Source organism: Mesorhizobium sp. CNPSo 4671, from assembly GCF_057784245.1.
Map to the genome: position 1 here is coordinate 338,902 of NZ_JBWLUW010000011.1, position 57,671 is coordinate 396,572.

Annotated in this window: 40 protein-coding genes and 1 pseudogene (2 of these 41 only partly in view); 20 read left to right on the top strand and 21 right to left on the bottom strand. The window is 62.3% G+C overall.

Features of this window, described 5'->3' with window-relative positions; genetic code table 11:
• Positions 1–982, top strand: partial view of a glutamine synthetase family protein gene (locus AC04SF_RS28160; RefSeq protein ID WP_488480423.1) — the 3' portion only. It extends 413 nt beyond the left edge of the window; 982 of the gene's 1,395 nt are visible here — the last part of the coding sequence; its start codon lies off the left edge, out of view; it ends in the stop codon at positions 980–982.
• A 13-nt stretch (positions 983–995) separates the two neighbouring features.
• On the opposite strand, the gene AC04SF_RS28165 is transcribed toward AC04SF_RS28160, so the two are convergent.
• From AC04SF_RS28165 to AC04SF_RS28215, 11 genes are all read right to left on the bottom strand, one after another.
• On the bottom strand, positions 996–3,872 hold the full coding sequence (locus AC04SF_RS28165) for a nitrate reductase (RefSeq protein WP_488480424.1): 2,877 nt from the start codon (positions 3,870–3,872) through the stop codon (positions 996–998).
• A 72-nt stretch (positions 3,873–3,944) separates the two neighbouring features.
• Positions 3,945–4,274, bottom strand: coding sequence for a nitrite reductase small subunit NirD (gene nirD / locus AC04SF_RS28170; protein ID WP_488480425.1), 330 nt, complete (start codon positions 4,272–4,274; stop codon positions 3,945–3,947).
• Between the two features lie 211 nt (positions 4,275–4,485).
• Entirely contained in the window at positions 4,486–6,936 is a 2,451-nt protein-coding gene (gene nirB / locus AC04SF_RS28175; RefSeq protein ID WP_488480426.1) for a nitrite reductase large subunit NirB, read from the bottom strand.
• A gap of 4 nt (positions 6,937–6,940) precedes the next feature.
• Positions 6,941–7,738 carry an ABC transporter ATP-binding protein gene (locus AC04SF_RS28180; RefSeq protein ID WP_488480427.1) on the bottom strand — a complete coding sequence of 266 codons (798 nt, stop codon included), beginning with the start codon at positions 7,736–7,738 and terminating at the stop codon, positions 6,941–6,943.
• A 10-nt stretch (positions 7,739–7,748) separates the two neighbouring features.
• On the bottom strand, positions 7,749–8,639 hold the full coding sequence (ntrB, locus tag AC04SF_RS28185) for a nitrate ABC transporter permease (RefSeq protein WP_488480428.1): 891 nt from the start codon (positions 8,637–8,639) through the stop codon (positions 7,749–7,751).
• A 31-nt stretch (positions 8,640–8,670) separates the two neighbouring features.
• Entirely contained in the window at positions 8,671–9,999 is a 1,329-nt protein-coding gene (locus AC04SF_RS28190; protein ID WP_488480429.1) for a CmpA/NrtA family ABC transporter substrate-binding protein, read from the bottom strand.
• Positions 10,000–10,326: 327 nt separating this feature from the next.
• Entirely contained in the window at positions 10,327–11,565 is a 1,239-nt protein-coding gene (locus AC04SF_RS28195; RefSeq protein WP_488480430.1) for a CmpA/NrtA family ABC transporter substrate-binding protein, read from the bottom strand.
• Positions 11,562–12,164: an ANTAR domain-containing response regulator gene (locus AC04SF_RS28200; protein WP_488480431.1), complete on the bottom strand. Its 603-nt coding sequence runs from the start codon at positions 12,162–12,164 to the stop codon at positions 11,562–11,564. The genes AC04SF_RS28195 and AC04SF_RS28200 overlap by 4 nt, the downstream gene beginning before the upstream one ends.
• 140 nt (positions 12,165–12,304) lie before the next feature.
• A complete protein-coding gene (locus AC04SF_RS28205; RefSeq protein ID WP_202352857.1) occupies positions 12,305–12,652 on the bottom strand; it encodes a hypothetical protein in 348 nt (115 codons plus the stop codon).
• A gap of 63 nt (positions 12,653–12,715) precedes the next feature.
• A complete protein-coding gene (locus AC04SF_RS28210; RefSeq protein WP_202352858.1) occupies positions 12,716–13,570 on the bottom strand; it encodes an endonuclease/exonuclease/phosphatase family protein in 855 nt (284 codons plus the stop codon).
• Between the two features lie 145 nt (positions 13,571–13,715).
• The gene (locus AC04SF_RS28215; RefSeq protein WP_488480432.1) at positions 13,716–15,179 is read right to left on the bottom strand and encodes a phospholipase D-like domain-containing protein; all 1,464 of its coding nucleotides are present in this window, start codon (positions 15,177–15,179) and stop codon (positions 13,716–13,718) included.
• Positions 15,180–15,497: 318 nt separating this feature from the next.
• On the opposite strand from AC04SF_RS28215, the gene AC04SF_RS28220 reads away from it, so the two are divergent.
• The 8 genes from AC04SF_RS28220 (at position 15,498) to AC04SF_RS28255 (ending at position 24,913) form a co-directional block, all read left to right on the top strand.
• Entirely contained in the window at positions 15,498–15,689 is a 192-nt protein-coding gene (locus AC04SF_RS28220) for a hypothetical protein (RefSeq protein WP_096449722.1), read from the top strand.
• Between the two features lie 481 nt (positions 15,690–16,170).
• The gene (locus tag AC04SF_RS28225) at positions 16,171–16,920 is read left to right on the top strand and encodes a helix-turn-helix domain-containing protein (protein ID WP_488480433.1); all 750 of its coding nucleotides are present in this window, start codon (positions 16,171–16,173) and stop codon (positions 16,918–16,920) included.
• 294 nt (positions 16,921–17,214) lie between these two features.
• Positions 17,215–17,634: an AraC family transcriptional regulator gene (locus tag AC04SF_RS28230; protein WP_488480434.1), complete on the top strand. Its 420-nt coding sequence runs from the start codon at positions 17,215–17,217 to the stop codon at positions 17,632–17,634.
• 551 nt (positions 17,635–18,185) lie between these two features.
• Complete coding sequence (locus AC04SF_RS28235) at positions 18,186–22,637, top strand: beta strand repeat-containing protein (RefSeq protein ID WP_488480471.1); 4,452 nt, start codon at positions 18,186–18,188, stop codon at positions 22,635–22,637.
• A gap of 7 nt (positions 22,638–22,644) precedes the next feature.
• Positions 22,645–23,205: an invasion associated locus B family protein gene (locus AC04SF_RS28240; RefSeq protein WP_488480435.1), complete on the top strand. Its 561-nt coding sequence runs from the start codon at positions 22,645–22,647 to the stop codon at positions 23,203–23,205.
• Between the two features lie 12 nt (positions 23,206–23,217).
• The gene (locus AC04SF_RS28245) at positions 23,218–23,886 is read left to right on the top strand and encodes a hypothetical protein (RefSeq protein WP_488480436.1); all 669 of its coding nucleotides are present in this window, start codon (positions 23,218–23,220) and stop codon (positions 23,884–23,886) included.
• A 35-nt stretch (positions 23,887–23,921) separates the two neighbouring features.
• Positions 23,922–24,380 carry a DUF4189 domain-containing protein gene (locus tag AC04SF_RS28250; protein WP_488480437.1) on the top strand — a complete coding sequence of 153 codons (459 nt, stop codon included), beginning with the start codon at positions 23,922–23,924 and terminating at the stop codon, positions 24,378–24,380.
• Positions 24,365–24,913, top strand: coding sequence for an invasion associated locus B family protein (locus AC04SF_RS28255; RefSeq protein WP_488480438.1), 549 nt, complete (start codon positions 24,365–24,367; stop codon positions 24,911–24,913). Before AC04SF_RS28250 ends, AC04SF_RS28255 begins: the two co-directional genes overlap by 16 nt.
• Before the next feature lie 222 nt (positions 24,914–25,135).
• Here AC04SF_RS28255 and AC04SF_RS28260 read toward each other — a convergent pair whose 3' ends face one another.
• The 7 genes from AC04SF_RS28260 to AC04SF_RS28290 form a co-directional block, all read right to left on the bottom strand.
• Positions 25,136–26,467 carry an HlyD family type I secretion periplasmic adaptor subunit gene (locus AC04SF_RS28260; RefSeq protein ID WP_488480439.1) on the bottom strand — a complete coding sequence of 444 codons (1,332 nt, stop codon included), beginning with the start codon at positions 26,465–26,467 and terminating at the stop codon, positions 25,136–25,138.
• A gap of 13 nt (positions 26,468–26,480) precedes the next feature.
• The gene (locus AC04SF_RS28265; protein WP_488480472.1) at positions 26,481–28,310 is read right to left on the bottom strand and encodes a type I secretion system permease/ATPase; all 1,830 of its coding nucleotides are present in this window, start codon (positions 28,308–28,310) and stop codon (positions 26,481–26,483) included.
• 73 nt (positions 28,311–28,383) lie between these two features.
• Positions 28,384–32,226, bottom strand: a complete 3,843-nt coding sequence (locus AC04SF_RS28270) for a DUF5801 repeats-in-toxin domain-containing protein (RefSeq protein WP_488480440.1) — start codon at positions 32,224–32,226, stop codon at positions 28,384–28,386.
• A gap of 321 nt (positions 32,227–32,547) precedes the next feature.
• Positions 32,548–33,195: a response regulator transcription factor gene (locus AC04SF_RS28275; protein ID WP_488480441.1), complete on the bottom strand. Its 648-nt coding sequence runs from the start codon at positions 33,193–33,195 to the stop codon at positions 32,548–32,550.
• Between the two features lie 465 nt (positions 33,196–33,660).
• Positions 33,661–33,873, bottom strand: a complete 213-nt coding sequence (locus tag AC04SF_RS28280; protein ID WP_488480442.1) for a DUF768 domain-containing protein — start codon at positions 33,871–33,873, stop codon at positions 33,661–33,663.
• A 94-nt stretch (positions 33,874–33,967) separates the two neighbouring features.
• Complete coding sequence (locus AC04SF_RS28285) at positions 33,968–35,464, bottom strand: calcium-binding protein (protein ID WP_488480443.1); 1,497 nt, start codon at positions 35,462–35,464, stop codon at positions 33,968–33,970.
• A gap of 418 nt (positions 35,465–35,882) precedes the next feature.
• A complete protein-coding gene (locus tag AC04SF_RS28290) occupies positions 35,883–38,651 on the bottom strand; it encodes an AMP-binding protein (protein ID WP_488480444.1) in 2,769 nt (922 codons plus the stop codon).
• Positions 38,652–38,944: 293 nt separating this feature from the next.
• Between AC04SF_RS28290 and AC04SF_RS28295 the strand changes: the two genes are divergently transcribed.
• From AC04SF_RS28295 to AC04SF_RS28320, 6 genes are all read left to right on the top strand, one after another.
• Positions 38,945–40,168 carry a glycosyltransferase gene (locus AC04SF_RS28295; protein ID WP_488480445.1) on the top strand — a complete coding sequence of 408 codons (1,224 nt, stop codon included), beginning with the start codon at positions 38,945–38,947 and terminating at the stop codon, positions 40,166–40,168.
• Positions 40,165–41,424: an O-antigen ligase family protein gene (locus AC04SF_RS28300; protein WP_488480446.1), complete on the top strand. Its 1,260-nt coding sequence runs from the start codon at positions 40,165–40,167 to the stop codon at positions 41,422–41,424. The genes AC04SF_RS28295 and AC04SF_RS28300 overlap by 4 nt, the downstream gene beginning before the upstream one ends.
• A gap of 1 nt (position 41,425) precedes the next feature.
• Positions 41,426–43,423, top strand: a complete 1,998-nt coding sequence (asnB, locus tag AC04SF_RS28305) for an asparagine synthase (glutamine-hydrolyzing) (RefSeq protein WP_488480447.1) — start codon at positions 41,426–41,428, stop codon at positions 43,421–43,423.
• A 49-nt stretch (positions 43,424–43,472) separates the two neighbouring features.
• Positions 43,473–45,626 (top strand): GumC family protein, encoded by a 2,154-nt coding sequence (locus tag AC04SF_RS28310; protein ID WP_488480448.1) that lies wholly within the window; start codon positions 43,473–43,475, stop codon positions 45,624–45,626.
• A gap of 76 nt (positions 45,627–45,702) precedes the next feature.
• Complete coding sequence (locus AC04SF_RS28315) at positions 45,703–47,871, top strand: oligosaccharide flippase family protein (protein WP_488480449.1); 2,169 nt, start codon at positions 45,703–45,705, stop codon at positions 47,869–47,871.
• Between the two features lie 262 nt (positions 47,872–48,133).
• Positions 48,134–49,336, top strand: a complete 1,203-nt coding sequence (locus tag AC04SF_RS28320; protein ID WP_488480450.1) for an acyltransferase family protein — start codon at positions 48,134–48,136, stop codon at positions 49,334–49,336.
• A 62-nt stretch (positions 49,337–49,398) separates the two neighbouring features.
• Here AC04SF_RS28320 and AC04SF_RS28325 read toward each other — a convergent pair.
• Positions 49,399–50,459, bottom strand: a pseudogene (locus AC04SF_RS28325) (NAD-dependent epimerase/dehydratase family protein).
• A gap of 253 nt (positions 50,460–50,712) precedes the next feature.
• Entirely contained in the window at positions 50,713–51,549 is an 837-nt protein-coding gene (locus AC04SF_RS28330) for a helix-turn-helix transcriptional regulator (RefSeq protein ID WP_488480451.1), read from the bottom strand.
• A 128-nt stretch (positions 51,550–51,677) separates the two neighbouring features.
• Between AC04SF_RS28330 and AC04SF_RS28335 the strand changes: the two genes are divergently transcribed.
• Positions 51,678–53,420, top strand: a complete 1,743-nt coding sequence (locus AC04SF_RS28335) for a sensor histidine kinase (RefSeq protein WP_488480452.1) — start codon at positions 51,678–51,680, stop codon at positions 53,418–53,420.
• 128 nt (positions 53,421–53,548) lie between these two features.
• Here the strand turns inward: AC04SF_RS28335 and AC04SF_RS28340 are convergent, their stop codons facing one another.
• Positions 53,549–54,226 (bottom strand): LuxR C-terminal-related transcriptional regulator, encoded by a 678-nt coding sequence (locus AC04SF_RS28340; RefSeq protein WP_488480453.1) that lies wholly within the window; start codon positions 54,224–54,226, stop codon positions 53,549–53,551.
• Between the two features lie 603 nt (positions 54,227–54,829).
• Between AC04SF_RS28340 and AC04SF_RS28345 the strand changes: the two genes are divergently transcribed.
• The 4 genes in view from AC04SF_RS28345 to AC04SF_RS28360 are tightly spaced (at most 51 nt apart) and all read left to right on the top strand, a layout consistent with a single transcriptional unit that may run on beyond the window.
• On the top strand, positions 54,830–55,552 hold the full coding sequence (locus AC04SF_RS28345; protein WP_096449679.1) for a nucleotidyltransferase family protein: 723 nt from the start codon (positions 54,830–54,832) through the stop codon (positions 55,550–55,552).
• Between the two features lie 51 nt (positions 55,553–55,603).
• On the top strand, positions 55,604–56,740 hold the full coding sequence (locus AC04SF_RS28350) for a DegT/DnrJ/EryC1/StrS family aminotransferase (RefSeq protein WP_488480454.1): 1,137 nt from the start codon (positions 55,604–55,606) through the stop codon (positions 56,738–56,740).
• Positions 56,737–57,411, top strand: a complete 675-nt coding sequence (locus AC04SF_RS28355) for a sugar transferase (RefSeq protein ID WP_488480455.1) — start codon at positions 56,737–56,739, stop codon at positions 57,409–57,411. Before AC04SF_RS28350 ends, AC04SF_RS28355 begins: the two co-directional genes overlap by 4 nt.
• Positions 57,412–57,456: 45 nt before the next feature.
• Positions 57,457–57,671 carry the beginning of an NAD-dependent epimerase/dehydratase family protein gene (locus AC04SF_RS28360; protein ID WP_488480456.1) on the top strand. It continues 790 nt past the right edge of the window, so 215 of the gene's 1,005 nt are visible here — the first part of the coding sequence; the start codon lies at positions 57,457–57,459; its stop codon lies beyond the right edge, outside the window.

The window sequence follows — 57,671 nt, forward strand, 5'->3', positions numbered from 1 at the left end:
TAGGGCGCTCGGCTACGAGCCGATGTTCGCGTTGGAATATGAATTCGGCATCTTCCATGCCGACCACGATCTGATGCGCGCCGGGCGCTACCGCGAGTTGAAACCCTGGGGCCATTCGCTGATCAACTATGATCTGGTGCGCAGCGGCGAATACCAGGATTTCGCCGCCGAATTCATCACCCGCATGAAGAGCATCGGTATTGGGGTGGCCTCACTGGTCACCGAATACGGTTTTGGCATGTACGAATACGCGCTGACGCCGAAGTCGGCGCTGCAGGCGGCCGATGACGCCATGCGCGCCAAGCTGCATTTGCGAGAGCTCTGCGCCGAGCGTGGCCTGGTCGCCACTTTCATGACGCGCTTCCAGCCGCCGGGCAAGGAAAGCGCCTGCGGCGCGCATCACCATGTCAGCCTGTGGCGCGACGGCAAGCCGGCCTTCGCCGCCGGACCGAACAGGCTGACGCCGGTCGCCGAAAAGTTCCTTGCCGGCGTGCTCAACCGCATGCAGGAAACGCATCTGCTGTTCCGGCCGACGGTCAATTCCTACCGCCGTTTCGACCGCGGCGCCTGGTCGCCGGAAGATGTCGCCTGGGGGTTCGAGAACCGCACCGCACCGATCCGTGTCATCACCACGCCCAATGACGGCGCCTGCCGGCTGGAGCATCGCGCGCCGGGCGCCGACATCAATCCCTATCTGTCGATCGCGGCGATCCTGGCGGCGGGTTGCGAAGGCATCGAAAAGGACCTGCAGCTGGAGGCGCCGGTGACATCGAACCTTGCCACTCTCGACAAGCCGAAACTGCCGCGTACGCTCAATGCCTCAATCGAGGCGTTCGCGGCGTCCGATTTCTGCGCCGAAGCCTTTGGCGAGGCTTTCCGCGACAATTACGCAGAGAGCCGGCGGGCCGAGCAGGCGGCGTTCGATGTCTGGCAGGCTTCGCACATCACCGACTTCGAATGGCAGCGCTATTTCGTCAACTGACGCGGAGCGCTGCTCATTCAGCCGCCTGAACGCGGTTCGCCTGGATGAGGGCGCGGATTTCGGACCGGCAGGAGCCGCAATTGGTGCCGGCCTTCAGGGCACTGCCGATGGCCTCGACGGTGGTGCAGCCGGCCGCCACCGCAGCGACGATCTGGTTGGCTCCGACGTTGAAACAGGAGCAGACGGTGGCGCCGGCATCAGGCCGATCGGCACCGGCGCGGCCGGCGACGATCCGAAAGCGTTCGCGCTGGCTGGCGTGGACTTCTTCAAGCTGTTCAGCCGCCCAGCCACGCGACACCGCGACCGGGCCGGGCGCGACGAACAGCGCGCCTGCGAGCTGGTCGCCATCGAAGGCGGCGATGCGGTGCTGGCCGGCGTCGTGGTCGTGATAGGCGAGCATTTCGGCCAAGGGCGCATCGAAGAGCGAGCCGGCGAACGCCGTCCAGTCGGCGTCGTCGGCAAAGGCAAGCTCGACCCGCCATCCGCCCCGGCATTTGGCAACCGCCCAGTACCTTGCGTCCACCCGCTCCGGCTTCCGGCGCATCACGGCGAAAGCAAAGGCCTTTGCGGCAAATTTCTCGATGCGGGCCGCGACATGTTTCAGCGCCGGCTGGCCTGAAACGGGGTCGACGAGCGGCGCGGTGAGCGCGTCGAGCCGGCCCTTTGCCGCGAACTGATCGGTCCAGTGCATCGGCGCGAAGACGCTGCCCTGGCGCTGGCGGGACGTGAGCAGGGCGCGGACCAGCAGGTCGCCGCGCGGGCTGGATATGCGCACGATGTCGGCGTCGCCGATGCCGTGATGCTGCGCGTCCACGGGGTGGATTTCGACGAAGGGTTCGGCGATGTGCTGGGACAGACGCGGGCTTTTGCCGGTGCGCGTCATGGTGTGCCAGTGGTCGCGGATCCGGCCGGTGTTGAGGATGAGCGGGAAATCAGGGGTGGTGCGGATTTCGGCGGTGGGACGGATGGCGATGAAGCGAGCTTTGCGGTCGAGCGTGTAGAAATTGCCGTTGGCGAAGAAGCGGGTGGGTTGGCGTTCGGTCGAGGCGACTGCCTCCGGTGGAGGCTCAGTTTGAACGACCCTCTCCAGTGGGCGTCGAGCTTGAGCGCCCCCCTCTGTCCTGCTCGCGCCGGCCCTTCGCTGTCGCTCCGGGCGTTCGTCGTTCGGAAAGCCAAGCAATTGGCTTTCCGTCCGCTGCGCGGACCACTCCTCACCCCCCTCAAGGGGGGAGATTGGCAGTTTCGAGCCCGCTGCCCCTTCTGCAACGTTGACGATTGGCGAAGGCAGCAATGAGGGCTGATCTCCCCCCTCGAGGGGGAGATGGCCGGCAGGCCAGAGGGGGGTGCCTCGGGCCGACGCTGGCCATTGGAACGGCGCTAACCGTTCGTAGTCCTCCGCATCGATCTCAGCATACGCCCCGATATCGAAATCTCGCACGCCATCATTCTCGAAACCGGACAGCGCGGCGTGCTCGCCAAAAATCTCCGCCGGCGTATCGTGCGCAAACTCCTCGCCAAACCCCATCCGCCGCGCCACTTCGGCGATGATCCACCAGTCGGGCCGCGCTTCGCCGGGCGCCGCCAAAAATGAGCGCTGGCGCGAGATACGGCGCTCAGAGTTGGTGACGGTGCCGTCCTTCTCGCCCCAGGCAGTGGCGGGCAGCCGGACATGGGCGTGACGCACGGTGTCTGTGCTGGCCAGAACGTCCGACACCACGACGAACGGGCAAGCCTTGATCGCCGCTTCGACGGCATCGGCGTCGGGCATCGAGTCGACCGGGTTGGTGGCCATGATCCACAGCGCCTTGATGCGCCCGTCGGCCACGCCCTGAAACATTTCGACGGCCTTCAGGCCGGGTTTCTGCGGCATATCAGGCGCGTTCCAGAAGCGCTGCACGCGGTCACGGTGCTCGGCGTTCTCGATCTCCATATGGGCGGCGAGCATGTTGGCCATGCCGCCGACCTCACGGCCACCCATGGCGTTGGGCTGGCCGGTCACCGAGAACGGGCCGGCTCCCGGTTTGCCGATCCGGCCGGTGGCGAGATGGCAGTTGATGATGGCGTTGACCTTGTCGGTGCCGGACGATGACTGATTTACGCCCTGGCTGTAGACGGTCACCGTCTTCGCGGTGGCGGCGAACAGGCTGTAGAAGCGGGTAAGTTCGTCTTCGCTGAGGCCGGTGGCAGCGGCAACACCGGCAGGATCAAGCGTGGAAGCGGCGAAAAGCGCTTGCCCGAAGCCGGTCGTGTGCGCCGTGATATAGGCGCGGTCGAGCGCGCTGTGCTGGCCGAGCCAGGCGAGCAGGCCGGTGAACAGAGCGACGTCGCCGTCCGGCGCGATCGCCAGATGCATGTCAGCGATGTCAGCGGTCATGGTGCGGCGCGGGTCGATCAGCACGATCTTCATCTCCGGCCGCTTTTCCCGGGCGGCGGCGATGCGCTGGTAGAGCACGGGATGGCACCAGGCGAGGTTGGTACCGACCAGCACGATGAGGTCGGCGCGTTCCAGATCCTCGTAGGTTCCCGGCACCGTGTCGGAGCCGAAGGCGCGGCGGTGGCCGGCGACGGACGAGGCCATGCACAGGCGCGAATTGGTGTCGATGTTAGCCGAGCCGACAAAACCCTTCATCAGCTTGTTGGCGAGGTAGTAATCCTCGGTCAGCAACTGGCCCGAGACATAGAAGGCGACCGCATCCGGCCCGTGCTCGGCGATGGTTTGCGAAAAGGTCGAGGCGACGTGGTCGAGCGCCTCGTTCCAGCCTGTCCGGCGGCCGTGGATCTCCGGATAAAGCAGCCTGTCGTCGAGATCGATGGTCTCGGCCAGTGCCGAGCCCTTGGAGCAGAGGCGGCCGAAATTCGCGGGATGATCAGGGTCGCCGCGGACGGACACCTGTCCGTCCACAGCCCACCCCGCAATAGGGGCAGGTGGTCCTCACCTCGCGTGCTGCATCGATCTCCATGTTCAGGCGGCGCGGCTGGCCAGCGCTTCGAGCGCCACGAACAGGCGCTCGCCCTCGACCTTGACCGGGATGGTACGCACCACGCCCTCGTCGGCGCCGAGCGCCTTGCCTGTCTCCAGCGAGATCACCCAATTGTGCAAGGGACAGGTCACCGCCGTGCCGTGGACGATGCCCTGGCTCAGTGGTCCACCCTTGTGCGGGCAATGGTCGTCGATGGCGTAGACCTGATCGTCCTGAGTGCGGAAGACGGCGATTTTTCCCTCGGGCGTGGCAACACAGCGCGCGCCACGGCGGGGGATGTCGGAGATGGTGCCGATGGCGATCCAGGTCATTGACGTGCCTTTGCTTGATAGGATTGCGCCAAGGCACCCCCCTCTGTCCTGCCGGACATCTCCCCCTCAAGGGGGGAGATTGGCAGCATCAATGACGGCGACCTTCCTGTGACGTTGGAGATTGGCGAAAGCCGAAACAACATCCGATCTCCCCCCTTGAGGGGGAGATGGCCGGCAGGCCAGAGGGGGGTGCCTCGCGCTGACCTCTCCATCACTCCGCCGCCTCGGCAAACCCGACCGAGGCCATCGGTCGGAATTCGTGCTTGTCCTTGCCGGAGACGCGCTCCGACCATGGGTCGACCTGGGCAAATTTCTGACTGAATACGAAGCGGTCGTAGTAGGCCTTGCGCTTCTCGCCATCATCCATGATCTGGCGCTTGATCTCGGCGATGCCGATGCGCTTGGCCCATTTGTAGATACGTTCGAGATAGCGACCCTGCTCGCGGTACATCTGCGTCAACGCCACGATATGTTCCAGCGCTTCGTCCTCGGTCTTCACAAGGCCGAGTACTTCGGTGCCCTTGATGTCGAGGCCGGCGGCGCCGGCGAAATGGATCTCGTAACCGCTGTCGACGCAGATGACGCCGACATCCTTGCAGGTCGCCTCGGCGCAGTTCCTCGGGCAGCCCGACACCGCCATCTTGACCTTGGCCGGCGTCCACGAACCCCACATGAATTTCTCGATGCGGATGCCGAGCCCCGTCGAATCCTGTGTGCCGAAGCGGCACCAGTCGGAGCCGACACAGGTCTTCACCGTGCGCAGGCCCTTGGCGTAGGCATGGCCGGAGACGAAGCCGGCCTGACCGAGATCGGCCCATACCGCCGGCAGGTCCTCCTTGCGGATGCCGAGCATATCGATGCGCTGGCCGCCGGTGACCTTGACCATCGGGATCTCGAACTTGTCGACGACGTCGGCGATGGCGCGCAGTTCGGCGGCATTGGTGACACCGCCCCACATGCGCGGCACCACCGAATAGGTGCCGTCCTTCTGGATATTGGCATGAACCCGCTCATTGATGAAGCGCGACTGGTAGTCGTCGGCGTAGTCGTTCGGCCAGTCGCAGACGAGGTAGTAGTTGAGCGCCGGTCGACATTTGGCGCAGCCGCAAGAGGTCTTCCATTCCAGTTCCTGCATGACGGCGGGGATGGTCTTCAGGTGCTTGGCCTTGATCAGCCGGCGCACCTCGTCATGGCCTAGCGTGGTGCAGGAGCACATGGGCTGCACGGCGGCCGGGTTGTAGGTGTCGCCGAGGGTCAGCACCATCAGCTTCTCGACCAGCCCGGTGCAGGAGCCGCAGGAGGCCGACGCCTTGGTGTGCGCCCTGACATCGTCGAGCGAAGTCAGGCCCTTGGCCGTGATCGCGCCGGTGATCTTTCCCTTGCAAACGCCGTTGCAGCCGCAGATTTCCGCATCATCCGGTAAGGCTGCAACGGCCGCCATAGGGTCCAGCGGGGCACCCCCCTGGTATGACTGGCCGAAGATGAGTGTGTCGCGCATCTCCGAAATATCGGTCTGCTTCTTCTTGAGGTCGTTGAACCAGGCGCCATCTGAAGTCTCGCCGTAGAGCACGGTGCCGATGATGCGGTCGTCCTTGAGCACCAGCCGCTTGTAGACACCGGCTGAAGCATCGCGCAGCACGATCTCCTGGCGGTCGTCGCCATCGGCGAAGTCGCCCAGCGAGAACAGTTCGATGCCGGTGACCTTGAGCTTGGTTGGCGTGTCCGAATGGACGAAGGCAGCCGCCTCGTCGCCGGCAAGCTGGCTGGCGGCCACGCGCGCCATCTCGTAGAGCGGCGCCACCAGACCGTAGACCATGCCGTTGACCTCGGCGCATTCGCCGAGCGCGTAGATGTCGGGGTCGTTGCTGCGCATGCCGGCATCGACGACGATGCCGCGATTGACAGCAATGCCGGCCTCCTTGGCGATTGCGGCGTTCGGACGGATGCCGACCGCCATCACCACCAGCGTCGCCGGGATGATGGTGCCATCGGCGAGCTCCACCTGCTCGACCTTGCCGTTGCCCGTGATCGCCTGCGTGTTGGCCTTGGTGATGACCTTGATGCCGCGTTGCTCGACCGCGCGCTGCAGGAGGTAGCCGGCGGCCGGATCGAGCTGCCGCTCCATCAGCGTCGGCATGACATGCAGCACGGTGACGTCCATGCCTTGCGCGTTGAGGCCGGCCGCGGCTTCCAAGCCGAGCAGGCCGCCGCCGATGACGACCGCCTTGGCCCTGGACTGAGCTGCCAACATCATCGCCTGCACGTCGTCCAGATCGCGATAGGTCAGCACGCCCGGCAGATTGTGGCCCGGCACCGGAATGATGAACGGCACCGAGCCGGTGGCGATGACCAGTCTGTCGTAGGGTTCGGTGACGCCGTGATCGGAGGTGACGGTCTTCGCCTGTCGGTCGATGGCAACGATCTTGTGGCCCTTGTAGAGGGTGATGTTGTTGGCGATGTACCAGCCGTCGCCATGGATGATGATTTCCTCATAGGCCTTTTCGCCCGACAGCACCGGCGACAGCATGATGCGGTCGTAATTGACCCGCGGCTCGGCGTTGAAGATGGTGACGCTGTAGCGGTCCGGCGCCTGCTCCAGCAGGTGCTCGAGCATGCGCCCGGGAGCCATGCCGTTGCCGATGATGACGAGTTTTTCGCTCATGATGCTACTCCGCGGCTTCGACGAGGCGGTGGCGTTCGTAGAGGAACTTCAGCACCGCCTCGCGGCAGCGTAGGAAGGTGCGGTCGGAGGCGAGTTCGATGCGCCGGCGCGGCCTTGCCAGCGGCACGGGCAGCACCTCGCCGATGGTCGCGGCCGGACCGTTGGTCATCATGACGATGCGGTCGGACAAGAGCACCGCCTCGTCGACATCATGGGTGATCATGATCGTCGTCGAGCCGAGCCTGGAATGGATGTCCATCACCGCATCCTGCAGATGCGCGCGCGTCAGCGCGTCGAGCGCGCCGAAAGGTTCGTCGAGCAGCAGGATCTTCGGCTCCATGGCCAGCGCCCGGGCAATGCCGACGCGCTGCTTCATGCCGCCCGAGATTTCGGCCGGCCGCTTGTCCCTGGCATGCGCCATCTGCACGAGGTCGAGATTGCGCATGATCCAGTCATGCCGCTCGGCCTTGCTCTTGGTGCGGCCGAACACTTTCGACACCGCCAGGTTGATGTTTTCGTAGACGGTCAGCCAGGGCAGCAGCGAGTGGTTCTGGAACACCACGGCACGTTCGGGTCCGGGGCTGTCGACTTCCTTGTTTTCGAGCAGCACGGCGCCGGCGGACACATTGGTCAGCCCGGCGATCAGGTTGAGCAAGGTCGACTTGCCGCAGCCGGAATGGCCGATGATCGAGACGAATTCGCCCTTGTCGATGGTCAGCCTGATATCCCTCAGCACTTCGCTGACCTGGCCGCCGCGAGCGAAGGATTTGTCGATATGGTCGAGTTTCAGATAGGCGGTCATGGCGCTTTCCTCACTTTGCCGTTGTGCCGCGGGTGACGAAGGCGCCGACGCCAGCGACCAGGCGGTCGAGGCAGAAGCCGGTGACGCCGATATAGGCGAGCGCGACGATGATGTCGGGCAGCCGCGACGAGTTCCACGCGTCCCAGATGAAGAAGCCGATGCCGACGCCGCCGGTCAGCATTTCGGCAGCAACGATGGCGAGCCAGGACAGGCCGATGCCGATGCGCAGACCGGTGAAGATGTAGGGGGCCGCGGCCGGCACCATGATCTTGACGAAGAACTCGAACGGGTTGAGCTGCAGGATGCGCGCGACGTTGCGGTAATCCTGCGGGATGTTGCGCACGCCGACGGCGGTGTTGATGATGATCGGCCAGATCGAGGTGATGAAGATGACGAACAGCGCCGACGGGCTGGAATCGCGGAACGCCGCCAGCGACAGCGGCAGCCAGGCCAGCGGCGGCACGGTGCGCAGGATCTGGAACACCGGATCGAGGCCGCGCATCGCCCAGATCGACTGGCCGACCAGCGCGCCGAGCGCGACGCCGACGATCGCCGCCAGGCCAAAGCCGATGGCGACGCGCTGCAGCGAGATCAGCACCCGCCAGGCCAGCCCGATATCCTGCGGGCCATAGTCGAAAAACGGGTGCGCAATGAGGTCGTAGGCCTCGTTCCACACCTGGCTGGGCGGCGGCAGGCTTGATGTGGGCGACGAGCAGGCGACCTGCCAGACGACGAGCATGAGGGCGATGACGATGACCGGCGGCACCAGCGCGCTCGCCAATTTGCCGGCGATCGCCATCGGCTCGAAGCGCCGCCGCGCCTTGGAGGTGAAGGCAATCACCTCGGCCGGTTTGGCGGGGAAAGCCTTCACCTTGGTATCCTCGATAGTCTGGATCGACATGTCTGGGAAAACTCCGTGGGGGCGCCGGCGATCAGGCGGATGCCTTGATCTTCAGGCTGTCGAGATAGGCGGACGGGTTGGCCGGATCGAAGACCTTGCCGTCGAAGAAGGTTTCCGTGCCACGCGAGGAAGAAGCGGGTATATCCGCTGCGGCCACGCCGAGATCCCTGGCCGCCTCGCGCCACAGATCCTCGCGGTTGACCTGATCGACCAGCGCCTTGATGTCGGTGGTCGGCGCGAACTTACCCCAGCGGATGTTCTCGGCGAGGAACCAGGAATCATGGCTCTTGAAGGGGTAGGAAACGCCGCCCTTCCAGAACTTCATGTAGAGATCGGTGCCGTTGGCGACGCGGCCATTGCCATAATTGATGTCGCCCTTGAGGCGGCCGATGATGTCGGCGACAGGCACGTTCATCCATTGCCGCTTGCCGATGATGGCGGCCATCTCGTCCTTGTTTTCCTTGGCCTCGCACCATTGCTGGGCTTCCATGACGGCCATCAGGATCGCCTTGGTGGCGTTCGGGTTCTTCTCGATGAATTCGGCGCGCAAGCCGAGCGCCTTTTCCGGATGACCCTTCCACAATTCGCCCGTGGTGGCGGCGGTGAAGCCGACGCCCTGGTGGACGAGCTGCTCGTTCCACGGCTCACCGACGCAGAACACGTCCATGTTGCCGACCTTCATATTGGCCACCATCTGCGGCGGCGGCACGACGATGGTCGAGACGTCCTTATCGGGATCGATGCCGCCCGCGGCCAGCCAGTAACGCAGCCACAGATCATGCGTGCCGCCCGGGAAGGTCATGGCGGCCTTGATGTCCTTGCCGGCCGCCTTCTTGGCGGCGAAGGCATCCTTCAGCTTGGACGCGTCGAGGCCGACACCGGTGGCGGCATATTCCTGGGCGACCGAAATGCCCTGGCAGTCGTAGTTGAGCCGCGCCACGATCGCCATCGGCATCGGCTGGTTGTTCTGCGTCACCTTGCCGGTGTGCATGAGGTAAGGCAGCGGCGTCAGTATGTGGGCGCCGTCGATGCCGTTGGCGGCACCGCCGAGCATCAGATTGTCGCGCGTCGCGCCCCAGGAAGCCTGCTTCAGCACCTCGACATCGGGCATGCCGAATTTGGCGAACAGGCCTTTCTCCTTGGCGATCATCAGGGGGGCGGCATCGGTCAGCGCGATGAAACCGAGCTTGGCGCCGGTGACTTCCGGCGCGGCGGTGGCGGCATAGGCGCCGGAGGGGAAAAGCTTGCGGGCCGCCATGAACAGGCCTGCCGTCATGGCGCTGCTGACCAGAAAATCGCGACGCGTCACATCCTTGGGCGATGTTCCCGTCCCGATCCAATTCTTCATCGTCTTCTTCATCGTCGTCTCCGGTTGAACGCGATTCCAAAACAAAAAAGCCGCCGGCCAGGTCTTCGCGCCCGAGAGACCGGGAGCGCATTTTGACCTGAGCGGCAGCTTTGCCTGTGGCGCCCGCCATTGGACGCCTGTTCCGTGGCCCATGAAGGGCCTGATTATTTCAAAGCAGGAACCATGCCAGTTTGCGGAGAAAGAAAAAACATCAATGAAATCAGCGATTCGCGCCCGTCGACGGCGTGCCGAGCACTATGGTGAGCAGGCCAAAGATTGTTCATTAGGGCCGCCGCACGCACAATTTTTGTGCAACGCACAAGAATGGCGCGGAAATGATCAGGCTTCCGCGCGGGCCGATCTCTGGCGCGCGATGTAGGCGTCGATCTCGTCGGGATCGAAGATCTGGCCGTCAAAGAAACCGTCGGGACCAAGCACCAGGCCCGCCCCGGTCGCGCCGACCGCGGTGGCGACCTTGAGCGCGCCTTCGACCTTCGCATTGGCGCCGGGAAGCGCGACGCCAAGCGGCTTCAGCGCCGCGCGGTAAAGGTCCGGCCGGTAGCAATCGCGGGCGATCGCAAGGTTTTCCGGCGTGTGCGCCACATGTCCCCAGCGCACCATCTGGGTGTAGAACCACAGCGCATGGCTCTTCCACGGAAAATTCGCCGCCTTGTCGAAGGGCAGGAAGAAGTCGTCGATATCTCGCTCTGCCCCGCCGCCCAATTGGAGATGGCCGGTCAGAATCGGCATCTGCACGGCCGGCGGCAGGCCGAGGAAGCCGGGCTGCGCCATCACAGCGGCCAATTCGGCATGGTTGACCGGATCCTGGCACCAGCGCGCCGAGTGATGCAGCGCACGCAGCAGTGCCGCCAGAGCCTCCGGGTTCTCGTCCGCCCAGGTCTTGCGCACGCCGATCACCTTCTCCGGGCTGTTCTTCCACAATAGTGCCTTGACGGTAACGATATGGCCGGTGCCGGCGGCGACTGCGGCGCTGTTCCAGGGCTCACCGACGCAATAGCCGTCGATGCGGCCTGCGGCCAGCGCGTCGGCCATGAAGGGTGGTGGCACGATGACGATCTCGATTGCACGGTCGGGATCGATGCCGCAGGCGGCAAGCCAGTAGCGCAGTTCGTAATTGTGCCCGGAATGCGGATGCACGACGGCAAAGCGCAGCGGCTCGCGGCCCGCCGTCGCCCGTTCACGGATGAAGGCGCCAAGGGCAACGCCTGCGCGCGCCGGATCGAGATCGGCTTCGGCGCCGTGCGCGGCCATGCCAGCCCAGACAGCATTTGAGATGGTGACGCAATTGCCGCCCAGCCCGAGCGAGAACGGCACGATGGTTTCGGAAGCGAGCGGTGTCAGCCCGAGATTGCAGGCGAGCGGCATGGGTCCCAGCATATGGGCGAGATCGAAGTGGCCGATGGCGATGCGGTCGCGGATGTTGGCCCAGGATGTCTCGCGGTGCAGCGTGAGATCGATGCCTTCGCGTGCGGCGAAGCCAAGCTCGCTTGCGGCGACCAGCACGGCGCTGTCGAAAAGCGGCATGAAGCCGGCGGTGATCTGGTGCCTCATGCTCATTCGTCCTCCGCCGGCCCCAGTAAACCGGCCGCGGTCACCAGGCTCCGGGCGATGTCGCTGATCTTACGGTTCTGGTTCATCGCCGTCTTGCGCAGCAGCGTATAGGCTGCCTCCTCGGAGAGGCCGCGCGACTTCATCAATATGCCCTTGGCGCGGTCGATCACCTTGCGGCTCTGGAGTTCGCTGCGTGCCTCTTCCAGTTCGCGCGCCATGCGTGAGAAGGCATTGAAGCGGCTCACCGCCATGTCGAGGATCGGCTTGACGCGCTCTTGCCGCAGCCCATCGACGACATAGGCCGAGACGCCGGCATCGACCGCCGCCTCGATCGAGGCCTGGTCCGAACGGTCGACGAACATGGCGATCGGGCGCTTCACCGCACGCGACAGCTGGAACATGTTTTCGAGCATGTCGCGGTTGGGATTTTCGAGGTCGATGACGATGACGTCCGGTTCGATCTCGGCGATCCGCCGGGCAATGCCGGTCACGTCATGGATGACGGTGACCCGCTGATGGCCGGCCTCGCGCAGGCCGGCCTCGATGATCGAGGCACGGATGCGATTTTCATCGATCACCAGGACGGCTAGGGAGGATCGAACCATGCCGGCATTGTGGGCAAGGCCGCGAGATTGTGCAATGCGGCATAGCTACGTCCGTGCAGGGAGCGCAGCTATGCCCGATCCTTGGCGGCGCTCTCTCGCGGCCAAGGATTATGTCTTGTCAAAGCGGAGCGAGGCGCGGGCTAGCCGCAGACGCGAACGTCTTCAACCACCCTGTGGTGGTGGCGCCAATGCACGACCGTTTCCAGGTGGCAGCGATGGTGCCGGTGGTGGCGCCGGTATTGGCCATAATTATCGTACTGAACGCTCTGGTCGTCACCATATTGGTTATCATCATATTGGTTATATTGGTTGTCATAGCGCCGGTCATGGTGCCGGCGAATAACAATTCCGCCATTGTCGGAATTGTCATCCGGTGAATATTGGTTGCCGTCGTCGGACTGGATAATCACGCTTGCAGCTTGCGTCGGCGCAATCACTGCCGCGGTAGCGGCCACTGCCAATAGGGATGCTAAAATCAACTTTTTCATTTTGTCCTCCTGCGCATTCAAGACATATAAACTCGCGGAACAACCGGGCGTTCCATTGTGAATCTACACGCTTTGCGACGCCGGGGATATCATGGCGTTATCGGCGGGAACCATACGATCCAGGCGGACAAACGCCGTGAGCGGCAGATGGTCGGAGGCGACGCGCGAAAGCGGCGTATCATGCGCTTCCACTGCTGCGATCATGCCGTGCCGATTGGTCATGATCCGGTCGAGCGCCAAAAGCGGCAGGTTCGAGGGGAAGGTGGGGACTGCCGGCGGCTGCGGCCCGAAAGTCGCATGCAACGTGTTGAGCGCCGAGCGGTTGCCGAGCCGCCATTCGTTAAGGTCGCCAAGCAGAAGCGTCGGCTTCTCGTCGGCGCTGCTCATGATGTCCAGCACGACGCGGGCCTGCTGCGAGCGTGAGTGGCGAAGCAGGCCAAGATGGGCGGCGATGATGCGCAAGGTCCGGTTTCCGTCGAGGTCGATCTCCGCCACCACCGCACCGCGCGGTTCCAGGCCCGGAAGCCTGATCTGATGCACGTCGCGGACGACACCTTTCTTGAACAGGAGGACATTGCCGTGCCAGCCATGGCCCTTGCCGGTGGCTGAAATCGGCACCGGCACCAGGCCGGTTTCCCGCTCGAGGCGGGGCAGGTCGAGGAGGCCATCACGGTCGCCGAAACGGTTATCCGCTTCCTGCAGGGCGATGACGTCGGGATCGATTTCGCGGATGACGCGGCTGGTGCGGTCGGGATCGAACTTGCGGTCGACGCCGATGCATTTGTGGACGTTGTAGGAAGCGACCAGCGTGCCTGTGGTGGCGGTCGCCTTGTGCGCAGCCGCGTTTGCCTTGCGCATCCGCCTGTCGCGGATGGACAAAAGCATGGTTGCCGGGAGGCTGCGTCCGTTCATCCGCACCGTGTGCCTGCCATGCGTGCTGCTTCCACCATGCACCTCAAATAGAGTCTCTGCGCTTATGTTCCATGGCCGATACCAAACTATCCGTCTAACACGTCGTTTTGTTAAAGATGGCACCTGTTCTAGAGATAGGGTGAGAACCCATCTAGAGATAGGGCGATCCCAGCCACAGGATACGGTCAAACAGCCGGATGATGAACGGCCGGGCTCGCAAGGAGTCCAGGGTGACAGGGATGGCCGTTTCGATCGCCGATCCAATCCGGGCTTCGATCTCGCGGGCAAAGCCTGCGTCGAGGACCTCCAGATCGATCTCGAAGTTGAGCCGCAGCGACCGGGCGTCGAGGTTGGACGAGCCGACATAGGCCCACACGCCGTCGATCGAAAGCAGCTTGGAATGGTCGAATGGGCCTTCCGTTCGCCAAATGCGGCAATAATTCTTCAGGATCTGGTCGAATTGCGCGGTCATGGCGCGGTCGACAAGGAAGAGATTGTTGACTGCGGGCACCACGACATCGATCTCGACGCCGCGTCGGGCAGCGGTGATCAAGGCGCTGATCAGTTCCCGATCCGGCAGGAAATAGGGTGACATCAGGCGGATCGACTTGCGCGCGACCGAGAAGGCGCCGATCAGCAGCTTGTGGTTGGTTTCGTTGCTGGCATCCGGCCCGGACGCGACCGCCCGCACCAGCATCGGCTGGTCGGGTGCCGGCGACAGCGGGGCAATACGCCAGGCATCGCCCTTCAGCGCTTCATTGGCGGCGAAACGCCAGTCTTCGGCGGCAACAGAGAACAGGTCGGCGACGATTGGTCCGGAGACCTTGAAATGCGTGTCCCTGGCGCTGCTGGAGCCTGCGAACTCGGCGGAAAACCCCTTGCGGATGTTCATGCCGCCGGTGAAGGCAACCGTGCCGTCGACCACAAGGATCTTCCGGTGGGTCCTGAGGTTGGCGTAGGGCAGGCGCAGGCCCATGACGATGTTGCCGTTGAAGACATCGGCGGGGATGTTGGCGCGGCGCAGATGGCCGAGGATGCTGGGAACGGAGTACCGGGCGCCGACGGCGTCGATCAGCACGCGAACGGTGACGCCGCGCTGGACGGCACCAGCCAACGCTTCGACGAAAAGCAGGCCGACGGCATCATTGTCGAAAATATAGGTCTCGAGCAGGACGCTGCGCTCGGCGCCGTCGATCGCCGCGCACATGGCGGCATAGGTCTCGTCGCCGGTCTCCAGCACGTCGATGGTATTGCCCGGATTGAGCGCGCGCCGTGCCACCCTGTCGCCTAGCGTGCGCAGGCCAGTAAAGCGCTGGCCGTAGCGCTCGACGATCAGCGCCTCCTCGGCGGCGATGTCACGCTCATCCTTGGCGGATACTGGGTCTCCGGCAAGCGGGCGCTGCGCGGTGATCGTGGCGCGACGGATGCGGTTGATGCCGGCCACGGCATAGATCAGCACGCCGAGGATCGGTGACAGCACCATCACGCCGACCCAGCCGGTGGCTGCCCGCACATCCTCCTTGGTCATGACGGCGTGGGCGATGCCGACGGTCGCCATCACCACCGAGATGATCGCCAGGATTTGGGTCCAGTGAGTCGCAATGGTCTCGAACATTGCCGGGACTATCGAGCGAGCGATTGCAGAAGGCAATGCAGCCAGTCAGGCTTCGCATTCGGCGGATGGCGGTCGCGACCTGGTCATTGAGAAAATCAATCCCCATGCAGGGCTTGGGTCGATCAAGTTCCCCCGGAAATCCCGCCTGGGAAAGCCAACTTGACCCGCGGGAAAGCATAGAGACGGCGTGGTCCGGCATCGTCCCGTGCTGCTTTGGTGATCCAAGGCGTCCTGTACTTTTGTACCACATCTATTGTATATCAGAGGGAACGAAATTAACACTATAACACTTTGATCAGAGGCGAGGGGGAGCGCCGAATGACAGGATTCAACTTCGAGGGACCTCCCGTGGGTGACGGCGACATGTCGGCCGCATGCCAGGGCCAATTGCTGCCTCTTGTCGATGAGATCGTCCAGGCGGCGGTAGCGGCCGGTTGGAATCAGGACGATGTCCTCCTGGCTTTTGTGGAACTCACCTGGGATCTGTACGAGAAACGTCGTGGTCTGTAGCAGCCGGCCGAAAGCTGTCGGCTCGGCGCCCCGTCTTGCCTGGCCATCGTTTTCGGGCCAAAGAACGCAGCAATGGATTCGAGAAAGCCGCGCCACGGCTGATGAGCGAAACTCAGGGGTGGCGAAGACCTGCCAACCCTATGAAATAGAATGCTCGCCAACTTCCTCGATCGGTCATTTTTTCTGTCTTTTCGCGAACAAAAATTTTTCTTTGCGCGGGGGAGTTCTTCCCTAGCCGAGGTGTGTGCGTTACGCTGTTTTCGGGCAAGGCAAAGGGGGATTCAAGCGGCTGCAAGACGGCTGAGGCGATGCAATGAAAAATGCGGACGAGGCTCGGGAGAGCGGCGTTTCCCGAGGCGTCGATCGGACAGCCCGATACGTCTTGGACATCATTCCGGAAAGTGCTGGTCCCAGAAGAGCCACCGCGCGCGGCAGCGTCATCCATTCCGTCCGAGGTCCCGGGTCGCAGACATTCCTGGCCATGGAACATTCCGCAGGCATTGTGCTGAGGCCGGGGCGCAAATTCAGAGCCTCGCTCGGCAGCGACAAAATCACGGAGTACGATGCGCCGGTCGGGTGCCTCATCATCAATCCCGCGGGGGTCGACAGCACCTTCGCCTGGTCGGAGACCAGGGAAAACGCCGTCGTCTCCATATCGCCGGAAGCGCTGTCGGAACTGGCGGCTCATGAGTCCGATGTCGCCAATACAGAGCTCGAGCCGCCTGCGTTCGGCACGGTCGACCTGAGGGCGCTCAACATAGCCCAGATGATCACCGCCGAGCTGACCGGGACGCTGCCACCGAACGAGCTCTATCTGGATTCGCTGCTCACGGTGTTCGGCGTGCATTTGCTGCGCACGTACACGAGCCGCGGCAGGCAGGCCGTGTCGCCCAAGGGCGGGCTCTCTGCCGTTGGCGCCCGACGCGTGCGCGAATATCTCGACGAGAACTTCGCGCGAAGAGTAATGGTCGCAGAGCTGGCTTCCGTCGCAGGGGTTTCACCCAATCATTTCATAGCAAGGTTCGCCAGGACGTTCGGCATGCCGCCCCATCGCTATTTGATCAATCTGCGCCTGGATCTGGCGGAGAAGCTGCTCGTCGGCGGCAAGTTCGCGATCGCGGAAGTCGCTTACCTCGCCGGCTTTTCAGATCAGAGCCATCTGGCCGCGACGATGAAGAAGTACAGGGGGAGAACGCCCACCAAGGCCGGAAATGCTTCGGTCAGGAATTGAGAGTTCAAGCATGGCAAAGAAACCACACCTGCTGACCGGCGAACAAAGACCGGAGTTTCCTACAAAGCTTCCGGAATTTTCCAAAATACGCCAGCCGCAACATGCCCCAAGGCTCCGTGTGAGTCATTCGGAATGCCATGCAGCCTCGACATTATTCGCCATCCGGCCGGGTCGATGAAATGAGCTGGGCTAGCGATGCGGACGCGGTTCGATCAATCACGAATTGTTTTTCGGGGGAACAGGGAGGGCGGCCTCGTGTTGAATTCCATCTGGGACATATCAGGAGGCCGGAGCATGCGGCGTGATGATGGTTCCTCGGGATCGGCTTCCGGAACCAATTCTGAACAACAGCCCGCGGTGCACCCGAAAGGCGGGCTTTCCGCGCGCGACGCGCGGCGCGTGCAGGAGTTCCTGAGCGAGAACTTCACGCGCAAGCTGGCGCTTGCCGAAATGGCCGCGGTTTGCGGGCTCTCGCCCTATCACTTCATGCGTGCCTTCTCCCGGACGTTCGGGATGCCGCCGCATCAATATGTTCTCGATCTGCGGCTGGACTTCGCCGAAAGCCTGCTTGCCGACAGCCGCATGACGATTGCCGATATCGCCCATCTGGCCGGATTTTCCAGCCAGAGCCATTTTACCACCGTTATGAAGAAATACCGTCAGGTGACGCCATTGCAGGCGCGGATAGCCAAGCTTAACTCGAATATTATATGAGAAGACGCTTGCGACACTGTATGATTACTTTGTATTAAAGCACTTGCTAAGGTAACGAGCCGTTAACCTCCGTCGAGTTGCTCCGGTTTTTTCTCACGACACAGCAATTTCGTGAAATACTGCGAGCAGGAATCATGTCTTTCTGCTGCTGACTGGAATTGTCTGACGATTCCATGCCGGCCAGCGGAGAGGGAACCATGACCGACAATCGCATTTCGAGCGGCCAGATTTCGAACGGTTCGTTTGTTCGGCGTCGCGCGGCGCATTTCGCCGGGCAGTGGATCGCGGGGGTCGATCAGGGCTCGCGCTCGGTTCGCCGCCGGCTGATGGCGGTGCTGAGGATGGCTCACCGTGTGCTTGGCATGCGCCGCAAGGGATCTGGGCTCGGCATGCTCGGCATCGGCAGGGTCCTAGCAGCGGCGGTTGGTGCGATCGTACTCGGAGGCACCGCCACGCCGGCGCTGGCACAATATGCCGCCGGTGGCGGATCCGCGACCGCTCCCGAGGCCGTAGCGATCGGAAACGGCTCGACCGCCAGCCTTAACTGGGCCGTGGCGCTCGGCTTCCAGGCCAATTCGGCGGCACAATACAGCGTGGCTATCGGTCGGACCGCATCGGCCACGGGGAGCGGCGGTGCGGTGGCGATCGGCTCCGCCACGATTTCGAACAACATCAATACAGTGGCGGTCGGCGTCAACGCCAATGCCACCGGCGCTGGCGCCAGCGCTTGGGGTACCTTCGCCGTTGCTTCGGGTGGCAATTCCACCGCCGTCGGTGTCAGCTCCCTGGCCAGCGGCAACACGTCGTTCGCCGGAGGCTGGGGGTCCCAAGCCACCGGGCTGCGCGCCATCGCGATCGGGAGCCAGGCAGTCTCGTCGGGACTGGACACCATTGCCCAAGGTACCAACACCGTTGCAAACAGCCAAAATGCCATTGCCGTCGGCTTCCAGTCGACCGCAACTGGGGTAAACGCCGTCTATCTCGGCTCGCGCACCGCCGCCGGAACGGGAGCGTTGGCCCAGAGTGCCATCGGCATCGGCACCGATGTGACGGCGTCCCAGGCCGACGCCTTGGCGATAGGGCGCGCAAGCAAAGCGACCGGCACCACCAGCATGGCGTTTGGTTTGCAGAGCCAGGCCACGGCGACCAATACCATCGCGATTGGTCCCCAGGCCAATGCAACGGCGATAAACTCGGCAGCGCTTGGCAACGTCGCTACCGCCTCGGGCCAATTCGCACTGGCGCTCGGCAATTCGGCCACGTCGAGTGGGGTAGGCTCGGTCGCGGCGGGCTCGGGAGCCCAGGCCACGGACGTGTCGACCACGGCGATCGGCAACAACGCCGCTGCGACCGCCGCAAACGCTAGTGCGCTGGGCCTGGGCGCCACTGCGAGCGGTGTAGACGGCACGGCGATCGGCAAGTCGGCCAATGCGAGCGCGCAAAGCGCCATCGCCATAGGCGATACCTCAATTGCGAGTGGCACCGCCAGCACAGCGGTTGGTAACGTCGCCGTCGCCAGCGGCGCAAACGCCTCCTCGTTCGGGTCCGGAGCGAACGCGACAGGAGACAATTCTCTCGCCGCCGGCGTCAGCGCCAACGCCGGCGGACTCGACAGCACCGCTCTCGGCATCGGCACCGTAGCCAGCGCCGACAATTCCACTGCCGTTGGACGTGAAGCCCGCGCCACCGGACTCAACAGTACCGCGCTCGGCCGCGGCGCCCAAAGCAGCGCCGTGAACTCCATCTCTCTCGGCGCTGGGACGAGGGCGACCGGGATAGGCGCCGTCTATGTCGGCTCAAGCACTTTTGCAACGAGCGCCAGTGGAGACAACGCCATCGGCATCGGCACGGACGTGACGGCATCTGCGGACGACGCCCTTGCGATGGGGCGCGACAGCCAGGCGACGGCAACCAACGCCATCGCGGTCGGTCTACAGTCCGCTGCGCTCTCCGCCGACTCCATCGCCATCGGCACGGGCGCGACCACCGATGGCGGCCAGGCCGTGGCCATCGGCGCCGGCAACACCGCCTATGGCGACGGCGCGGTCGCCATAGGCGACCCCAGCTATGCCAGCGGCACCGGCGCCTTCACCGGCGGCGCCAACAACATCGCCAACAGCGACGGCACGGCAACCGCCACCGCGGCCAATATGGCCAACGGCGCGGTCGCCATCGGCAACAACAACAAGGCGATCGGCCAGGGCTCTGTTGCCCTGGGCGACGGCTCCACGGCAGGTGCCGCTGGCCTTGCGGGCAATGTCGCGCTGGGCGATGGCGCGACGGCGGCCGCGAGCTCCGGCGACGTGGCGCTTGGTTCCGGCTCCGTGACCACGGCTGCGGTCGGCACGGCCAGCGCCGTGATCAACGGCACGACCTATGCCTTCCAGGGCACCAATCCGACCTCGACGGTCAGCATCGGCGCGCCCGGGGCCGAGCGCACGCTCACCAATCTGGCGGCGGGACGGATCAGCCTGACCTCCACCGATGCGGTCAATGGCTCGCAGCTCTTCGCCACCAACCAGGCGGTCGACGCCATCGGCACCACGCTCAACAACATCAATGTCGGCGGCGGCATCAAGTATTTCCACGCCAACTCGACCTTGCCGGATTCCCAAGCGCTTGGAACGAATTCCGTCGCGGTCGGACCCAACGCCGTGGCCAACAATGCCGGCGATGTGGCGATCGGCCTGAATTCCGCATCAGGGACCACCACGGCGGTGGGTGGCGCGACGATCGGCGGCGTGAACTACACCTTCGCCGGCACCACGCCGGCCGGCGCGTTCTCGGTCGGGTCGGCTGGTGCCGAGCGCCAGATCCAGAACGTCGCGGCCGGACAGTTGAATGGCGGCTCGACCGACGCGGTCAACGGCTCGCAGCTGTTCGCAACCAACCAGCAGGTGACGCAGAACACCACCGATATTGCCAACATCGGCAGTGGCGTCACCAATCTTGGCAACACGATCAGCAACATCGCCGGCGATACCTCGACCGCCTATACCGACGCCAATGGCGTGGGCATCCGCTACGCCCGCACCAACGAGACCGGATTGGCGCAAACCGATTCCTTCGCGCAAGGGGTCGGCTCCACCGCTGTCGGCTACCAGGCGACCGCGACCGGCGTCAGCGGGCTGGCGCTCGGCCGCGACAGCAATGTCAGCATCGACGGCGGCGTGGCGCTCGGTTCCGGCTCGGTGTCCGACCGCGCCCTGGCGCCGGCCACCGGGCAGATCGCCGCCGGTCCGTCCAACTTCATCCAGTACAACACCACCGACAAGACGCTGCTCGGCGCGGTTTCGGTGGGCACCGATACATCCTACCGCCAGATCACCAATGTCGCCGACGGCACGCAGTCGCAGGACGCGGTGACGGTCCGCCAGCTGCAGGGAGCGATCGCCTCCGTCTCGGTGACGTCGACCAAGTATTTCCATGCCAATTCGGCGGCGGGCGACTCGCTCGCGGTCGGTGCGGAATCGGTCGCGGTCGGCCCGACGACGGTCGTCAACGGCGACAATGGCGTGGGCATCGGCAATGGCGCCATTGTCGACCAGACAGCACCCGGCGGCACGGCCATCGGTCAGAACGCCCATGTCATGCTGGCCGACGGGCTGGCGCTCGGCACCAATTCGCTGGCGTCCGGCATCCAGTCGGTGGCGCTCGGCGCTGGCGCCCAAAGCACCTTCATCAACAGCGTCGCGCTGGGCGCGCAGTCCATCACCTCGGTCGGCGCTGAGACCGGCTACACGGCCTTTGGCCTGACCGCGCCGCAGACCTCGGTCGGCGAGGTGTCGATCGGCGGCGCCGGGGCTGAACGCAAGCTCACCAATGTCGCGGCGGGCTCGGCCGATACCGATGGCGTCAACGTCTCCCAGCTTAAGGGCGTGTCGCAAAACATCGCCAATTTGTTCGGCGGCGGCACCACGGTCAATCCCGACGGCTCGATCACCGGACCGACCTACACCGTCCAGGGCAACACCTACACAACCGTCTATGACGGGCTCACGGCGGTCGACAATGCGCTCACCAACATCACCAATGGCGGTGGCATCAAGTATTTCCACGCCAATTCGACGCTGGCCGACTCCACCGCCAGCGGCACCGACAGCGTCGCGATCGGACCGGCCAGCGTGGCCAGCGGCACCAACAGCCTCGCCGCCGGCAATGGCTCGACAGCCACGGGCCAGGGCGCGGTGGCACTCGGCCAGGGCGCCAAGGCCAACAATGCCAACGACGTGGCGCTCGGTTCCGGCGCGGTGACGCAGACCGCGGTCGGCACCTCCAGCACCGTCATCAACGGCAAGACCTACAGCTTTGCCGGGACCGCTCCGATCGGCACCGTCAGCGTCGGCAGTGCCGGCGCCGAGCGGACGATCACCAATGTCGCCGCCGGACAGATCAACGCCAACAGCACCGATGCGATCAACGGCTCGCAGCTCTATGCCACCAACACGGCTGTCGAGGATTTGAAATCAGGTCTCGGATCGCTCACACAGAATGCGGTGACGTATGACACCAATCCGGACGGCAGCAAGAAGAACAGCATCACGCTGCAGGGCGGCGATGTCAACGCGCCGGTCGTCATCTCCAATGTCGGTCCCGGCGTTGCCGGCACCGATGCGGTCAACGTCAACCAGCTGAACCAGGGGCTGGCCACGAGCATCAACACGTCCAACACCTATACCGACAAGGTGGCCGCCACGACGTTGCAGCAGGCCAACAACTATACCGACCAGAAGCTCAGCCAGCTCAATTCGGACATCGGCGGCATACGTGACGAAGCCCGCCAGGCGGCGGCGATCGGGCTTGCCGCGGCCTCGCTGCGCTATGACGACCGTCCCGGCAAGCTGAGCGTCGCGGCGGGCGGCGGCTTCTGGCGGGATTCGAGCGCCTTGGCCTTCGGCGCGGGCTACACGAGCGAGGACGGACGCATCCGCGGCAACGTGTCCGGCACGGCCGCCGGCGGTCATGTCGGCGTCGGCGCCGGCCTCAGCTTCACCTTGAACTGAGGCAGGAATGAAAGGACTTGCCGTACTGACTTGCCTGGCGCTCTGCGGCGGCCTCGCACCGGTGGCCGGGCAGGTGGCGTCGCCCTACAGGATCAAGCCTTCGGATGTGGTGCTGCCACCCGACGTGAAACTGGGAACCTATCAGCGCACCATCCGTCCCTTCGAAAATTGGACGCTGATCTGCGACGAGAACCTCAAGGCGCGCAAGAAGGTCTGCAATGTCTCGCAGGTGATCGAGGATTCCTCAGGCAAGATGGCCTTCAGCTGGTCGCTGGCCGCCACGCAGGACGGCAAGCCCTACATGATCGTTCGCACGGCGCCGAACGCCAGGAGCGACGGGCTGGTGTCGCTGAAGTTCGACGGGCGGGACCAGGCGATCGACGTCCACCTGAACGGCTGCAACGAGATGGTCTGTGTCGGCATGCTGCCGGTCGGGCCCGTCATGCGCCAGCAGATCTCCCAGAATGCGACGCCGGCGATTTCCTATCCGACCGTCGACGGCAAGACGATCACCGTGACCGCAGCAACACTCAAGGGGCTGACCGAGGCCCTTTCGCCACTCAAATAACGGGGCAGCATCATGAGCCAGCAGGACCAGTTCATGTCCGCAAAACGCAGCAGCCCGGCCGTCGAGGCGGATAGGCAGAGGCTGGTCGAACCCGCGCGGCGGCGATGGCCGCGCGTCGTCGGATTTTCATTGTTGGGGCTCGTGGTGGCGGGCCTTGGCTTCGCCGCCGGCAACTATGCCGCGATCGCCAATCTGGTCGGCAGCGCGACGGCCGCACAGCCTGAGGCAACCAACCCGGCGCTTCCGGACACGCCTTTCCTCGAGCACGTCAAGCAAGCCGGGGTGCAGGCCTGTTCGACCGTCTATCCGGTGCTCGGACAGATTTTGACGACCGGCACGAAATACAGCGTCAAATCCTTGTGGAACGACCAGGCCGCCGACAAGCATGCCGTCCAGGCCTTTGTCGGCATGGACTATGCGACGGAACGCTATAGCGGACCGGCCGCCGGCGTCGTCTTCGCATCGCCCACCGCTTCGGGTTGCGAAGGGGCCATGGTGCGGGTGGCGCCATTCGCCAGCCCGTGCGCCGACATCCCGGCCATCCTTCCGCAGGGCAGCAAGATCACCGACCATCTTGGGCAGGTCGAGGTGTACGAACTCGGCGGCAATGCCGGTGAAGCCCTTCTCCTGCCAACGGGCAAAAGCTGCGTGGTGATCTCCGTCGCTTCGGCGGCGAAGTAGGCGAGCAAGCGGGATCAAGGAAAGGGGTGCCGACCATGAGATTGCGGGCTTTGGCGGTTTTGGGCTTGACCTTGTGGAGCGGACAAGTCGTCTCGGCCGACCTGGTGGCTCCGTCGGAGCCGCAGCAGGAGGAAAAAGGCATCTGGGCGGCGATCGCCTATTCGCAGGCCGATAGCAAATACGGCTTCTTCTGGGGCGCCGACAAGCGCCAGGAGGCGAAAGACATAGCGCAGAAATACTGCGAGAACGCCGGTGGAAAAGCCTGCAACGTCGTCACCGTCTTCCGCAACCATCGCCATTGGAATGATGACGACCAGACCGGCTTTCCCTACAAGCACTGCGGTGCGCTCGCCGTGGCCGACAAGGTCGAGAACCGTTTCACGCCCTGGGGCGTGAACTCGGCCGAAACCCGCCGCGAAGCCGAAGACCTCGCTCTGAAGGCCTGCGAGGCGTCGGGTAGCAAATGCAAGGTCCGTGAATGGGTCTGCACATGAAGCGTGGCCTCAAGGCCGCCTGCGCATGCGGGGCAATCGTATTTTCTTCGATGTCGCCGGCATCGGCGCAGCAACAGGCGGCGGCTGTTCCAGATGGCCCGTCATCGCTGCGCGAAGTCTATCAGGACTGGAGCGTGGCCTGCTCTGTCCAGGAGAATGCGCGGGTCTGCTCGCTTTCGCAGGACCAGGTCCAGAAGAACGGCCAAAGGCTGCTTGCCGTGGAGATACAGAGGCGCGCGGACGGGTCGACCATGGCTACCCTGCTTCTGCCCTTCGGCATCTTGCTTGATTCCGGCGTGACGCTGCAGATCGACGATCAGCCGCCCTTGTCCCCGCAGCGCTTCAGGACCTGCCTGCCAACGGGTTGCCTCGCGGTGTTTGCCATTGACCGGTCGGTGCTTGGAAAGCTGAGGGGAGGCGAGGTGCTCAAGCTCAACGTCACCACCGACGCCGAGACCCCGCTGACATTCCCGGTGTCACTGCACGGCCTGACCGCGGCGCTCGACCGCATGGTGGCGTTGAGCGCACGGTGAAGGGAAGGGCGGCTGCCTTCGAAGCCAGCCGCCGCTGATCCCATGGAACGTTGGTGTGCCGAGGCCGTTTAGTCCGGTGCCATTGCCAGCGGATCGTGATGATGAAGAAGACCTACGTCAAACCCACGCTTGTGAAACGCGGAAAACTGACAGAGCGCACGGCACAGATCGTGGCTTCCGGGGTCATATTGGGCGAGTAGTCGTATCTCCTGGCGCCTCCGGCTATTTTTCCCGCATCGCCCGGCGGAAATTCTGCGTGATCGGCTCGGCGAGGTAGGAAAGCACGGTGCGGGCACCCGTCCGGATCATCGCCTCGCTCGACATGCCGGGCAGGAGCTTGCGGCCCTCCAGCTTGGCGAGTTCGTTTCTGTCGATCAACACGGTCGCGGCGAAATAGGGCGCGCCGCTGCGCTCGTCCACCATGCGGTCAGCCGACACGATCTCCACGACGCCGTCGAGTGGCGGCAGGTTGTAGCGGGCGAAGGCCGGAAAACTGACGTGCGCGGGCTGGCCCGGGGCGATGGTCTCGACGTCCTCCGGTTTGACCATGGCCTCGACCACGAGTTGTTGTCCGAGGGGTACGATCGTCATCAACGTCTCACCGGGTTTCACGACGCCGCCAGCCGTGTGGACCTTCAGATCCATGACGATCCCGTCCACCGGGGCGACGACATCGGTACGGGTAAGCACGTCCCTGGCGGAACGCTCCTCCTGTCTCAGGTCGAATAATTCCGCCTCGACCTTGCTCAACTCGTCCACGGCCTCGTTCAGTCGCACCGTGCCGAGGTTCAAGATCTGCATGTCGATTTCGGCCATGGCGCTTCTGGCGCGCGCAATTGCCGCGATGTTGGTAGCGCGATCCCCCTCGATCTCCTGCTGTTGCCGCCTGAGCAACAGATTGCGTTCGCGAGTGGTCAGTCCCTTCGCCAGCAGGGCCTCGAGATCCTTGGTTTCACCCTCGATCGCGTCGATCTGCTTGTCCTTGGTGGCGATAAGCTTTTCAAGTCCCGTTATCTCTTCCTCGGTCTGGTGACGGCGCTGGCTGAGAATTTCCTGCTCGTCCGTCCAGTTGTGATGTTTTGCCGCGAACACGTCACGCTGGGCGGCCACCGCGTCCCTTGCGGCGGTGGCGGGGTTTGCGAGCAATGCCGGATCGAACGCGATCTCGGCCTTGCCGTCACGCTCGGCCCTCAGGCGCGCGGCCAGTGCTTCACGCGTGGCTATCCGGTTCTGGATCAGGTCGAGCTGCGTCTTTGCCTGGGTGTCGTCGAGCCGGATGAGGACCTTGCCCGCTTTGACGATATCACCGTTGGCGGCGTTCAGCTCCGCGATGATGCCGCCCTCGAGGTGCTGGATGAGCTTTCGGTCGCCGGCGACCTTGACGACGCCCGGCGCAACCGCGGCGCTGTCCAAGGGCGCCAGCGCCGCCCAGCCCCCGGCCGCGCCGAAGAACAGGAACATGATCGCGAATCCGGTACTCGTCACGGCTGTGAGACGCAGGGGTACCGGTTCCAGCAAGGAGGTCGGCGGGACGGGTAACGGCACGATGTTCATATCTGTCCTCATTTCATGCCTGGTTCGCCACGGCAGCCGTGCTCAATGCGGCCTGACGCGACGTGCGCTTTGAAGAGGGACGCGGCTCGTTGCCGGTGCCGACGACGGTGGCGGAGATTTCCGGCATCGGACTCGCCGGCACCTGAGTTACTTGGCGGATGCGCGCGGCGAGTTCGTTGAAGACATGGTCACGTGAACCGAAGAGGTCTTGTTGGCCCCGGTTGAGGACCAATATCTTGTCGACCTTCTCCATCATGTTGGCTCGGTGCGCGATCAGGATAACGGTCGCGCCCGCCGCCTTGGCCGCGCCGAGGGCCGCGATCAGTGCATCCTCCCCCTCGCGGTCGAGGTTGGAGTTGGGCTCGTCCAGGATGATAAGTGCCGGGTCGCCATAGAGTGCCCGCGCCAGACCGATGCGTTGGCGCTGGCCACCCGACAGCACCGCGCCAGATTCGCCGATCTCGGTGGCGTAACCCTTCGGCAGTCCCTTGATCAGTTCGTGAACTCCCGCCAGCTGCGCGGCCTTGACCACGTTGTTGAAGACCGCCGGGTTGATATTCGCGAAGCGGCAGATGTTTTCGGAGACGGTGCCGGCGAAGAGCTCGATGTCCTGCGGCAAGTAACCGACATAGTGACCACGGTCCTCCGCCGCCCATTGGGCAACGTCCATCCCGTCCAGCAACGCACGCCCTCCGGATGGGCGCCAGGCGCCGGCCAGTATGCGCGCCAGGCTCGTCTTGCCGGCCCCGCTCGGGCCGATCAACGCCATTGCTTCACCCTGATTGAGCCGGAAGCTGATCCCTTTCAGGATAGGCTCGCCACCCTGTCGGGCCAGCACAAGGTTGTCGGCCTCGAACCTGCCTTTCGGTCGAGGCAGCGGCATAACCGGCGTGGCCTCCCGGTGTTGTCCGGCGACCGCGGTCAGGCGCTTGTAGGCGGCGCGCGCTCCGACAGTCGCCTTCCATGTGCCGATCGCTTGCTCGACTGGCGACAATGCGCGCCCCATCAGGATCGAGGCGGAGATCATGATGCCGGGTGAGGCCTCGTTGCGAAGCACCAGATAGGCACCAAGGCCCAGAATGGCCATTTGCAGGGCCAGCCGGTGGCAGCGCGCGATGGCCGCGATGACGCCGCCACGGTTGGCGGCAAGAATCTGTCCCTTGTTTGCCTCGTCCTGCTGCGCCTTCCAGCCCTCCAGCAATGGCTTCAACATGCCCATCGCCTGCACGACCTCAGCGTTGCGGATCGCCGCCTCGGCCTGCACATAGGCCCGCGACTGTGCGCTTGCGGCCTCGGTCAACGGTTTGCGTGTGATGTATTCGTTGAGCAACGCCAACGCAAACAGCACGATCCCGCCGCACAGCGCCAGCCAGCCCAGCCATGGGTGCATGAAGAATATGGCGGCGAAGAACAGCGGCGCCCAAGGCGCGTCAAGGATCGGGAAGATGCTGGGGCTGGTGAAGAAATTGCGGACTTGATCCAGGTCGCGCAGAGGACGGGCATTGGCGTGACCGGGCGCCGAGGCGGCATATTCCACCGATGCGGTCAGCAGAACCGGTCCCAACCGCGCGTTCATCCACGACCCGACTTTAGACAGAAGACGCCCGCGCACGATCTCCAGCCCCGCCATTGTCGCGAGTGCTCCTGCCGCCATCAGCGACAGCATCACCAACGTCTCGAGGCTGTGGCTGGACAACACGCGGTGGTAGACCTGGAGCATATAAAGCGCCCCGGTCAGCATCAGCACGTTGATGCCGCCGCTGAACCAGATAAGCGGCCGGAGGGCGCGCCTGGCCTCTTTCATCACCACCTGCAGGGCAGGGGGCTGTTGGTTGGTTTTCATCATCTGGATGACATCTCCGGGCGACAGATCGCGGATACGGGGGCAGCAGTGGCTGCCCCCCGGTGGTCGAGCGTCAGGCAACGTCGACAAGTATGTGCTGCATCGCTGTCTGGTCCGCGTCCGCGTCCGCCACCTGGAAGGCGAAGTTGAGGTGGGCATCCGGAGTCTGGGTCGTGGTCGAGGTGAAGCCGATGTCGGTGATCTTCAGCACGTCGTTATCGGTGGGGTCGAAGTTCACCAGACCACCGGTCGCATTGCTGCCGCCGGTGGCAGTGCCGGTCAATCCGTTCAGGTTGATCGCGGTGTTGTTGCCGGAGATTCCGTTGCCCGACTGCATGATCTGGACACCCTGCAACACGTAGTGTTCGCCGGTTGCGTTGTAGTCGTTCTGCTCGATGATCACGAGGCCGTCATTGTTGTCGAGCGTGAACTCGCTGTTGTACGGGGCCGGGACATGACCCGTCTTGAAGATGTCGGTGTTATCCACGTACATGGCCCGTGTGATCGACGGGCCGTCGTCCGCGGTGCCGGCGATGTTGTCTGCGCCCTTGTCGAGCAGATTGAGGATCAGCATCAAGTCCTCGCTGGTGCCGATGCCGTCGAACTTGATGGCCATGGCGCTGGCGGTCGCCGTCGGGGTGGTGGCCTCGTTCACGATACCGACGTCGCTGTTGAAGAACCGCAACGTGAGCAGTTCGCCTTTCTGGATCGTGTCGCCGGCGACACCGTTGGTGCTTTGCGTCGCGGACACCCACGTCTCATTGGCATTACTCACCATCTCGTGACCACCGACGGTGAACGTGGAGTCAGCGGATGACCCTTCGCCATTGTTCGTCAAGCTGAACGGGTTGGCATTGTTGATCATGTTGCCCGTGAACTGCACGTAGAAGTTTTCGTTAGCCGGCGTGGCCGGGTCATCCGCCTGCAATTTTTCCAACACGATCGGCGGGTGGCCGGTATTGCCCGTGGGTACCTTGGACAAGAACTGACTTGTGTGGATAACGTCGAAGCTGAAGCCTTCGAGCGGGTCGGTCAGGTTGATGGTGTAAGTGTCATGGACCTTGTCGAAAATGAGGGTGCCGCCCGCTGTGGCCGTCTGGTTGCCGGCGGTGTTCGGGTCGCTGTCGTACGAGATTTGCCAGTTGAACGTCGCCGAGGTGGCGCTTTCCGACTGGAGCGTCGCGAACGAGCTGATGAACGGGGTCGTGTCTGGTGCCGGCACAAGGCCGGTGAGATTACCGGTGAGCCCGATCTGGATGCCGGCAAGGACACCGTCGGCATCGACGAAGTCAGAGTGCGTGGCGTCGTAGAACGAAGCCGGGCGGCTGTCCGCGCCGATGTCGTACCCGAAGGCACCGGTGGCCGACGCGTTGAGCGTGTTGGCCAGAGTCTCGTGGGTCCCCGTACCGTTGCCGGCGTTCTGGTCACCGTCGAACGGTACCGTGATCGTCGGTCCATCGTCCCTAATCTGCACCTTGTCGCCGATGGCGATGTTGGTGCTGCTGGTATCGCCGTCGCCGTCCGTGGCAGTGATGGTCGCCAGCAAGGCGCTGTCGAGCATCGTCTTCACATCGTCGGGGTTGCCGGTATCGGGATGGGCGATGGCAATGTATTGCGCAATGCTGAGGATGCCGCCCTGGCTGATCGAGATGGCGATGGCGACAGGGTCGCCGGTGGTGTTGCCGTCGTTGCCGACGTCAACCCGGCCAACGATGAGGCCGCCCTCGACATTGAGCAGGATGTTGTGTCCGTCGAGCGAATCGAAGCCGGAGTCGGCATTCGCGCCGCTGACGCCGAGCGAAAGCGTTTGGGTGCCACCGTCGGTGCCGAAGCTCGAATTGGGGGTGACCACCGCTGCGGCGCTGGCCGCCCAGCCGATGGCCGTGCCAAGTGCCGCGAAGGCAGCGGGCAAGGAGATGAGCGTCTGGTCGTTCGAACTGGCATCGACGCCGGAAGTCTCGTCATGCAGCACCTTGGCCGTGTTCTCCGTCAGGCCGGCCGTGGGGCCATCGTCCCTGATCTGCACCTTGTCGCCAATCGCGATGCTGGTGCTGTTGCTGTCGCCGTCGCCGTCGGTCACGGTGACCTTCGCCAGCAAGGCGCCGTCGAGCATCGTGTTCACATCGTCGGGGTTGCCGGTATCGGGATGGGCGATGGCAATGTATTGCGCAATGCTGAGGATGCCGCCCTGGCTGATCGAGATGGCGATGGCGATGGGGTCGCCCGTCGTGTTGCCGTCGTTGCCGACGTCAACCCGGCCGACGACGAGGCCGCCCTCGACATTGAGCAGGATGTTGTGGTGGTCGAGTGAATCGAAACCGGAATCGGCATTGGCGCCGCTGACGCCAAGCGACAGCGTCTGGGTGCCCGGTCCGTCGGTGCCGAAGCTGGAGTTCGGCGTGACCACGGCGGAAGCGCTGGCCGCCCAGCCGATGGCCGTGCCAAGTGCCGCGAAGGCAGCGGGCAAGGAGATGAGCGTCTGGTCGTTCGAACTGGCATCGACGCCGGAAGTCTCGTCATGCAGCACCTTGGCCGTGTTCTCCGTCAGGCCGGCCGTCGGGCCGTCGTCGTCGGTGAACAGCTTGTCGCCGACCGATTGGGTCACCGTCACGCCTTGTGACAGGTCGACACGGCCGACGTCGAATTTGCCGACCACCGCGGTTGCCTGGAAGCGGTTGAAGGTCTCCACCGCCTGTGTGCCGCTGTTGTCGGTGAACCACTGTACCGTATAGGCGTCGTTGAGATGCTGGGCGGTTATGGTTCCGTCCCCGTTGAAGGTGACGAAACTGTCGCTACCCTGGATGATGGTCCTATCGTCAACCACCTGTCCGTTGCCGTCCTTGATGATGACGCGAACGATGGCGACCGACGCATCGTCGGTAAGGGCGCTTTGGTTGGCATCATTGCCAAGGTTGGCGCCGCTGCCGAGATTGTTGTCGATGTAGCTGCGGCCGGCCTCGGGATCAGTCGAAGCGCCGCCGGCGCTGAACGCGCCGATTTTCACGGTGAAGTTGGTGCCGGGACTCCCTTCCGTCTGGGAGATGAACAGCTTGGCATCGGTGACATCGATGAAGTCGGTATAGCTCATGTTGTCGATGTCGCCGTATGTGCCCGGTGTCTGGCCCTTGACGAAGCTGAACACGGCCGTCTCACCCGGGTCGAACATCTGGTTGTTTACGCCGATGGTGGCGCCGGTGCCGCCCTGGCTGGTCTTGATGGTGTCGCCTGAGTTATCGAGCGTTCCGTCTGCCTGGATGACCGGATGTATGCCGCTCACCACCAGACCCGCGCCGGATGTGCCTACGGCCACGAATAGATTGTTGCCCGAGGCGAGATTGTCGAAATTGAAGGATGTGGAGCCCGTTGCCGAGACGTTGAGAAGGTTGGTCCAGTCGATCGTGTCGTCAGGATTCGCGGTGTTGGGATGAGCAATGGCCTCGAAGGTCACCATCTCGATGCTGGCGCTGAGATTGTCGCCGGCCGCGTTCAGGTAGAAAGCAGCGACGACGTCACCGGCGTCCGCCAATGGGCTGGTTGTGGCGAGCACGATCGTGCCGTTCGCATAGGAATGCAGATAGATGGCGTCGCCATCGACCGTTTGCAGTGGGCTGCCATTGAAGATGACCTGGTCGCCGTCGAGCGGCGCGCCGCTGCCATCGGAGAAGAACAGCTTGCTGATCGTCGCCCCGTCCGGGTTGACAGTGACAAGGCCGGCGGCGCTGACCGCGGCCTCGACGTCGTCAGCATAGGAAAGCTGGCCCGCAGACAGTTGCAGGTCACCGGTAAGGCCGTTCAGGAAAGTCTGGAAAGCAGAGGAAAGCCCGCTGAGATCGCTGCCGATCGCGGTGTCGTCGTCCTGGAGTCCGGAAGTCTGATCAAGGATCAATGTGTCGTTGACGGTGATTGTGGTTGCCATGGAGATTCTCCCCTTTTTTCGAACGCATCAAGAAAAGGGGTTCACACCCCCTAGATGCCGGACGCCCCTACCCGAGTGCATCCGCTGGCGCACAGAATTGCGGCCTTTAATCCCTTAATGTGCCGCCGACGCAGAGGGCGCGTCCATTCCCGGTTGGATAGTGTTATGGTGAATGGCCGTACCTGATCGAACGATATATATCCTTCGATAGATCATGCTGCGCGGGCGTCGGCGCTGGCCTCGCGGCCGATGCCTTCGGGCGGCTTTCCGGCCCGTTCCGGCACCATCTCGATGCAAGGTGATAGCGATGGTCAGATGAGATCAGATCAGGTCGGTGCGGCGCGGTCCCGGATGGTCGGCGCCCTTGCCATGCGCTACCCAGGCCAATTCCGCGCGGCCGCCGAGGTGCAGCTTCTCGTAGACGTGATGCAGGTGCATTTTCACCGTGCCTTCGGATACATGCAGCCGCTGCGCGATGGTCTTGTTGCGCAAGCCGCGCGAGACGAGGTCGGCGATCTCGGTCTCACGCCCCGTAAGCCTGGACACCGGCTGAGGCTGTGATCGGGGCATCAGCAGTTGCTGGACGATCTTGTTGTCGATCCACTTCTTGCCTGCCGCAACCGCATTCACGCATTCGATGAGATAGCGGTGACTGATGCCGTCGAGCAGCAGACCGTCACCGTCGAGCGCCTGTATTTCCTTTATGTCGAGCCTGCCGTTTGGCTGCACGATGAAGATGACGCCGGGAGCGCTGTTGCAGGCCTTCAGCCGAGAGGAGAGACCGGCCGTCCGCGGATCCGCTATGTCGAGGCCAACGATGACAATATCGGGCCGATGGCGCTCGACATGGGGGAGAACGTCGACAGGACGGCGGCACTGGGCGACAACATCGTGTCCAGCCTTATGCAGAACCGATTCCAGACCAGCGAGATACACCCCCCGCGGGTCCGCCACAACCAGAGTCGACATGCGAACACCGTCCGTAAAAAACGCAACGAACTTGGTAAAATATCTATGAAGTTAGGAAACCAGAACTTAGGCAGTTTGTCAAGGAGTGGCTAATATTCATTTGGCTATGATAACAAGCCGATGCTGTCGAGCCGGTCGGCGCCGATGCTGCCCGGCAGCAGGTTCGTCCGACGCCAATGGCCGTAGCAGCGCCCAATTGGCCGCGAAAGCAATCCACGAGTTACAACCGGTCGGCGGGGCTACGACTTTGGTGCAGGGCAACCATGGCTTCTAACCGTCACCGCAGGTTCACCTGCCCCTGCCGCTACTGGTGTCGGCGACCTGGGTCAGCCCATCGCGTAGGATGGATGCCTGAAGCATCCAGGAGGGCTTGGTGACCTCCCATCAGCCGAGGGCCGCAACAGGTAGAAAATACATCCGGGCAGACTTCAGGCTCTCGCGTTGGCGACGCGGCCGGATGCGCAATCATTCAGTGTCGCGATGATCGAGCAATTCAAGCATGGTGGTCAGCATGCTTCCAACTTCTTCCGAGATTTCCTCGGGGCGAATTCCCGCCCTGATGGCGTCCGCCGTCACCCGGTCGGCGAGTTTCGCTGCAAGGAACGGATCGGACTTCGAAATGGGTGGAACATTATCCTCCACCCATCTCTGCAGGAATTCGATGCCCCGAGCGCTCATGACGGACTAATGCGCGCTGGAGCGATTTCGTTCCCCCGAGTATGTTCAAGAAAGCGTCAGACCCTTGTGATCGGGGCCTGACGTTCCCCAAGGCTCACATTACGAGGAACGAAGACGCCGTCAACGACAGATGCGGGGCAAGGGTGGCAAACTGGATCTGATGCGCGCCGCCCGAGCCATCGGCGTCGAAAGAGAGGGCGCCGGTCGAACTGTTGTAGATAATGTGGTCGCTGCTGTCATGCGCACCCCTGCCGACGTGGAATGCCGAGGTGGAAAGGGGGGTGCCTTGAAGGGTGCCGCCTTGAAGGCCGGTAAACACAGTGTGGTCGAGCAGGATCTTGTCCTGGGCCACATTGAAGTCGGTGATCTTGTCGATATTGCTGGTGTTGAGAGCGGATTTGAAGACAAAGACATCCGCGCCCCCATTTCCCGTGAGAACGTCTTTCCCGCCACCGCCGTTGATGTAGTTGTTGCCGGCATTGCCATCCACGGTTTGGGAGAACTCGTTTCCTTTGAGATTGATGGGGGAGGTGCCGGACTTGTTCGTGGTGGCGAGATGTTCGATCTCCGAGCCGGCCGACAATACGTAACTCACCGATGCCAGCACGGTATCGTTGCCGCCGCCCTTCAGTTCCACCACCTTGTCGCCGGCGTTGTCGACATAATAGGTATCGTTGTAACCGCCACCGATCATGGTGTCGACGCCGGTGGTGCCGTGAAGCACATCCGCGCCGCCCGTGCCGTAGAAGGTGTGATCGGTGGTCGGAGGCACAGTGCTGGGAGGGGGCACGGTGCTGGTGGGGGGCGTGGTGGTGCCAGTCGTATCGCCGGTCGAAGGCGTGCTTGTGGTGCTCTGGTTGTGCTGAAGGAAGAGGGCCTGCAGTGCTGACGAGCTGCCAAGCGCCGTATCGCCCTGTTGAGAACCCCACGCATAGGCATAGTCGAAAGCGGGCGACGGAACCAGCTTGGCCCAGTGATCCAGCATGGTCTGTTCCTGGGTAACGGTGGGAAGGACATATTGGCCGCCCGTATCGGTGGTGAAACTGCCGCCCCCGAACGTCTGGTAGACCGGGACGATCTGGTTGACCGGGATGCCCGAGGCGACAGCCGCGGCCACGGTCCTGTCGATCATGTTGTAGTCGACCGTGCTTATTCCGGTGCGCACCGGATAGGGATCCAGGCCGTAATAGTCGATATGCGTGTTGGCGGGATTGTAGGTGTTTGAAAAATCGGGATTTGCGGAGGACCCCATGTTCATCATGGTGATGAAGGTCTTGGCGCCGGGCAGGTTGGTGTGGATCCAGTCGGATTCCGCCCTCAGATTCGCGGCGGTGGCGTAGGTTCCCCATTTGCCGGTGGGGTCCGGTTCATCGACGAGGAAAAAGCCAAACAGGTTCGGATTGCCGATGAAAGGCGTGACCTTCTGGATGAATGACGAGGTTGCGCCATTGGCTTCATTGAGCCAGACCAGACCTTTCGTGCCGGCAGGCAGGGCGTTGAGTTGGTCCACGGATGAAACGTCGACAAGATTGAATCCGGCGGTTGTGACCTCGGAGGCCGACCCACCCGAGGCGTAGTGGAGGGTTGTCATGCAAATATCCTTCGTCCGATTCGGTAGGCACCCCATGCCTGCCTATTGGAAAGGATATATTAGAGCCAAATCAAATACCGGCGCCCATTGATAGAATCGTTGATCATGGCCAGGAGAGCCTACGCGATTGGAAGGCTGTCTTGGTCCCGGGACTTGTCGACTGTCTAGATCAGGATGACGTTTGGTTGGATCTTCATCCTGATCTATCTAACTCTTTGTCGAAGCATGATCTTTCCGAAAGCCGGTTCCCAGTTTTCGGGATCATGTTCCAAGATATTTTCAGCGCGGCAACGCAGGACCAGACTGTCCCCGCCACGGCGGCAGCGCCACCGGATTTTGTTGTGGATCTATCAGGAAGGTGCACCAGCATCCTGTCTGATTTCAGCCTCGGAGAGTGCGCATAGCGGTCGTCCATCCACTATGCGCCGCTCACCAGAAAGGCTCTTTCTATCAGCGGCCGGTTGTGGCTGAGGTAGGGTTCAACCAGCATATCGAGATGCCCGCCGACGATCGGGACTATGCTCAGACCGGCCAGGGAAGCACTCCAGCCAAGATCTGTCGGAACGCCTTTACGCCTGCATCGAAACAGGGTGGCTGTAATCGGCAGCACCGTCCTTGGTTGCGCGAGCCACTGGGCAAATGCGCGCATCCGCAGGATTTCCTCGAGCTCGAGGCGCAAAATGAATCGCGTTCTGGCGAAGGTCTTCCATTTCAGCCAGTCGATGCCTCTCGCGAGCAACGCCTCGGCACCAAATCTGGCAAATATCTTGGCGATAGCCCGCAAAAGCATGCGATCCACCGTCACTCTGTGGGTGTGGATGCGCTGAGCGGTGCGTGCGAGAGTTTCACGGTAATTGTGCTGCCCAGGGCCGATATTGGTGTCGAGTATTCCCAGGAACGTGATCGATCGACCGGCGGCAACGAGTTTAGCGGCAACCTCGAACGCGACGCCGCCGCCAAGCGAATAACCGATCAGATTCACATTGCCGTCCGGTTTGGCCTGGTTGATCTGGTCGACGACCGCATCCACCATCCGCGGTATGGTGCCATGTCCCTTCAGCAGATCGTTCAAATCCCCGTAGCGCACGGCAACCACCCTGGCGACATTGCTCATCTCGGCACCGAAGGCCGCCAGGCTTGGACCATAGCCGATCGATCCCGGCACAATGAACAAAATGGGCCTGGGGTCGGAGGCCTCGACAAGCGCGCCTTTTGTGTCTTGCCCTGGAGACGCTGCCCTGACGACATCGGCAAAGCTCATCCCGACCGTGAACGCGTCCAGGTTGAGTTCCCGCCCCAGAGCCGTCTCAAGTTCCATGACGAATTGTAGCAGCTTCAATGAATCGCCACCGGCATCGTCCCAGCGACTGCCAGCTGCCCTTTTGCCCGGAAGAATCCTCTCCCATACGGCCGCCGCGGTGCCTTCGATATCAAGCGGGTTCGCTGCCTGCCCGGCGATGGGCATGTCATGGGCGTCTTGCGCCTTCAGTGCGCGGTCCAGTTCCCGCAACTTGACGCCGTCGACCTTGCCGCCCTTGAGCTGCGGGATCTCGGCAATGCTGTGCAGTCGCGTTGGATGAACCGCCAGCGGCAGAGCCGCCCTGATCATCTCGCGCAATTCAGCAATGAGCTCGCCTCCGCCAGGTCTCGCGGGGACGACAAAAGCCACCAGTTCGTTCGCGTCCGTCACCACCGCAACGGCATCATTCACCTGAGGCGCTCGGCGCAAGACGAGCTCCAGTTCGGCCGGTTCGACCCGTCGCCCGTTTATTTTGATCTGGCGTCCCTTTCGCCCGACGATCCACATCATTCCGGTATCGTCGACCTTGACCAGATCGCCCGTTGCAAAGGTTCGAAGCCGGGGATTGCCGGAGTTCGCCTGAAGAGGGACGTTTTCCCCATCTGTCCAATAGCCGAGCGTGGTGTAGTTGCCTCTGATCAGCAACTCTCCGTCATTGCCCGGGGCGACTTCGCATGCGTTCTCATCCACGACTGTGTATTCGATGCCGGGCAGGACGAAGCCAACCGGGACCGTTGCGCCTCGTTCCGGGTAATCCCTCGGCAGGAACCATTGCGTGCCCGTCGTTTCCGTGGACGAATAGCTGATCTGGACTAGGCAGGACTGGGGAACGCTGTCGCGGAGCCGATCGATGTCGGACCACAGGATCTTTTCCCCGCCGACCCGCACGATCCGCAAGGAAGAGAATGCATTGGGCGCAGCACCATTCATCAACACACGCAGCAGCGCCGGCACGAGATAGACGCCCGTTACCCGCCATTTCTCGAAATTTTCGCGGACGGCGCGAATGCCGGCGCTTTCGATGTCGGAGAGGTACAGTGTGGCGCCGCACAGCATCGGGGTCATCATCTCGCGGCATCCCGCGATCGTCGCCGGCCCGGTCAGCGGCATGAACACGTCGTCGGGACCGAAGTGACAGGCATCCACATATTGCTGAACGCGTTGGAGGATCGCCCGCTGGCTGTTCACGACGCCCTTCGGCGCCCCGGTGCTGCCTGACGTGTAGAGAACGATTGCCGGGGCATCGATCGACACTTCGGACGGCAACCCCGGCAAGCTGCCGTCCGGCGTCGCGGCCATGCAACTCGCCGCATCGATCCATTCGAGTGAGGAGGCATCGGGCCAGCCTGGCGGCTTGCCCGGCCCTGGCTTGACGATCGCGGCCAGCCGTGCGCTGGTGGCAATTGCAGCGAGGCGCTGAAACGGATCCCGGGGGTTCAACGGCACGACGGGCCTGCCAGCCCGCATGGCGGCCAGCATGGCCACCGGATACCAGAGGGTATTTCCGACAAGAAGCCCGACCGCCTTGCCCGGTGGGGCCGAACCAGCAATCGCACCCGCCAGGGTTTGGACTGCGTTCAGCAGTTCCGAAAAGCTGAGGGATTTGGAGCCGTCGCTGATCGCGATCTTGTCCGGGTATTTTTCGACAATCCGCTCCAGGTGAAAGAACGCCGATTTTTCGGAGAAGTCGTCGCCCATCCGTGGGAAGAGGCGGCTGGTTGGTCCGTCGATGTCAAGAGGGCGGGAGGAGGCCTGTTTCCATGTGAAGCCATCTGGAGGGCTGGTGTTGCGATTTGCCACAACATCTTGATCCGTCAGTCCGCCAACCAACGGCAAGGTGCGTGCAAAATAGCTTTCTAAACGCGGGCGCCCCGACGTTTCCAACACAGCCCCCTTGCTTTGCTGACTGGCTTCGCAGTGTCGTACGCGACCATGTTGGCCCTCGCATCGTCAGAACGAATGAGTTCCGGGTCAACTCATAGATCCGATGGCAGTCGTCGTTGCATCGCCGCATCGTCCAAGCCCTTGCTTCATTCAAACAGACGAGGACAGCGCGAAGGCCTGCTCCTAGCGTGGACTTGGGTGTTGTGTGTGCAGGGGCGATGAAACCGGGCCATGGAAACAGATAGGGCCAGCGGTTTTGCGCGATTGGGATACTGCCGGCATCCAGGAGGGACGGGATGAGTCCGCATCTGGTTTGCGTTGGAGGCGAGGATCACCGGCTTAGAATCCCGTTCCTTCTGGCGCTGCGTGAAAGGGGCTTTCGGGTCACTGCCGTCTCGAGCGATGCCGGAGGCGCCTTTTCACCCCATGGCATTGCGCATCGCCGGCTTGCTTTCGACCGCTTTGCCAGTGGCGGTGGAGAATGGGGTGCAGTCAACGCTGTCCGCAAATTGATGTCCGAACTGCGTCCCGACATCGTTCAAAGTTTCGACACCAAGCCCAACCTCCTGACCCCTTTGGCCGTGCGCGGGCAGGTTCCGGTCATTCGCACCATCAATGGGCTTGGCTGGACATTCTCGTCACGGGAACCGCGGGCACTGGCCCTGCGCCCGGTCTTTTGCGGCCTTCAGTGGCTGGCGTCACTTTGGACAGCCACGACCGTGTTCCAAAATCACGACGATCAGGCCTTCTTCGAGCGCTATCGGCTGGTGGGCCACGGCAAGGGGCGGCTGATCCGGAGCTCCGGAATCGACCCGAATGCATTCTCGACCGCAAGGTATCGTGGCCCTTCGGCCACCACGATGCGCGAGGACCTTGGGCTGCAGTCTGCCGAGGTCATAATCTTTGTCGGTCGGCTGACTCGCCAGAAGGGGATCCCGACCCTCATCAAGGCGGTTCCCCGCGTCCTCTCCAAGAGGCCCAACGCGCGTTTCGTGCTTGTCGGTCCGCAAGACTCCGAAGGTCCGTTTGCGGTCAGCAGGTCCGATATCGAGCAATATGCTCCTCATGTCATAGCCCTGGGGCCAAGGCGGGACGTTCCTGCCCTGCTTGGCATGGCGGATCTGTTCGCGTTTCCAACGCAGTATCGCGAAGGTATTCCGCGCGTCCTGCTGGAAGCAGGATTGTCCGGATTGCCAATCGTCGCTTCGAGAATGCCCGGCTGCAATGACGTGGTTGAAGATGGCTGGAATGGCTACCTCGTCGCGCCGCGCGATGCGGATGGCCTGGCATCCAGAATAGTCGATGTTCTGTCCGATCGCGCCCGTGGCAAGATCATGGGCAGCCGTTCCGTCGGCCTGGTGCGGGAGCGCTTTTCGCTGTCGTGGGTCGTCGACCAGTATTGCGACCTATACAAGACCGTGCTCGACGGCAAACACTGCGGCAGCCTTGCTCGATCAGCGCCCGCGATCTTGAGGGAAGAGGGTGCGCGGAACCCCCGGCTGGGTGAGGCGCGGCAATGATCCGTGATGCGCTCCTGGCCTTCGGTGTCGCGATGTCCTACGCGGTGCAACTCAGCATCCCGGGGCTGCCGTTCGGCTATAGCGAACTGTTCCTCTCGCTCTGGATATTGCTGTCGATCACGCGGATCCTTGCAGGCGGCCGGCTTGAGGCTACGCCGGCCCTGGCCAAGCTTGCACGTTTCTGGCTGATCCTGACGCTTACCCTGGGCGTGGGGTTTATCATCGGATTTCTCACGACCACACTGTTCCTCGATCCGTTGTTGCATGACACGATGGCGTACGTGCTGTTGGCCTGCGTTACCTGTCTGGCTGCAGCGGAGCCCAACGCGGCCCTCCGTTTACGCCGTATCGCCTGGTGGATGATCGCTGTCGCGAGTGCAGGCTTTGTCGTTCAGCTAGGGCTTGGTTTCGGCTGGATCCATCAGTCTGGCGTCGATCCCTGGTACTGGGACCGTTTCTGCGGTTGGTCCGACAATCCGAACCAGCTTGCGCTCTACTGCGCGCTGCTTGGTCCCTTGGCCCTGCATCTTGCCGCGACCACCAGCAATCCTTGGGGAAGATGTCTCGGGTTGTGCAGCCTGATCCTCACCTTCTATGTCGGAAGGCTGACAAAGAGCGATACCTATCTCTATACGACTGTCCTGGCTTGCCTGATCCTTCTCGGACTGCGGGTCCGGGCCTGGCTGACAAGCGACGGCGGCAAGGTCAGCCTTCCACGGCAACTTGCCCTGCTGTTGGCCGTTGGATTCCTTCCGTTGGCCATATCAATGGCGCCTTACGCTCTCAGCGAGGCCGCCAGCGCCGAAGACTTCGCCAAGAGCCTCACCAAGGACAAGGGCGGGGAAGCGACCGCGGAAACCGCGGCACTTCGCCTCTACCTCTGGGAGGAGGCATTGAACAAGGGAGCAGGATCCGGATCTCTGGGTCTCGGTCCAGGCCCGCACCTTGATACTCCGCCCGTCGTCAATCAGCAATTTCTGCCGCGGCCTTTCGAAGCCCATAGTACAATCCTCGATCTCTACACTCAGGGCGGCCTGATTTCAGTCCTGGCCCTGCTGTGGATCCTTGGCTCGGCCGCCTTGTCAGCGTGGCGTGCGAGACTGGACGTCCTCGTGGCGCTCGTAGCCTCGATCGCTGTCTTCAGTGCTCCGCACCTGATCATCCGCCATCCGATCGTGTGGTTCTGTCTGACCCTGTGCCTCGTCGCTGGAACGCCGCAGGCGATCCCCGCGACCGTTCGCCAGAGGAGATATTAGAATGTGCGGGATCGCCGGAATTCTCTTGGCGCCCGATGCGGCCGATACGAACGCGCTCAGGGCGATCAGGCCGATGGCGATGGCCCTTCGTCATCGCGGGCCTGATGGCGAGGCGTTCTGGATGAACCGGGAAGCCGGGATCGCCTTCGGCCACCGGCGTCTGGCCATCGTCGACCTGTCGGAGGCAGGTCGCCAGCCTATGCACTCCGCAAGCGGCCGGTATGTGATCACCTTCAATGGCGAGATATACAATTTTCGCGATCTGCGTCGCGAACTCGAAGGAGCGGGCCACCATTTCCGCGGCACCAGCGACACGGAAGTCATGCTGTGCGCGATCGAGAGCTGGGGCCTCGACGCGGCACTCCAGCGCTTCGCCGGCATGTTCGCTTTCGGCCTGTGGGATCTGAAGAGCCGGATCCTCCATCTCGCCCGCGACCGAATGGGCAAGAAGCCGCTCTATGTCGCCTCGACACGTGAAGCGCTCGTCTTCGCCTCGGAGTTGAAGGCGATCACGTGCTTCCCGGGCTTCAACCCGGAACTGGACGGCGATGCGGCGGCAACGATGCTTTCGAAAGGATGGGTGCCGGATGACCTTTGCATCTGGCAGGGCGTGTTCAAGCTGCCGCCCGGTTCAGTCCTGTCGGTGACAGCGGCGGATTTCGCCAGTGCCCGCAGTGCAGGCTCGCTTGCGCATCGCATTCGCCGCTGGTGGTCGCTGGCCGATGTCGCCAGCAAGGCGCAGCGAGATCCGATTGCCGGCAGCGACGAGGACCTCACGACCGAGCTCGACAGCCTGCTTCGCCTTGCCGTCAACGAACGCATGATCGCCGATGTCCCGCTTGGCGCCTTTCTGTCGGGTGGGATCGATAGCTCGACGGTCGTCGCCCTGATGCAGGCACAGTCCCAAAAGCCCGTTCGCACCTTCACCATAGCGTTCGGTGAGAGCGGGTTCGATGAGGCTCCTCATGCGGCCGCGGTTGCGCGGCATCTGGGCACCGATCACACCGAACTTCACCTTTCACCGACCGCGGCGCTAGAAGTCATTCCGGAACTACCGGGGATCTGGGACGAGCCGTTCGCCGATGAGTCGCAGATACCGACGCTGCTTGTGTCGCGCCTCGCCCGGCAACACGTAACGGTGGCTCTATCGGGTGATGGCGGCGACGAGTGCTTCGCCGGCTATTCTCGGCACTTCCTGGCAACCCGCCTCAGAAGGCAGCATGAGTTGCCATCGTCATTTCGTCGGATGTTGGCGGCGGGGGCTGGATTGCTGGCTCAGGCCTCCCAGAAAGACATCTTCGGCAGCCTGCCGCTTTCGGCGAATATGCGGCACGGTTTGCGCGGTGACCGGTTGAACCGGCTCGCCCGCCTGTTCGCGGCGGCAAATGAGGACCAACTGCTTCAGCGGCTGACGGAATCTTCGACCAACAACCTTCTTCATCACAAGCCACCGGCATCGAATGCCTGCGCGGCAGAACTCGACGACTTGCTATCGCGTCTCCTGTTTGACGACATGACCGGCTATCTCCCCGGCGACATCTTGGTGAAGCTCGATCGCGCCACCATGGCCAACAGCCTCGAGGGACGATGCCCGATCCTGGACCATCGCGTCGTCGAATTCGCCTGGCGCCTGCCGAGCAGTGCCAAGGTCCGAAATGGCAAGGGCAAATGGATACTTCGCCAGCTCCTTGATCGTTATGTACCGCGCTCACTGGTTGATCGGCCCAAGCAAGGTTTCGACGTTCCGGTCGGGGCCTGGCTGAAGGGACCCCTGCGCGACTGGGCGACGGATATCATCGCCACGATACACCTGTCCGGAGACGGGGTCATCGACTGTGCGAGGGTCGACGCATGCTGGCGCGATCATCTGCGTGGAAACCAGGATCATTTCCGTGACCTGTGGCCGCTGCTGATGTTCCAGGCGTGGCGCAACGAAGCCATGCGGCCATCAGCGCCGGCAACGCGCCCTACTTACGATATCGAACTCACAGGGGATTGAGATGGAAGGTTCCATAGCCAGCCGAGCCAGGCTCCCGCGCGCTAAGCAGATGACTGTCGCAACGCTCGACACCAATCCGCGTATGAGCCGGCCGTCACGCGAGCCCGTGCAGTCGCCGTCTCCCCTCCATCAACTCGTCGTCACCTTGGCAACGAGAAAATGGCTCTTGCTTGCCGTCGCTCTTCTGGGCGGCATTCTGGCCGGCCTCGCGGGCTTTACTCGCCCGGTGCTGTTCGAGGCGACGACGCAGGTCATCATCGACGCCCCGAGCGGCGGTACTTCGGGCGCCACGGCATCCGCCCAAGACTCGCTGGAGTCGAGCATCGATGACCATCTGACGATGCTCTCGTCGCAAGGCCACCTGCGTCGGGTTCTGGCGGCTCTTCGCCAACCGCGGGCGGCCGACCTTGCCGCAAAAAGCGGCATCAGTGCCGTCCCGCCCGCCGCAGGCTCGTTCTTGAGCGATCTGCTGAGCCGGGTCTGGACGCAGGGCAAGCCGGCGGCAGGAAGTCCGGAAGCGGACGCGGCCGCGCTGAAGACCCTGCGGAACGGAATGAGGGTCGGACAAGAGCTGCGCTCGCGCGTCATCACCATCGGCTTTACCGATGCCAGTCCGGCGCGTGCCGCGCTTGTCGCGAACACATTCGCTCAAGTCTATATCGAAGATCTCGTAGAGAAACGCCGTGCGTCGGATCAGTTCGAGCTGGAATCGCTGGTCGCCAGCCTGCCGCAGGTGCAAAAGGATCTGGTCGAAGCGACCGATCGGCTGGAGACATACCGGCTGACACATGGTGCCGTTGATCAAAGCGCGGCCAACAACGCAGCCGGTGAGACAGCGGAGCTCGGCCGACAGATTTTCTTGTCGAAAGCCAATCTTTCCGCCTCGGAAGCACGCCTTCACCATATTGAGGACCTGCGAAAGGCGGGCGCCCCTGTGTCGGCCATCGCCGAAGCGATCGGATCGCCTGTGTTGACGGACCTGGTGGCACGCCAGCAGGGCGCCGCTGCGGACGGCGATCTGGGCAACGCGATCACCCGTGAAATGGAACAGGGCATCGCGCGCATTGCGGCCGAGGCAAACGTCTACCGCGCCCAGGTGGCGGCTCTCGAGGAGCGCAAGGGGATGCTCGACGCGGCCGTGGCCGACACGGCGAGCCAGCTTTCCGGGTTGCGGGCCCTTGAGCCGCAGGTGGCCATCGTGACGCAACACTACAACGAGCTCCTTGGCCGGCAGCAGGACTTGATACGGCGCATCGCCGCTCCCTCGCCAGGTGTAGCGATCCTGTCGACGGCATGGCCGCCGTCAAATTCCAAGACCCTGTCACCGTTTTTCCTGATTCCACCCGGCATGATGGTGTTTGGTCTGATGGGGGCGGTCTTGGTTCTGGTCCGCAACATGTTCAATCAAACCTTGCGCAGCGAGGCTGAAGCCGAAGCCGAGCTTGGGATCCCGTGCATCGGACTGCTTCCCAAGGTTCCGGGACTGCATGCCAGACAGCTGCGGCATCTGGTTCTGGGCCAGCAGAACTCGCCGTTCAGTCGCGCCGCGACATCCCTTCTCGTCACTGCGGCCCCAACTCAAGGCAGGGGGCAGCCGCCGCATATCATCCTCGTAACGTCCAGCATCCAGGACGATGGCAAGACGGAGTTGGCATGGAGCCTGGCGCTGGCGGCAACACGACTGGGAGGAAGGGTGCTTTTCCTCGACCTCGACCGCAAGGACGCACGGCTCACGAACGAGTTTCGTGGCGAATTCGGCACCATCAAGGCTCACAATTCCTTTGGAGACTATGTAAGTGAACGCTGCACTCTGAAGGACGCAATCACGAGAATGCCGGAAATCGGCATCGATCTGATGGCCGCTCCAGCACCTTCGGATGATCTGCTGACGCTTTTGTCCACTGTCGACAAATCGCAGTTTACTGATGAACTGCTCTCGGTCTACGACGTCGTCATCATGAACGGGCCGCTGGGACTTGGAGGCCCCGAAACCAGACTTCTAAAGCGCTGGGCCGATGCGGTGCTTTTTGCCGTTCGCTGGTCCAGGACGCGGCGCAGCATTGCCCGTGGTGTTCTGGAGTCGCTGCGGGCCGGCGGACCCGTCACCGCTCCTGTAGGGAGTGTGCTCACCCAGGTGAATCTCAAGAGGCATGCCGGCTATCAGCTCGGGGATAGCGCCGATCTCCTGCTGGCGAGGGTTTGATGAGGACCGTCATCACCGCTCTCCAAGCAATGCCGCAAGGGACCAGGTGCGTTCCCGCAATCGGGCTTGACCCATAATGATCATTGAATTTTTCGGACCGCCTGGATCGGGCAAAACAACGTTTGCGCATGCACTCGCCAAGCAGTTGCGCGGGAAAGGCTATAACGCCAGGGTCGCTCTCAGCTATAGACCCAGCACCAGGGCCGGGAGCTTCGATCTTGGAATCCTGCTGTTCGTCTCAAGAATCGTGTCGGCAATATTTTCGACCGCAAGAATATTGCTTTCCTCGACAGGCCGACTGGACGAAATTTCCAATTCGTTCTCGTTGGTGAGGTTGATGCCACCAAAGAAACGAATCTGGCGTGCGCGTATCTGGCGATATATCTTGCACCTTTCGCGTTGCTGGAATGCCGCGGAGCAATCGCCGGAAATTGTCATATTCGATCAAGGGTACGTTCAAGCGATTGGATCGCTGGCGATGTTCAATGGGGGCACCGAACTCGGAGCGCTCGAAAAGGCGCTCAGCCTCGCGCCGCCGGCCGATCTCATCGTCAGGCTGGTGGTGCCAGCCGCGATTGTGGAGACTCGGCTCCGACAGCGTATGGAGCGCGAGCCGCCGGCAGAACGAATTTTCGAGGCCGACTTGAGCGTGAATATGCGCTCTATTGGTGTTTTTGAATCGATAAATGATCTCCTGACGACTTCGGGTCGGGAAATCATTTCCGTCGACAACGTTGACCGTCAATCGACCTTCAAAAGTATTTGTTATGTCGAGAAGCAAATAATTTCCGCATTGTTACGCACAGATAGGCCGGCCGCCGAAAAACAAAGGGAGTTCCCGAATCTTCCCATCGGCGTTCCTGCTTCGGCAACGGCGCCACCGCGGAACAAGGACATGGGTTCGCGACTCGCCTGGGCGAGCATCTTCGCTCTGTTGATCTATATTGGAGGCGCTGGGCTGACCAGTCTTGCGCAGTTGGCAATTGCACGCCTCATCGGGCCACGCAACTACGGCATCTATTCCTACGTTCTGGCATGGACCTCCGTGCTCGCCTATCTGGCAACGCTTGGCTTCAACGTATCATTGTTGCGTTTTGTCCCTGCCTACAGAGCCAACGGCAGGCTTGATCTGGCGCGGGGGGTGATAAGATTTGCCCTGCAAAGATCGCTGATTGCGGCGACGTTGTTCGGAATGATCGGCGCTGCCTCCGTGCTGCTTTTTTCAGACCACAAGCAAAGTGGGCTTGAGACAAGCATTATGCTCGGTATGGTGGCCGTGCCCTTGATTACCGCTTATGCTCTCGGAGCCACGCTGGTGCGTGCGTTCGGTGGCGTTGTCTCTGCGCTGTTGCCGGAGCGCATCGTACGAGACGGGCTCCTGCTCGTGCTGGTGGCACTGCTGGCCACGTCCGGATTGCGAACGGTGGACGCGCCATCCGTGACCCTCGCCGTGGTGGTAAGTTCCGCCTTCACGGTTGGGCTGGTGTTCATCACCGCCAGGAAGTTTGAACCACCCGGCCTGCGGCAAGCTAAGCCCACTTATGCATCGAGAGAGTGGTGGTTTGCAGTCCCCCCACTCATGCTCATCACCGGGCTCGATGTTTTCGTCAGCCGAGCAGGCGTGCTGGTTTTGGGCTGGACAGACCATATCCGTGAAGCTGGTATTTTCGCCTTGGCGTTGAATATCGCAATGCTCGTGGGGCTCTCCCGCATCGCCGTTGCTACTATGTTTTCGCCAACGGCTGCCGATTTGTATGCCAGAGGCGATCGCAACGGACTTCAGCAGCTGTTCGCGCGGGCTACCTTGCTTTCTGCTGGCGGCGCCGTCGTTGTCGCCATCCCAATGATGGTGATCGCCGAGCCGTTCTTGAGGTTCTTCGGTGAGGGTTACGCCGCGGGCGCGCCGATCGCGCGGGTTCTCATCTTGGGATACGTGTTTGTCGCGCTGTGTGGGCCTCAGCAGAATCTCCTGACCATGACTGGAAACGAATGGGCCGCCGCAACGACCATGATTGCCGGTGCTGTGGCCAATATCATAGCCTGTGCAGCGGGCGTCGCGATTTACGGCCCGATTGGCGCTGCCGTAGGTGTCGCGCTAGCCCTGAGCATCTGGAGCGTTGCCATGGCTGTCTATATCGGCAAGCGCCTGAAAATCATGCCAGGCTTGGTTTTTGCTCTGCTATCGATCAGGCCGAGCGCGATCGATGCCCATCAATGGAATTGGTTCTTGAGGGCGAGCAAATGACGGTACTCCATGCGTCGGTGCCGGTGCTCATGATGGCCCCGCACTTGAACGAGCGCCGGATGCATTCTTGATAGGCATTGCGGCAAGTAGGCCCAGGCATCGCCGAGATGAAGGCGTGCGTCGGAAGCGTCGACGTTCACCCGCCTCCTACTCCTGCGCTCCGCCGGCAGGGCCTCCATATATTGAGGGCTGTGTCCGTCATTTGAAGGATGCATGAGCTTCGGACGTGCCTCACGGTGTTGTGGCAAGCTGCGGAGCATCCATGGAACAAGTACCATTGGCGACGGCCCCGACGCCTTCGATGCGCCAGCGGTCCGAAAGGTCGACGCCTGTCGAGCCCGGCCAACGCGAAACCCTCACACAGGTCCAGGTTCTGCGTGCCCTCGCGGCCACCTCGGTCGCGTTGCGCCACGCCCAGCACGATGCGGCGAGCTTGGAACTAGAAGCCGGCCGCACCTTCCAGGCGTGGAATCCGATACCCTGGAGCGCTGGAGTCGATATCTTCTTCGTGATTTCCGGCCTGATCATGGTGCACACGTCGCGACAGCTGTTCGCCAAGACGGGTGGGGCGCGTCTCTTCCTTTCCCGCCGGCTCGCCCGGATTGTCCCGCTTTATTGGGCGGTCACCACGCTCTACCTTGCCGTGGCGTTGCTCGCTCCCTCATTTCTCAACCAGGACTACATCAATTTCCGGTTTGTCATCGAATCCTACTTCTTCATTCCGGCCGCTCGCCCCGACGGAGTCGTTCAGCCTGTCTACGAGCTGGGTTGGACGCTCAACTATGAGATGCTTTTCTACGTGTTGTTTACGGCGGCGATCTTGCTGCCCATGCGTTGGGCCGTCACCGTCCTGCTCACGGCCCTGGTGGGGATGGTGCTCGCAGGCCGTCTCGCGGCGCCTTTGCGAGAGCCATTCGCGTTCTGGACCAATCCGATCATCCTTGAGTTCGCTTTCGGCGTGACAATCGGGATCATGTGCGCCTCGGGTCTGCGGCCCTCCGGTTTCATAAGGGCCTGCGTCGCTGCAACCGGACTGGCCGCCCTGATGCTGGCGACGGCCTTTCCCGATATCTCGATCGGCCTTTCCCGCCCCGTGGTTTACGGCATCCCGGCATCTCTCATCGTCTGGAGTGCTGCCTTGGCGCCAGCCGAGCTGAGGCATGAAAGCCTGGCCGCGCGATGGGGCGCTGGCGTCGGCGACGCCTCCTATGCTCTCTACCTGCTGCATCCATTCGTGATCCGCGCCACGCGCATCTTCTTCTGGCGAACAGGCTTGATTTTGGTACTCGGCCCGTGGGCCTTTATCGCGTCGGCGCTGGTGATCACCTTTGGTGTGGCACTCATCACCTATCGCCTGTTCGAGAAGCCTCTAACTCGCCGTGCCCGACGGCTTCTGGGAGCCGGGTCCAGCACTCGACAGCAGCTTCACCCATTTCCGGTGCCGGCGTATCCCAAGACAGACTGATCGGGGGTTGGGTATGAGCCGGCGTTGTGCTTGCCGCCCGGCCCCCACCCGCTGTTTCCGCCCTATGCCTGAACGAACGCTTGTCGTTCTCGGCCGACGGGCCTTGCATGGAAATCCCGGTACCGTTCCACAAAACGTTGCACGCCGCCCTCGAGTGCTGTCGCCGGTGCGAAGCCGACAGCGCGGCGGAGGTCGCTGACGTCGGCGCGGGTCTCCAGGACATCGCCTGGGGGCAAGGGCACGTTGACACGTAGGGCGCGGCGGCCAAGGGCCGTTTCGATGTCGCGATCAGACGGTTGATCTCTTCGGGCCGGTCGTTGCCGATATTGTAGATCCGATATGGCGCCGAACTGGTGGCGGGATCGGCCGCGCGGCTGTCCCAGTCCGGATTCGGCCGCGGCGGCACGGCCAGCACGCGAACCAGCCCTTCCACGATGTCGTCGATATAGGTGAAATCTCGCCATACGCGGCCGGCATTGGCGATTTTGATCGTCCGTCCCTCGGCGATGGCATGGGTGAACGTATAGACCGCCATGTCGGGCCTGCCCCAAGGCCCATAGACAGTGAAGAAACGCAATCCGGTCACAGGCAAGCCGTACAGGTGGCTGTACGAATGCGCCATGCATTCGTTTGCGCTTTTGGTCGCGGCATAGAAGCTGACCGGATGACTGGCGCCATGGTGCTCGGAGAACGGGATGCTTCGATTGGCGCCGTAAACGGAACTCGACGAGGCATAGACGAGATGGCTGACGCCGGCGTGCCGGCAGCCCTCCAGGATATTGAGAAACGCGACAATGTTCGACTGCACATAGGCATGCGGGTCGACGAGCGAATAACGCACGCCGGCCTGAGCGGCGAGGTGCACGAAGTGCGATGGCTGGAAGTCCGAAAAGAGGGCTTTTACCAGCGCCTGGTCCGCCAGGTCCATCCGCATGGGCGTGAATCTCGGTTCGGCGCAGAGCTGTGCAAATCGCGCCTCCTTCAGCCTCAGGTCGTAGTAGGGCGTGAAATTGTCGACACCGATAACGTCGGCGCCGTGTCGCAAGAGCCGCAACGCAACATGAAATCCGATGAACCCGGCGGCGCCGGTGACGACGACCGGGCCCGCGCGTGCAAGTTTCAATACAGCCCCATCCGACCACGCTCGGGCGGTATCCACCAGCTTGTGGACCGTCGAATTCGCTTCGACCATGGCAAGTCACCCCCGCAGCGAGATCCCGCGCTGACCGCGTTCGATAACGCGTCGAAAGCGTGGAGATGGCGCCGCCAATTTTACGATCTGCGCAAACGCGGCCGCGCAGAATGCCGCCGCGTTGCATTGGCCCGATCTCGATCGCCTGAGTCCGGGCGGCTGCCGACGCCCGGCGGTTGCTATTTTATGGCAGGACCGAAATGCGCCCCAGAAGAGCCACCAACTCCGCCTGACGCCTTGTCTCGGTCTTGGCGAACAGCGAGGCAAGCTGGGAACGGATTGTCGTGCGGCTGAGATGCCAACTGCGAGCGATCTCCAGGGGCGCATCGCCATGCGCCAGGCGCAACGCCAGCTGCGTTTCCGCACTGGTCAAACCGAACATCCTTTGCAAGGTCTGAGGGTTTGCCGACGATGTGTTCTCCCGGTCCAGCAATGCGACGATGCTGGTGCCGTCAGGTGTGACGACGCCCGTCTCATTCAGGACCACCGGCCTGTCGCCCCTGCTGCGGATCACCACCCATGAGAGTGAGCCCGGCTGGAAGTGGACCGGAACATTCGCAACCAGCCGCCTTAGCCCGGCGGAAAGCTCGATGGCTGTGTCGGCCGCTTCGCCCTGCCGCTCAAGCGTCTCTTGAGCGGCAGCGTTCCATTCGATCACTTTCCTGTCGCGGTCCAGCACAAGATAGCCGCAGCCGATGCGGTCAAGCATGCCGGTTATGGATTCCAAACTGCGTCGCTGCGGTCCGCCAATTCTGGCGTCCGGCCGATCCGGCAGATGTATCGGACGTGCGTGACGAGTATCTTTCAGAGCAATATATTGGCTGATCGCAACCGCCTCGTTGCGCCTCTCAATTAGTGTCATCGCTTCTACCCCAACCCTAGTTGCTACTGACCCAAGTAAATTTTCACGATTTACTTGCTTTGAATTCCGCCAACCGACGGGAATGCACTCCTTTGGCTTGAATTTCGACACGTCTGAAGACATCCGCGGGAAGTCTGTTCCGCAGCGTTCGTTGAACATGCCTTTTGATGAGCCCAACCGAGCCTGATTCTATTCGCCGGCAAAGCCATAGCAATCCGGCAGTGGTACTAGGCTGCCCTGTCGCGGCCTAGTCTCGACGAACTAGATAGAAGGTTGTAGTCTGGCGCATGGCTTCGTATCTGCGCTGGCTCAAATCGAACGTGTCAAACACGCCGTTGGCTCATGTAGCTTCGCTATTGGTCCTTGCAGCAGCGATAGTACTCGAAGCGATAAATACGATATATCTCGGCGAGGGGGTGACGTTTATTGCGTTTATCCCCATAATTATTGTTATCGTTTATCTCGAAGGGCGTCTGGTTGCCATCGCCGCGACGTTTCTCATGGCGGCCGCCGGCTTGTGGATGCGACGCGTTCTGAACGCCCATCTCTCTGCTGAAGATTGGACGAGCGCCATCTTCCTTCTGGTCTCCGGTGGCCTGATCGCATTTGTGTTCCACCGCCTGCGACAGGATCTGCGCGGGGCGCTTGAGGTCGCAGAATCGAGGCTTGCTGCCATCGATGCCGCCGAGAGTCGTTACCGTTGGGCGTTCGAGCGCGCCGCCCTGGGTTTTGCAAATGCCAATCGACGTGGCGAACTGCTGCAATCGAACAGACGCTTTTGTGAGATGACCGGCTACGGAGGAGAGGAACTTGCCCAGCTCAAGCTGGAAGGGCTCGTTCTTGGCGACGATCGAGATGCCGTGCGGGGGGTGTTGAAGGATTTGGATAACGGCGCCTCGTCGTCCGCTGCGGATATTCGCCTGCTGCGGAAGGACGGCAAGGCATTCTGGGCTCGTCTGTCCCTGTCGTCATCGCGGCCTGACGAGGCATCGACCGAGAGCGTGTTCGTGGTGATCGACGATATTTCCGAGCGACGCGCCGCACGCGAGGCCCTCCGTGCTCAGAAGGAATGGCTTGATCTCGCTCTGTCTGCCGGACGCCTGGGTACGTGGCGAATAGATCTCAAGGAGGGGACGGTCGAGGGCTCCGGCAAGTTCTGGGACATTCTCGGCCTGCCGCCGATGCCCGTCCGCCGCTTGGAAGAACTCTCGGCCGTCATCCATCCAGCCGACTGGCCGAAATTGGCTGCCTCGGCAAAACCCTCGTCGGCGGTGAACTACGACATCGAGATTCGTGTCAGGCGGATGGATGGGCACGTACGCTGGGTTGCTCTGCGCGGACGGCAGGAAGAACGCGGCGACCGCGCAATCCGCATCGGGATCGCTGCCGATCTGACCGAGCGTCGACAAACCACGCTTCTTCGCGCTGCCGTAAAGAAGCGCGAGCGCATCATGCTCGAAGACCGCCATCGGTTCAGCAATTTGTTCCCGGTGATCACGGCCCTGGTAAAGATGATCAATGTTCCCGAGAACGACGTTGCCAAATACAAGGAGATGCTGGTCGACCGGATCAGAACGCTGGAAGCGACGCATCTGCTCCTGTCTCGTCATACCAGCCTGTCGGGGATGCTCCACGATCTCGTGGCCCAGGAGTTGCAACCCTTCAAGGAGACGCGGGACATAACGATCGACGGCCCCTCCCTCACAGTGCCAGCTGGCGCCGCCGAGAGCTTTGCGATGATCCTTCACGAGCTGACGACAAACTCCGTGAAACACGGTGCACTGGGTGACTCACAAGGCAAGGTCGAAGTTAAGTGGCAATTCGCATCCGACGGCGCAGGAGGCGATCTCGTGTTCGATTGGGTGGAATCGGGACGGCGGAAGAATTCAAAGGTCGTGCGCCACGGTTTCGGATCCATGATAATCGGCGTGGATGGTACACCGCTTGTCGGTCATTCCCCGAAACTGGAAATATCGGAGCACGGACTGCGATACTCGTTGCGGTTATCGCGGAAGGAAATTGAACTATAGCGCATGTCGCCGCAATGCGATCTGGGATTGGGAAACCAGCATCCATAGCAGGATCCAAAACGCGCCGGTCTCGCAGGTCTACCCTCAGCATGCCGGTCCAAACCGCTACCCGCTTCGGGTGGCATAAATCAGCTCACATTTCTCGACTGCCAGGTTTGCAGCAAAACGGCTGCTTCAGTCCGGTTTCGTACCCCGAGCTCGCGCAGAATGGCAGCGGCATGGATTTTGGTTGTCGCTTCGGCAATATCCAGATTGCGGGCGATCTCCTTGTTCGAATACCCTTCCGCCATCAGCTTGAGGACGTCCTTCTGCCTCGATGTCAGCCTGCCGAGATCGCTTGAGCCCACGCGTCGACGGATTGGATTTTTCGCCGAGGGCAGGGCGGCATACGATCTCTGGTCCCCAGACGTTCGAGACAAGAGAGCCGGTACGTAGATCCGACCCGAGAGGATCTCATTTACCGCCAGCACGACTTCTTCGTCTTTCTGCGATTTGACGATGTAACCATGGAGCCCGATCGAAAGAGCGGTCAGGATCTCCGAGCGGGAATCGTCCCCGGAAACGATGGCAAAGCGTGTGTCAGGATAGGCGGAGAGAACCTCGCTGAGCACTTGCTGATCAAACAGCCCAGGCATGTTCAGGTCTAGGATCGCAAGATCGATGGATGCCTGCTCCTCCAGAAGATTGACCACAGCATCGAAACACGCGGCCTCGAATATTTCGGCGCCTGGAATTCCAGCCGTAAGTGCCAGCCGGAGGCCGCGGCGATACAAGCCGTGATCGTCGGCGATGACGATCCGATACATTGAACTACCCCAACGCGTTACCCGGTTCCCCACGAGAAAACCCGCTGGAACCTCCCATTCCTCTGTGATGGTCGTGGTGATCCCTGAAGTCGTGGCCAACCACTGGTCATTCCATCATCGTGATGTCCGCAGCATCCCCATTCGCGCACATCACGTATGGCTAATATAATACTAATTTGCGAGAAGCTGTCGTTATTTTTTTTTACGCTGGCTTTTCGTGCCTGCCTGCCGAGCGATGTCGAGTGCCGATTTCCAATGTCCGGAACCAGTTTGCGGCACAGCGTTTTGATGCCGCACCAGCCTTCACTGGACGCGCGCGGGTCGGTCCCGGCACTTGGCGGATCACTGCTTTTTTGATCGCAAGACTCAGTCGGCTTCTTCATTGGTCTCATGGTCAGGTCCAAAGCGCTTGGGTCTGTCCTTGATCCTGCGGCTATTCAATACCGGAAACGCTTGGGATCGTTGCCATTCGAATGCACGACGACACCCATTCAGAGTGATCATACCATTCATGATGAGGTGTTCGGATTGGCTCGTGGGCGACCCTGCGAGCACTCCATTCGCAACGATGATGTTCGGGCTGAATAAACTCGGGAGGATCGGATGAAAGCGGTGATTCAATGTGGTGGGATGGGTACGCGCCTTCGGCCCTTCACGTCAGTCCTGCCGAAACCCTTGATGCCGATAGGGGCCCGGCCCGTTCTTGAGTTGCTTCTGAAGTGGCTGCGCCGCAACGGCATCGAAGAGGTCTATATCACGACCGGGTATCTCGGGCACTTGATCCGCAGCGTCTGCGGCGACGGATCGCAATGGAATCTGAAGATCAGATACACCCAGGAAATGGAGCCATTGGGCACCATCGGGCCTCTCTCTCTGATCAGGGATGAACTGAACGAAACATTTGTCGTGCTTAACGGCGATGTTCTTACCGATCTAAGCCTCAGCCGGTTCGTGGCCGCGCACCGCATGCACAAGGATCCGGTGACGATCGCCACGGCCTGCCGCCATATCAAGATGGACTTCGGCGTCATCGACGAGATCGACAATGCCGTTCAGCTCTTTCGGGAAAAGCCGACGCTTTCCCATCTCGTCAGCATGGGGATTTACTGCATGAACCCGGATGTCCTGCGGTTCATTCCTTCCGGCATCCCCTTTGGGTTCGACGACCTGATGCTGCAGATGATGCAGGGCGGCACGACCGTGCACGTGTACAAGCATGACGGTCTCTGGCTCGACATCGGTCGCGTCGATGATTTCCAGAATGCGCAGGCGATTGCCTGGGAAGAACAGTCGACTTCGATCGAGGTCGCAGCCGCAGCCGCGTGAAAATCCGGATGTAGAGGCCGACCCCGCAACCAGGAAGTTCAGGAGGTCAAGATGCTCTTGGTGAGCGCCCCGATCCTAGGCGTGCCCGAGAAGGTAGCCCTGTCCAAGGTGATTGACAGCGGCTGGCTTACCATGGGGGACAGGGTACGAGAGTTCGAACTGGCCTTTGCCAACGTACATGGCGCGCAGGATTGCGTTGCGGTTGGTTCCTGCACCGCGGCACTCCATCTCATCCTGCACGCACTGGGAATCGGCCCTGGTGACGAAGTGCTGGTTCCGTCATTGACGTTCGTGGCAACCGCGAATGCGGTGCTCTATGTCGGGGCTACCCCGATCTTTGTCGATATCGAGTCGGTCGACGTGCCGTTGATGTCGCTTGCGGAAGCCGAGGCACGGTGCACGCCACGCACCAAGGCGGTCATTCTCGTTCACTTCGCGGGCTATCTCGCCAATCGGGAACAATGGCAGCGGTTCGCCCGGCTTAGAGGACTGCACATCATCGAGGATGCCGCGCATGCGCCCGGCCTCAGGGAAGTGGGGACGTTCGGCACCGCGGCTGCCTTCAGCTTCTATGGCAACAAGAACATGACAACGGCGGAAGGGGGCGCGGTGATCGCCCGCGACCCCGATCTGCTCGACAGGGTTCGCCAGGCCCGTGGGCACGGGATGACCACCGGAACACATCAGCGGCTGAACAGTCGTAGCCCGCAATATGATGTCACGATGCTCGGCTTCAACTACCGCATGGACGAGATGCGGGCGGCGATTGGGCTGGTTCAGCTGCAGAACCTGCAAGAGTGGAACGAAATCAGGCGCATCCTGGCCGTCCTCTACCGGCGCCTCATCGCAGAACATTGCCCGGCCGTGACCATTCCATTCAGCGAACCCCGGACGTCGGCTTACCACATCATGCCGGTCCTCCTGCCGCGCTATGCGAGGCGGCAGGACGTTATCGACGAACTGCGGACGCAGGGGATACAGACAACGATTCATTATCCGCCGGTGCACCAGATGACGTTCTATCGCGAACGTTATCCCGGCATCACCTTGCCGCGTACAGAGGACTTTGCACAGCGGGAGCTGACAATTCCATTGCACCCCCAGATCACTTCACCTGTCGCCGAGGCGGTTGTGTCTGCACTCGCAGCCGCGCTCAACGGCGGCGCCCAAACAGGAACTGCCGCATGAATGCATTAGACCTTTCCCTGCATCGGCGCTTCGTCTCAAGGCCCGCACACGGCCTGGCGAGACGTTCGATCGATCTCGCGGTCGCGGGCGTCGCGGCCGTCCTATTCGCACCATTGATGCTGCTGATCGCCGGAGCGCTTCTGCTCGAAGGCGGAGGCTCGATCTTGTTCGCACAGACCCGTATGGGCACTGGTGGCCGCCCCTTCCGCATGTACAAATTTCGCAAGTTCGGTGTGAACTGCGGTTCCCAAGGCCTCGCGCTGACCGTCGTGGGCGACAGCCGCATGACGACGGTGGGCCGGTTCCTGGCAGCAACGAAGTTCGACGAACTGCCGCAGCTGTGGAACGTCCTCAAAGGCGAGATGGCGATCGTCGGGCCGCGACCTGAGAGCATGGCTTTCGCCGATTGTTTCCGGGGCGGCCTCGAGGCCGTCCTGCAATACAAACCCGGCCTGCTGGGGCCAAGCCAGGTTCTCTTCCGGCACGAGGCGCATTTCTTCCCCCGATCCGCGGATCCGATCCTGTTTTACCGAGAGGTTATGTTCCCCGCCAAAGCCAGACTCGACCTCTCCTATTATCCGCAGCGCACCATCGTCTCCGACATCGTGTGGATGGCGCGCGGTGCCCTGGCGGTTGTCGGCTGGGCTCCATCACAGCCGATCGACGTATGAACCCTAAAAGGAAAGCGCACCAGTCAGCCGAGGGAATGCGCAGTCATGAGCTACAATGGCAAGAAAGTTCTGGTGACAGGCGCGGATGGATTTATCGGTTCGCATCTCACTGAAGCGCTCGTCCGCAATGGCGCGGATGTCACGGCTCTGGCGCTCTACAATTCTTTCGACAGCCATGGATGGCTGGACGATTTGCCAGACAAGATCCGGAGCCAGTTGAAGCTTGTTCGCGGTGACGTCCGCGACAGCGCGTTCCTGAA

What these genes read in the sequence shown, in the direction of transcription:
- AC04SF_RS28275 (WP_488480441.1), bottom strand. Translation starts at nt 33,195, where the DNA reads ATGTCGACTCTGGTTGTGGCGGACCCGCGGGGGGTGTATCTCGCTGGT.
- AC04SF_RS28220 (WP_096449722.1), top strand. Translation starts at nt 15,498, where the DNA reads ATGACAGGATTCAACTTCGAGGGACCTCCCGTGGGTGACGGCGACATG.
- AC04SF_RS28355 (WP_488480455.1), top strand. Translation starts at nt 56,737, where the DNA reads ATGAATGCATTAGACCTTTCCCTGCATCGGCGCTTCGTCTCAAGGCCC.
- nirD (WP_488480425.1), bottom strand. Translation starts at nt 4,274, where the DNA reads ATGACCTGGATCGCCATCGGCACCATCTCCGACATCCCCCGCCGTGGC.
- nirB (WP_488480426.1), bottom strand. Translation starts at nt 6,936, where the DNA reads ATGAGCGAAAAACTCGTCATCATCGGCAACGGCATGGCTCCCGGGCGC.
- AC04SF_RS28285 (WP_488480443.1), bottom strand. Translation starts at nt 35,464, where the DNA reads ATGACAACCCTCCACTACGCCTCGGGTGGGTCGGCCTCCGAGGTCACA.
- ntrB (WP_488480428.1), bottom strand. Translation starts at nt 8,639, where the DNA reads ATGTCGATCCAGACTATCGAGGATACCAAGGTGAAGGCTTTCCCCGCC.
- AC04SF_RS28335 (WP_488480452.1), top strand. Translation starts at nt 51,678, where the DNA reads ATGGCTTCGTATCTGCGCTGGCTCAAATCGAACGTGTCAAACACGCCG.
- AC04SF_RS28205 (WP_202352857.1), bottom strand. Translation starts at nt 12,652, where the DNA reads ATGAAAAAGTTGATTTTAGCATCCCTATTGGCAGTGGCCGCTACCGCG.
- AC04SF_RS28230 (WP_488480434.1), top strand. Translation starts at nt 17,215, where the DNA reads ATGCGGCGTGATGATGGTTCCTCGGGATCGGCTTCCGGAACCAATTCT.
- AC04SF_RS28340 (WP_488480453.1), bottom strand. Translation starts at nt 54,226, where the DNA reads ATGTATCGGATCGTCATCGCCGACGATCACGGCTTGTATCGCCGCGGC.
- AC04SF_RS28195 (WP_488480430.1), bottom strand. Translation starts at nt 11,565, where the DNA reads ATGAGCATGAGGCACCAGATCACCGCCGGCTTCATGCCGCTTTTCGAC.
- AC04SF_RS28295 (WP_488480445.1), top strand. Translation starts at nt 38,945, where the DNA reads ATGAGTCCGCATCTGGTTTGCGTTGGAGGCGAGGATCACCGGCTTAGA.
- AC04SF_RS28280 (WP_488480442.1), bottom strand. Translation starts at nt 33,873, where the DNA reads ATGAGCGCTCGGGGCATCGAATTCCTGCAGAGATGGGTGGAGGATAAT.
- AC04SF_RS28240 (WP_488480435.1), top strand. Translation starts at nt 22,645, where the DNA reads ATGAAAGGACTTGCCGTACTGACTTGCCTGGCGCTCTGCGGCGGCCTC.
- AC04SF_RS28270 (WP_488480440.1), bottom strand. Translation starts at nt 32,226, where the DNA reads ATGGCAACCACAATCACCGTCAACGACACATTGATCCTTGATCAGACT.
- AC04SF_RS28300 (WP_488480446.1), top strand. Translation starts at nt 40,165, where the DNA reads ATGATCCGTGATGCGCTCCTGGCCTTCGGTGTCGCGATGTCCTACGCG.
- asnB (WP_488480447.1), top strand. Translation starts at nt 41,426, where the DNA reads ATGTGCGGGATCGCCGGAATTCTCTTGGCGCCCGATGCGGCCGATACG.
- AC04SF_RS28310 (WP_488480448.1), top strand. Translation starts at nt 43,473, where the DNA reads ATGACTGTCGCAACGCTCGACACCAATCCGCGTATGAGCCGGCCGTCA.
- AC04SF_RS28180 (WP_488480427.1), bottom strand. Translation starts at nt 7,738, where the DNA reads ATGACCGCCTATCTGAAACTCGACCATATCGACAAATCCTTCGCTCGC.
- AC04SF_RS28265 (WP_488480472.1), bottom strand. Translation starts at nt 28,310, where the DNA reads ATGAAAACCAACCAACAGCCCCCTGCCCTGCAGGTGGTGATGAAAGAG.
- AC04SF_RS28330 (WP_488480451.1), bottom strand. Translation starts at nt 51,549, where the DNA reads ATGTTCAACGAACGCTGCGGAACAGACTTCCCGCGGATGTCTTCAGAC.
- AC04SF_RS28215 (WP_488480432.1), bottom strand. Translation starts at nt 15,179, where the DNA reads ATGTTCGAGACCATTGCGACTCACTGGACCCAAATCCTGGCGATCATC.
- AC04SF_RS28245 (WP_488480436.1), top strand. Translation starts at nt 23,218, where the DNA reads ATGAGCCAGCAGGACCAGTTCATGTCCGCAAAACGCAGCAGCCCGGCC.
- AC04SF_RS28320 (WP_488480450.1), top strand. Translation starts at nt 48,134, where the DNA reads ATGGAACAAGTACCATTGGCGACGGCCCCGACGCCTTCGATGCGCCAG.
- AC04SF_RS28315 (WP_488480449.1), top strand. Translation starts at nt 45,703, where the DNA reads ATGATCATTGAATTTTTCGGACCGCCTGGATCGGGCAAAACAACGTTT.
- AC04SF_RS28260 (WP_488480439.1), bottom strand. Translation starts at nt 26,467, where the DNA reads ATGAACATCGTGCCGTTACCCGTCCCGCCGACCTCCTTGCTGGAACCG.
- AC04SF_RS28225 (WP_488480433.1), top strand. Translation starts at nt 16,171, where the DNA reads ATGGAACATTCCGCAGGCATTGTGCTGAGGCCGGGGCGCAAATTCAGA.
- AC04SF_RS28255 (WP_488480438.1), top strand. Translation starts at nt 24,365, where the DNA reads ATGGGTCTGCACATGAAGCGTGGCCTCAAGGCCGCCTGCGCATGCGGG.
- AC04SF_RS28350 (WP_488480454.1), top strand. Translation starts at nt 55,604, where the DNA reads ATGCTCTTGGTGAGCGCCCCGATCCTAGGCGTGCCCGAGAAGGTAGCC.
- AC04SF_RS28250 (WP_488480437.1), top strand. Translation starts at nt 23,922, where the DNA reads ATGAGATTGCGGGCTTTGGCGGTTTTGGGCTTGACCTTGTGGAGCGGA.
- AC04SF_RS28190 (WP_488480429.1), bottom strand. Translation starts at nt 9,999, where the DNA reads ATGAAGAAGACGATGAAGAATTGGATCGGGACGGGAACATCGCCCAAG.
- AC04SF_RS28200 (WP_488480431.1), bottom strand. Translation starts at nt 12,164, where the DNA reads ATGGTTCGATCCTCCCTAGCCGTCCTGGTGATCGATGAAAATCGCATC.
- AC04SF_RS28345 (WP_096449679.1), top strand. Translation starts at nt 54,830, where the DNA reads ATGAAAGCGGTGATTCAATGTGGTGGGATGGGTACGCGCCTTCGGCCC.